The organism is Frateuria flava, assembly GCF_017837635.1.
Taxonomy (GTDB): domain Bacteria; phylum Pseudomonadota; class Gammaproteobacteria; order Xanthomonadales; family Rhodanobacteraceae; genus Frateuria_A; species Frateuria_A flava.
This window is the reverse complement of sequence record NZ_JAGJRS010000018.1, coordinates 1-55637: the sequence shown is the minus strand read 5'-3', so window position 1 is coordinate 55637 and position 55637 is coordinate 1. Positions and strand designations below refer to the sequence as shown.

At 68.9% G+C, this 55637-nt stretch carries 54 protein-coding genes and 1 pseudogene (1 of these 55 running past the window's edge); 23 read left to right on the top strand and 32 right to left on the bottom strand.

Annotated elements, in window-relative coordinates; genetic code table 11:
* The 3 genes from J7I44_RS09060 to J7I44_RS09050 all read right to left on the bottom strand — a co-directional run.
* A protein-coding gene (locus tag J7I44_RS09060; RefSeq protein WP_209619242.1) for a sensor histidine kinase crosses the window boundary here: on the bottom strand, nt 1–427 show its start. It extends 1043 nt beyond the left edge of the window; only the first 427 of its 1470 coding nucleotides appear in the window; the start codon lies at nt 425–427; the stop codon falls past the left edge of the window.
* Nucleotides 428–586: 159 nt separating this feature from the next.
* On the bottom strand, nt 587–1291 hold the full coding sequence (gene murU, locus J7I44_RS09055) for an N-acetylmuramate alpha-1-phosphate uridylyltransferase MurU (protein ID WP_209619240.1): 705 nt from the start codon (nt 1289–1291) through the stop codon (nt 587–589).
* A complete protein-coding gene (locus tag J7I44_RS09050) occupies nt 1288–2391 on the bottom strand; it encodes an aminoglycoside phosphotransferase family protein (RefSeq protein ID WP_209619239.1) in 1104 nt (367 codons plus the stop codon). Before J7I44_RS09050 ends, murU begins: the two co-directional genes overlap by 4 nt.
* Before the next feature lie 162 nt (nt 2392–2553).
* Here J7I44_RS09050 and J7I44_RS09045 point away from each other — a divergent pair, with 162 nt between their 5' ends.
* Nucleotides 2554–3831, top strand: a complete 1278-nt coding sequence (locus J7I44_RS09045; RefSeq protein WP_209619238.1) for a DUF763 domain-containing protein — start codon at nt 2554–2556, stop codon at nt 3829–3831.
* An 80-nt stretch (nt 3832–3911) separates the two neighbouring features.
* Here J7I44_RS09045 and J7I44_RS09040 read toward each other — a convergent pair whose 3' ends face one another.
* The 4 genes from J7I44_RS09040 to J7I44_RS09025 form a co-directional block, all read right to left on the bottom strand.
* Nucleotides 3912–4085 (bottom strand): hypothetical protein, encoded by a 174-nt coding sequence (locus J7I44_RS09040; protein ID WP_209619237.1) that lies wholly within the window; start codon nt 4083–4085, stop codon nt 3912–3914.
* A gap of 70 nt (nt 4086–4155) precedes the next feature.
* Nucleotides 4156–5262 carry a DUF1615 domain-containing protein gene (locus J7I44_RS09035; RefSeq protein ID WP_209619236.1) on the bottom strand — a complete coding sequence of 369 codons (1107 nt, stop codon included), beginning with the start codon at nt 5260–5262 and terminating at the stop codon, nt 4156–4158.
* A gap of 105 nt (nt 5263–5367) precedes the next feature.
* Nucleotides 5368–5685 (bottom strand): hypothetical protein, encoded by a 318-nt coding sequence (locus J7I44_RS09030; RefSeq protein ID WP_209619234.1) that lies wholly within the window; start codon nt 5683–5685, stop codon nt 5368–5370.
* A 76-nt stretch (nt 5686–5761) separates the two neighbouring features.
* Entirely contained in the window at nt 5762–5920 is a 159-nt protein-coding gene (locus J7I44_RS09025) for a hypothetical protein (protein ID WP_209619232.1), read from the bottom strand.
* 137 nt (nt 5921–6057) lie between these two features.
* Here J7I44_RS09025 and J7I44_RS09020 point away from each other — a divergent pair, with 137 nt between their 5' ends.
* Nucleotides 6058–7761, top strand: a complete 1704-nt coding sequence (locus J7I44_RS09020; RefSeq protein ID WP_209619230.1) for an AsmA family protein — start codon at nt 6058–6060, stop codon at nt 7759–7761.
* A gap of 2 nt (nt 7762–7763) precedes the next feature.
* Nucleotides 7764–9359 (top strand): GMC family oxidoreductase, encoded by a 1596-nt coding sequence (locus J7I44_RS09015; RefSeq protein ID WP_209619228.1) that lies wholly within the window; start codon nt 7764–7766, stop codon nt 9357–9359.
* 141 nt (nt 9360–9500) lie between these two features.
* On the opposite strand, the pseudogene J7I44_RS16825 reads toward J7I44_RS09015, so the two are convergent.
* Nucleotides 9501–10034: pseudogene (locus tag J7I44_RS16825) on the bottom strand (DUF4142 domain-containing protein).
* Nucleotides 10035–10186: 152 nt separating this feature from the next.
* Between J7I44_RS16825 and J7I44_RS09000 the strand changes: the two are divergent.
* The gene (locus tag J7I44_RS09000; RefSeq protein WP_209619218.1) at nt 10187–10636 is read left to right on the top strand and encodes a GNAT family N-acetyltransferase; all 450 of its coding nucleotides are present in this window, start codon (nt 10187–10189) and stop codon (nt 10634–10636) included.
* Between the two features lie 139 nt (nt 10637–10775).
* Nucleotides 10776–11363 carry a Maf family protein gene (locus J7I44_RS08995; protein ID WP_209619215.1) on the top strand — a complete coding sequence of 196 codons (588 nt, stop codon included), beginning with the start codon at nt 10776–10778 and terminating at the stop codon, nt 11361–11363.
* A 340-nt stretch (nt 11364–11703) separates the two neighbouring features.
* Here J7I44_RS08995 and J7I44_RS08990 read toward each other — a convergent pair whose 3' ends face one another.
* From J7I44_RS08990 to J7I44_RS08970, 5 genes are all read right to left on the bottom strand, one after another.
* A complete protein-coding gene (locus tag J7I44_RS08990; protein WP_209619210.1) occupies nt 11704–12276 on the bottom strand; it encodes a hypothetical protein in 573 nt (190 codons plus the stop codon).
* A gap of 19 nt (nt 12277–12295) precedes the next feature.
* Nucleotides 12296–13726 (bottom strand): phospholipase effector Tle1 domain-containing protein, encoded by a 1431-nt coding sequence (locus J7I44_RS08985; RefSeq protein ID WP_209619207.1) that lies wholly within the window; start codon nt 13724–13726, stop codon nt 12296–12298.
* 21 nt (nt 13727–13747) lie between these two features.
* Entirely contained in the window at nt 13748–14350 is a 603-nt protein-coding gene (locus tag J7I44_RS08980; protein ID WP_209619204.1) for a hypothetical protein, read from the bottom strand.
* A gap of 108 nt (nt 14351–14458) precedes the next feature.
* Complete coding sequence (locus tag J7I44_RS08975) at nt 14459–15256, bottom strand: CPBP family intramembrane glutamic endopeptidase (RefSeq protein WP_209619201.1); 798 nt, start codon at nt 15254–15256, stop codon at nt 14459–14461.
* Between the two features lie 88 nt (nt 15257–15344).
* Nucleotides 15345–15740, bottom strand: coding sequence for an MAPEG family protein (locus tag J7I44_RS08970; protein WP_209619198.1), 396 nt, complete (start codon nt 15738–15740; stop codon nt 15345–15347).
* A 112-nt stretch (nt 15741–15852) separates the two neighbouring features.
* On the opposite strand from J7I44_RS08970, the gene ypfJ reads away from it, so the two are divergent.
* Both ypfJ and J7I44_RS08960 read left to right on the top strand, forming a co-directional pair.
* Nucleotides 15853–16719, top strand: a complete 867-nt coding sequence (gene ypfJ / locus J7I44_RS08965) for a KPN_02809 family neutral zinc metallopeptidase (RefSeq protein ID WP_209619196.1) — start codon at nt 15853–15855, stop codon at nt 16717–16719.
* A gap of 270 nt (nt 16720–16989) precedes the next feature.
* Nucleotides 16990–17376: a YkgJ family cysteine cluster protein gene (locus tag J7I44_RS08960; protein ID WP_209619193.1), complete on the top strand. Its 387-nt coding sequence runs from the start codon at nt 16990–16992 to the stop codon at nt 17374–17376.
* 4 nt (nt 17377–17380) lie between these two features.
* On the opposite strand, the gene J7I44_RS08955 is transcribed toward J7I44_RS08960, so the two are convergent.
* From J7I44_RS08955 to J7I44_RS08945, 3 genes are all read right to left on the bottom strand, one after another.
* Nucleotides 17381–17815 carry a hypothetical protein gene (locus tag J7I44_RS08955; RefSeq protein ID WP_209619191.1) on the bottom strand — a complete coding sequence of 145 codons (435 nt, stop codon included), beginning with the start codon at nt 17813–17815 and terminating at the stop codon, nt 17381–17383.
* 72 nt (nt 17816–17887) lie between these two features.
* Nucleotides 17888–18670 carry a dioxygenase family protein gene (locus J7I44_RS08950; protein ID WP_209619188.1) on the bottom strand — a complete coding sequence of 261 codons (783 nt, stop codon included), beginning with the start codon at nt 18668–18670 and terminating at the stop codon, nt 17888–17890.
* Between the two features lie 167 nt (nt 18671–18837).
* Nucleotides 18838–20448 (bottom strand): sulfotransferase, encoded by a 1611-nt coding sequence (locus tag J7I44_RS08945; protein WP_209619186.1) that lies wholly within the window; start codon nt 20446–20448, stop codon nt 18838–18840.
* 129 nt (nt 20449–20577) lie between these two features.
* Here J7I44_RS08945 and cysD point away from each other — a divergent pair, with 129 nt between their 5' ends.
* Nucleotides 20578–21486 carry a sulfate adenylyltransferase subunit CysD gene (gene cysD, locus J7I44_RS08940; RefSeq protein WP_209619550.1) on the top strand — a complete coding sequence of 303 codons (909 nt, stop codon included), beginning with the start codon at nt 20578–20580 and terminating at the stop codon, nt 21484–21486.
* Between the two features lie 11 nt (nt 21487–21497).
* The gene (gene cysC / locus J7I44_RS08935; RefSeq protein ID WP_209619184.1) at nt 21498–23315 is read left to right on the top strand and encodes an adenylyl-sulfate kinase; all 1818 of its coding nucleotides are present in this window, start codon (nt 21498–21500) and stop codon (nt 23313–23315) included.
* An 81-nt stretch (nt 23316–23396) separates the two neighbouring features.
* Here the strand turns inward: cysC and J7I44_RS08930 are convergent, their stop codons facing one another.
* On the bottom strand, nt 23397–25232 hold the full coding sequence (locus tag J7I44_RS08930) for a DEAD/DEAH box helicase (RefSeq protein ID WP_209619182.1): 1836 nt from the start codon (nt 25230–25232) through the stop codon (nt 23397–23399).
* Between the two features lie 156 nt (nt 25233–25388).
* Here J7I44_RS08930 and fghA point away from each other — a divergent pair, with 156 nt between their 5' ends.
* Nucleotides 25389–26234, top strand: coding sequence for an S-formylglutathione hydrolase (gene fghA, locus J7I44_RS08925; RefSeq protein WP_342451887.1), 846 nt, complete (start codon nt 25389–25391; stop codon nt 26232–26234).
* 128 nt (nt 26235–26362) lie between these two features.
* On the opposite strand, the gene J7I44_RS08920 is transcribed toward fghA, so the two are convergent.
* The 3 genes from J7I44_RS08920 to J7I44_RS08910 form a co-directional block, all read right to left on the bottom strand.
* Nucleotides 26363–27676: a DEAD/DEAH box helicase gene (locus tag J7I44_RS08920; RefSeq protein ID WP_209619180.1), complete on the bottom strand. Its 1314-nt coding sequence runs from the start codon at nt 27674–27676 to the stop codon at nt 26363–26365.
* Between the two features lie 274 nt (nt 27677–27950).
* On the bottom strand, nt 27951–28595 hold the full coding sequence (locus J7I44_RS08915) for a class I SAM-dependent methyltransferase (protein WP_209619178.1): 645 nt from the start codon (nt 28593–28595) through the stop codon (nt 27951–27953).
* 230 nt (nt 28596–28825) lie between these two features.
* A complete protein-coding gene (locus J7I44_RS08910) occupies nt 28826–30373 on the bottom strand; it encodes a M4 family metallopeptidase (protein ID WP_245188069.1) in 1548 nt (515 codons plus the stop codon).
* A gap of 220 nt (nt 30374–30593) precedes the next feature.
* Between J7I44_RS08910 and J7I44_RS08905 the strand changes: the two genes are divergently transcribed.
* Entirely contained in the window at nt 30594–31823 is a 1230-nt protein-coding gene (locus J7I44_RS08905; protein ID WP_209619177.1) for an MFS transporter, read from the top strand.
* Between the two features lie 37 nt (nt 31824–31860).
* A complete protein-coding gene (locus J7I44_RS08900) occupies nt 31861–32346 on the top strand; it encodes an FKBP-type peptidyl-prolyl cis-trans isomerase (RefSeq protein ID WP_209619174.1) in 486 nt (161 codons plus the stop codon).
* A gap of 446 nt (nt 32347–32792) precedes the next feature.
* On the opposite strand, the gene J7I44_RS08895 is transcribed toward J7I44_RS08900, so the two are convergent.
* Together J7I44_RS08895 and J7I44_RS08890 are read right to left on the bottom strand one after the other, a co-directional pair.
* On the bottom strand, nt 32793–33344 hold the full coding sequence (locus J7I44_RS08895) for a C40 family peptidase (protein WP_209619171.1): 552 nt from the start codon (nt 33342–33344) through the stop codon (nt 32793–32795).
* Nucleotides 33345–33421: 77 nt separating this feature from the next.
* Nucleotides 33422–34861, bottom strand: a complete 1440-nt coding sequence (locus J7I44_RS08890) for a hypothetical protein (protein ID WP_209619168.1) — start codon at nt 34859–34861, stop codon at nt 33422–33424.
* A gap of 134 nt (nt 34862–34995) precedes the next feature.
* On the opposite strand from J7I44_RS08890, the gene gorA reads away from it, so the two are divergent.
* The 3 genes from gorA to J7I44_RS08875 all read left to right on the top strand — a co-directional run bounded on the left by gorA (nt 34996) and on the right by J7I44_RS08875 (nt 37532).
* Nucleotides 34996–36339, top strand: coding sequence for a glutathione-disulfide reductase (gorA, locus tag J7I44_RS08885; RefSeq protein WP_209619165.1), 1344 nt, complete (start codon nt 34996–34998; stop codon nt 36337–36339).
* Nucleotides 36340–36370: 31 nt separating this feature from the next.
* Entirely contained in the window at nt 36371–37147 is a 777-nt protein-coding gene (gene hutG, locus J7I44_RS08880; RefSeq protein ID WP_209619162.1) for an N-formylglutamate deformylase, read from the top strand.
* 187 nt (nt 37148–37334) lie between these two features.
* Complete coding sequence (locus tag J7I44_RS08875) at nt 37335–37532, top strand: hypothetical protein (protein ID WP_209619159.1); 198 nt, start codon at nt 37335–37337, stop codon at nt 37530–37532.
* A gap of 55 nt (nt 37533–37587) precedes the next feature.
* Here the strand turns inward: J7I44_RS08875 and J7I44_RS08870 are convergent, their stop codons facing one another.
* The 7 genes from J7I44_RS08870 to asnS form a co-directional block, all read right to left on the bottom strand.
* Nucleotides 37588–38013, bottom strand: coding sequence for a RidA family protein (locus J7I44_RS08870; protein WP_209619156.1), 426 nt, complete (start codon nt 38011–38013; stop codon nt 37588–37590).
* A complete protein-coding gene (gene can, locus J7I44_RS08865; RefSeq protein WP_245188068.1) occupies nt 38010–38678 on the bottom strand; it encodes a carbonate dehydratase in 669 nt (222 codons plus the stop codon). The genes J7I44_RS08870 and can overlap by 4 nt, the downstream gene beginning before the upstream one ends.
* 13 nt (nt 38679–38691) lie before the next feature.
* Nucleotides 38692–40158 (bottom strand): aldehyde dehydrogenase, encoded by a 1467-nt coding sequence (locus J7I44_RS08860; protein WP_245188067.1) that lies wholly within the window; start codon nt 40156–40158, stop codon nt 38692–38694.
* A 127-nt stretch (nt 40159–40285) separates the two neighbouring features.
* A complete protein-coding gene (locus J7I44_RS08855) occupies nt 40286–41074 on the bottom strand; it encodes an SDR family oxidoreductase (protein WP_209619152.1) in 789 nt (262 codons plus the stop codon).
* A gap of 49 nt (nt 41075–41123) precedes the next feature.
* Nucleotides 41124–41456 carry a hypothetical protein gene (locus J7I44_RS08850; protein WP_209619149.1) on the bottom strand — a complete coding sequence of 111 codons (333 nt, stop codon included), beginning with the start codon at nt 41454–41456 and terminating at the stop codon, nt 41124–41126.
* On the bottom strand, nt 41453–42244 hold the full coding sequence (locus J7I44_RS08845; RefSeq protein WP_209619146.1) for a MalM family protein: 792 nt from the start codon (nt 42242–42244) through the stop codon (nt 41453–41455). Before J7I44_RS08845 ends, J7I44_RS08850 begins: the two co-directional genes overlap by 4 nt.
* A 5-nt stretch (nt 42245–42249) precedes the next feature.
* Nucleotides 42250–43665 (bottom strand): asparagine--tRNA ligase, encoded by a 1416-nt coding sequence (asnS, locus tag J7I44_RS08840; protein ID WP_209619143.1) that lies wholly within the window; start codon nt 43663–43665, stop codon nt 42250–42252.
* Nucleotides 43666–43795: 130 nt separating this feature from the next.
* On the opposite strand from asnS, the gene J7I44_RS08835 reads away from it, so the two are divergent.
* The 4 genes from J7I44_RS08835 to rplI all read left to right on the top strand — a co-directional run bounded on the left by J7I44_RS08835 (nt 43796) and on the right by rplI (nt 45741).
* Nucleotides 43796–44122 carry a HesB/IscA family protein gene (locus tag J7I44_RS08835; RefSeq protein ID WP_209619140.1) on the top strand — a complete coding sequence of 109 codons (327 nt, stop codon included), beginning with the start codon at nt 43796–43798 and terminating at the stop codon, nt 44120–44122.
* Nucleotides 44123–44350: 228 nt separating this feature from the next.
* Entirely contained in the window at nt 44351–44785 is a 435-nt protein-coding gene (gene rpsF, locus J7I44_RS08830) for a 30S ribosomal protein S6 (protein WP_245188066.1), read from the top strand.
* Between the two features lie 17 nt (nt 44786–44802).
* Nucleotides 44803–45033: a 30S ribosomal protein S18 gene (gene rpsR, locus J7I44_RS08825; protein ID WP_209619137.1), complete on the top strand. Its 231-nt coding sequence runs from the start codon at nt 44803–44805 to the stop codon at nt 45031–45033.
* Between the two features lie 258 nt (nt 45034–45291).
* Nucleotides 45292–45741: a 50S ribosomal protein L9 gene (rplI, locus tag J7I44_RS08820; RefSeq protein ID WP_209619134.1), complete on the top strand. Its 450-nt coding sequence runs from the start codon at nt 45292–45294 to the stop codon at nt 45739–45741.
* Between the two features lie 338 nt (nt 45742–46079).
* On the opposite strand, the gene J7I44_RS08815 is transcribed toward rplI, so the two are convergent.
* Nucleotides 46080–46433 (bottom strand): hypothetical protein, encoded by a 354-nt coding sequence (locus J7I44_RS08815; RefSeq protein ID WP_209619132.1) that lies wholly within the window; start codon nt 46431–46433, stop codon nt 46080–46082.
* Between the two features lie 152 nt (nt 46434–46585).
* Between J7I44_RS08815 and J7I44_RS08810 the strand changes: the two genes are divergently transcribed.
* Nucleotides 46586–47281 carry a VIT1/CCC1 transporter family protein gene (locus J7I44_RS08810; protein WP_209619128.1) on the top strand — a complete coding sequence of 232 codons (696 nt, stop codon included), beginning with the start codon at nt 46586–46588 and terminating at the stop codon, nt 47279–47281.
* Nucleotides 47282–47363: 82 nt separating this feature from the next.
* Entirely contained in the window at nt 47364–48209 is an 846-nt protein-coding gene (locus J7I44_RS08805; RefSeq protein ID WP_209619125.1) for a DUF3014 domain-containing protein, read from the top strand.
* 21 nt (nt 48210–48230) lie between these two features.
* On the opposite strand, the gene J7I44_RS08800 is transcribed toward J7I44_RS08805, so the two are convergent.
* Entirely contained in the window at nt 48231–49130 is a 900-nt protein-coding gene (locus J7I44_RS08800) for an NAD(P)/FAD-dependent oxidoreductase (protein WP_209619122.1), read from the bottom strand.
* Between the two features lie 291 nt (nt 49131–49421).
* Between J7I44_RS08800 and J7I44_RS08795 the strand changes: the two genes are divergently transcribed.
* Nucleotides 49422–52061 (top strand): response regulator, encoded by a 2640-nt coding sequence (locus J7I44_RS08795; RefSeq protein WP_209619119.1) that lies wholly within the window; start codon nt 49422–49424, stop codon nt 52059–52061.
* A gap of 15 nt (nt 52062–52076) precedes the next feature.
* Here the strand turns inward: J7I44_RS08795 and J7I44_RS08790 are convergent, their stop codons facing one another.
* On the bottom strand, nt 52077–54107 hold the full coding sequence (locus J7I44_RS08790) for a tetratricopeptide repeat-containing diguanylate cyclase (protein ID WP_209619116.1): 2031 nt from the start codon (nt 54105–54107) through the stop codon (nt 52077–52079).
* 155 nt (nt 54108–54262) lie between these two features.
* Between J7I44_RS08790 and J7I44_RS08785 the strand changes: the two genes are divergently transcribed.
* On the top strand, nt 54263–55534 hold the full coding sequence (locus tag J7I44_RS08785; RefSeq protein WP_209619113.1) for a GGDEF domain-containing protein: 1272 nt from the start codon (nt 54263–54265) through the stop codon (nt 55532–55534).
* Nucleotides 55535–55637: the final 103 nt, after the last annotated feature.

Below are 55637 nucleotides of genomic sequence, written 5' to 3'. Positions count from 1 at the left end.
CGCGCGGGACGCCCTCGGCATCGCGCAGCGGGATGTAGTCGAGGTCGAGCCAGACGTCCTCGGCGTGGCCGTTGCGGAACAGCACGAGCCGCTGGTCCTTGTAGGACAGTGGCTTCCCGGCCAGCGTCACCTCCAGCACGTGCCGGTTGAAGTCGGCTACCTCCGGCCACGCTTCAAGCACGTTGGTGCCGAGCAGGTAGGGATCCCGTCCGCCAGCGAAGTCGGCGTACGCATCGTTGTAGATCAGCTGCGCATCCGGCCCCCACGCCATCACCATGGGCAGGTTCGACGAGAGCATCAGGTCGACCACCGTGCGCAGCGGCTGGGGCCAGCGTTCGAGCGGGCCCAGCGCGGTGGCGCCCCAGTCGTATTCGCGTACCCGTCGGGCCATTGGCGAATCAGGGCGCATGCGTTCGTTCTCTTCCATGGAAGTGGCGCGTTGCTTGAACTATAGAGTGGCCCCAATGCAGGCCGCGTCATCGCTGCGGCGGCCGGCCAGGCGTACGCCTGCCGGCAGTACGGGCGGCTGGCGGTTCACTGCCCGCGCCCCGGCGGTCTTGCCGTCGCACCGGGACCTGACTGCCTGCTAGCTGCGCAGGCGCCCGTCGAGTTCGGCAAGGCGCGCGGGCGTCCCGACGTCGGTCCAGGCGCCGCGGTGGTGCGTGCCATGCACCCGGCCGCCGGCCATCGCGCGGCGCAGCAGCGGCGCGAGCTTGAAGCGTGGCGGCGTGGCTTCCGCGCCGGGCGCCTCGCCGATCGCCTGACGCCAGTCCTGCAGCAGCGTCGGGCGGTAGACGCCGATGCCGCTGAAGGTCAGCCGGGTGTGTGCGTCGCCATGCAGGATCCCGTGCACGTCCAGGCCGAAGTCGCCGCCCGGGTGATGGGCCGGATTGTCGACCATCACCAGGTGCGCCAAACCCTGCGGCTCGACCGGCAGCGATACGTAGTCGACGTCACTGTGGATGTCGCCGTTGACCGCGATGAAGGGCGCCTCGCCCAGCAGCGACAGCGCGTTGAGCATGCCGCCGCCGGTTTCCAGCGGCGTCGGGCCTTCGTACGCATAGCGGATGCGCAGGCCCCAGCGGCTGCCGTCGCCGAGTGCCTCGGGGAACTGCTCGGCCAGATGCGAGGTATTGATCACCACGTAGTGCACGCCGGCGGCGGCGAGCTTCTCCAGATGCCAGGCGACCAGCGGCTTGCCGCCGGCTTCGAGCAGCGGCTTGGGCGTGTGGTCGGTGAGCGGGCGCATGCGCTCGCCCAGGCCCGCGGCGAAGATCAGCGCGTGCCTCATGCGGTGGCCGGCACGGTGATGTCGCGCACGCCCACGCAGCGCTCGACCAGCGCGGCCAGGTCGGTAAGCTCCGGATAGCGGCGCGCGACGCCGAGCACGTAGCCGAGTACGCGCGGCAGGTCGGCGAGGTAGCCGCGCTTGCCGTCGCGGTACCAGAGCCGGCAGAAGATCCCGAGAACCTTGATGTGGCGCTGCAGGCCGATCAGGTCGAACCAGCGCTGGAAGCGCGCCGGGTCGACCGACGCATCGAGCAGGCCCGCCTGCTGCGCGCGCTGGCGGTACTGTTCGACCCATTGCGTCACGCGCGCCTCGTCCCAGGCGATGTAGCAGTCGCGCAGCAGCGAGGCCAGGTCGTAGGCGAGCGGGCCGTGCAAGGCGCCCTGGAAGTCGATGATGCCGGGGCTCCACAGCATCGGCGGCTTGGCCGCATCCCGGCGCTCCGCGCGCGGGTCGGCTTCGAGGAAGGGCGTGAGGCAAACCTTCCCCAGCGGGCCTGCCGGTCGGTCGTCGGTCCGCATGAGGTTGCGGCTGTGGAAATCGCGATGCACGAACACGCGCGGCTGCTCGGCGGCGCTGTGCAGCAGCACGGTGAAGGCCTGCTCGATCACGTCCCACTCCTCGCACTCGGGCGTGTAGCCGAGGTGGCGCTGCAGGAACCACTCGGGCATCAGTTCGAGTTCGCGCTGCAGGAAGGCGTGGTTGTAGGGCGGCAGGTCCGAGCCGTCGACGTGCGTCTGGATGCGCAAGAGGGCATCCATGGCCTTGCCGTAGAGCGCATCGGCGGTGTGCTCGTCCAGGCCGGAGAGGTAGTCCTGCCGGCCCAGGTCCTCGATGAGCAGGAAGCCCTGGGCCGGGTCCTGCGCCAGCACGACCGGAGCGCGCAATCCGGCCTCGCGCAGGCGTGCCCCGATGGCGACCCACGGCGCGGGATCTTCCAGCGCGGGTGGGGAATCCATGACGATCCAGCCATCCTCCTGCAGCGGCCGCCAGTAGCTGCGGAAGCTGGCATCGGACGAGGCCGGCGCCAGGGTCAGCGTGTCGTCGTGCAGTGTGGCGCGGGCCCAGTCCAGGCGGGCGGCGGCGCGGTCGGAGGCGGTCATGGGCAGGTCGGTCGCGGGCATCGCGTCAGCTTAGCGAGCCGGCGCGCGCGCGGTCCATCGGTGGGTGCCGCGGCTGGCTGGCGCAGGTTCATCCGGTGAGACGGCGCTTTGCGATACTCGCCATCACCTCAGATGTTGTTCTTCCGCTGGAGCCCCGTTCGCATGACCCGACGATCCGGAAGCGCCGACCTGCCGCTGCATGGCGGGCGCGTGCCGCGCTGGCTGGCGGACCGGATGACCCGGCTCGGCGCACTGATGGCCGAGGCGATCGTGCGCGAATACGGCCGCGACGAGTTCCTGCGCCGCCTGGCGCATCCCTTCTGGTTCCAGTCCTTCGGCGCGGTGATGGGCATGGACTGGCATTCCTCGGGCATCACCACCAGCGTGATCGGCGCGCTCAAGCGCGGCCTGGCGCCGCTGTCGAACGAACTGGGCATCCATGTCTGCGGCGGGCGCGGCAAGCACTCGCGCGCCACGCCCGGCGAACTGGTGGCGATCGGCGAAAGGGTCGGCTTCGACGGCGCGGCGCTGGCGGGCGCGAGCCGGCTGGTGGCCAAGGTCGACAGCGCCGCGGTGCAGGACGGCTTCGATCTCTACCTGCACGGCTTCGTGGTGACCGACGACGGCCAGTGGGTGGTGGTGCAGCAGGGCATGAATGGCGAGCGCCGGCAGGCGCGGCGCTATCACTGGCTGTCGGAAAACCTGAAGAGCTTCGTCGACGATCCGCACGCCGCGGTCGATGGGCCGGGGCAGGGACGCATCGTCAACCTGGCCGACCATCGCGCGCAGGCCTCGCGGCTGGCGCAGCTGGAACTGCTCGGCACGCTCGGGCCCGATGGCGTGGCGCGGGAGTTCAGCCGGATCGAAGGCAGGGCGGCGCCCGAGCCGCCGGTCGACGCACCGCTGCAACTGGGCCTGTTGCCCCACCTGGTGATGCCTGACCACCACGACGTGCGCGGCAGCGACGTCGTCACGCGCCGCCTGCATGGCGCACTCGCCGCCGCCGCGGAAAACGGCCCGCGCGACTTCACCGGGCTGCTGCAGGTGCCGGGCGTGGGCGCACGCACGGTGCGCGCGCTGGCGATGGTCGCTGAAGTGGTGCATGGCACGCCGTGCCGCTTCAGCGACCCGGCGCGCTTCTCGCTGGCGCACGGCGGCAAGGACCGCCATCCGTTCCCCGTGCCCACGCGCGTCTACGACCACACCATCGGTGTGCTGAAGTCCGCGGTGGAGAACGCCAGGCTGGGCCGCGACGAACAACTTTCGGCGATCAAGCGGCTCGATGAGCAGGCACGCCGGCTGGAGCGGCACGCCCGGGGGCCCTCGGTGGAGCAGTACATCGCCGAGGAGCGGCTGCGCTCGCACGAGTACGGCGGGCGCAGCGTGTTCGGCTGGGAGCCGCCCGCCGCCGCGCCGGTCGGGCACAAGAAGGCCTCGTGACGCTGTCGGGTGGGGTTGAGGCCCACCGCTTTTCTGGTGAGCGCCCGGTGGGCTGAAGCCCACCCTACGGGGTCATCGGATCACTCACGGTGCTTCGGCGAATCGCTGTCGTGGTCGCGCTGAAGGCGATGGGTTTGCCGGTCCAGTTCGTTTTCCACCGCGTCGCCGCGCGCGTTTTTCGCCTGGCCGGTGTAATCGCGGTCCAGTGCGCGGCGTGCGTCGTTGTCCCGTGTCGCCTTCTTGTCGTCGGCCATCGTCGGTCTCCTGCGATTGCAGGAAACCGTTGTACCGCCTCGCGCGTCGGTCACCCGTGCAGGGGCTGACTCAACCTTGTGAGGCCCGCGCCAGGCAGCGCTGGTAGCGGCCGTCGACGCGTTTGGCAAACCACGCGGTAGTGAGCTTGCGCGTGATCTTGGGGCTCTCCAGCCGGATGCGCGGCAGCATCGCGCGCGGCAGTGGCTTGCGTGCGCTGGCATCGGCCAGTTCGAACACGCGGGTGTACAGGGCGGTGCGCACGAAGTCGGGGCTTTCGCCTTCGGCCAGCGCGTCGTGAATGTCGCCCGGCTCCAGGTCCAGCCGCGCGGCCAGCGTGCGCGCGGCCCGCTCGGTGGCGCCGATGCCGCCGTCGTACCGGATCAGGTCGCCGTCGAAATCGAGCGGGATGCCGGTGGCGACGCTCAGTGCGTTCTGGAATGCCGCATTGCGGCTGGCGTACCAGCCGGCGTTGTAGTCGGCGAACCGGTAGACCATCTGCGGATAATCGGCCGGGTAGGCGAGCAGGTGGGCGATGCCGAAATACAGGCCGCCGCGGCGGCTGAACACCTCGTGGCGGATGGTCCCGTCCACCGGGTACGGATAGGTGTGGTCGTCGGCGAAATCCTCGGCGAAGGCCACGCTCACCTGCATCGGGCCGCCGGTGTGCACCGGGTTGTCGACGCCCAGCAGGCGGCGGCCCAACGGCACCATGCCGATGAAGTCCTCGTACAGGCGGCTCAGTTCGCGCTCGGTGCGCACGGCGGCCAGGCGGTCGCCGTAGCTTTTGCCGTCGGGGGACTTGAGCGCCAGCGCGGCGCGAACCAGCAACTGCGGCACATGGTGGGCGGCGGCGCGGCGGTCGATTTCCTTGCGTGCGATGGCGCCCAGGCCAGGGACCACCGGTTCGGCGTGGTAATTCGATTCCTGCGCCGCGACGGCGAGGGTGGCGCAGAGGTTGCTGGCGGTCGGTTCGATGTCGAGCGCGGAGAAGGCCGCGTAGATGTCTGTCGCCCAGCCGGCGCGGTCGGCGGTGTCGCCGGGCAGCAGGCGCACGATCTGTGCGCGTACCTCGTCGGGGCGGCGCTGCGGCGCTTCCACACGCGGACGCGCGCAGCCGGCGATCAGGGCCAGCAGCGCAAGCAGGACGACGGCGCGGGCGGGCGTTCGGATACGCATCCGGCCTAGGGTGCCGTAGCGCTCGCCAATGGCGACTGAAGGCGGTCGCGGGGTGGGCTTCAGCCCGCCAGCGCTGGCCGCGGAGGGCGGAGGGCCGAAGCCCACCTACGACCGCCCGGCCTGGCGCCGACGCCGTTTCCAGCGCAGCCAGCGGCGCTCCAGCACGATCAGCGACCAGCGCGTGGGGCGGCGCAGGAACGGCAGGTCCTGCGCCAGCAGCAGCACGCCTAGCGGCAGCATCCACAACCCCAGCAGCGGCAGGAAACTGAAGAAACCGCCCACGATGAGAAGCACGCCCACCGGAATGCGCAGCCAGCGCGACGAGGGCGCGCGCAGCCAGCGCAGGGGCGAGGCGATCCAGCGCGGCAACCGCCGTTCGAAGCGATCGAGGTGACGGTTGAGACGGTCGATGTCCTTGATCACCCCGAACTCCGCTGGAGACTGCCCGTCATTCGACTACGCGCGGAAGGTAAAGGCCAGCACACGCGCGGCCGCCCGTTCAGCGACGGCCGCGCATGAGATGGATGAACCAGCCCATGCCGACGAGCCCGGCGGCCAGCCCGGCGCCCGCACCCCACAGCGCGCCCCGCGTGCCGCCCGCGGCGTAGCCGATGCCGAAGCCGAGCAGGAAGCACAGTGGAACCGGAAGGCAGCCCATGGAGTGAGGATGTGGGCGCGGCTTGGGCCGGGTTCAACCGCACGGCGGAAGTGGCCTGCATCACGCCGGCATCGGCGGATGGTGGGAGCGCGCGCGGGTTTGGTTAGTATCGGGGCACCTTGCTGGGGAGATGCGCCATGAAGCGGCTGATGGTCGGATTGATCGTCCTCGTGCTGGCCCTGGTCGTGCTGGCCGGTGCCGCGCTGCTGCTGGTGGATGCCAACCACTTCCGTCCGCAGATCCAGGCCTCGCTGGGCAAGGCGCTGGGTCGCGAGGTGAGCATCGGCACGTTGCACATGTCCGTGTGGACCGGTTCGCTGGAGGCGGACGAGATCCGCATTGGCGACGATCCCCGGTTTGGCAAGCAACCGTTCGTCAGCGCCCGCTCGCTGGATCTGGGCGTGGAGCTGTGGCCGTTGCTGGTCCACCGCCAGTTGCACATCACCTCGCTCACGCTCGACCAGCCGGTGGTGCGCCTGCTGCAGAACCGCAAGGGCGACTGGAATTTTGCTGGGCTCGGCGGTACGCCGGCGCCAGCGGAAAACGGCGCGGCCGGGGCGCCGGGCGGGCTCACCGTCGACCGGCTGCGCATCAACGACGGCCGCATCGAACTGACCCGCATGGCCGGCGACCGCAAGGTCTACGACCACGTGCAGCTGAGCGCCGACCACGTCGGCACGCAGGCGGCCTTTCCGTTCGAGCTCAAGGCCGACATCGCCGGCGGCGGCACGCTGGCGCTGGACGGCAGGCTCGGTCCCTGGCAGTCGGGCAACGCCGTGCTGACGCCGGTCGATGCGCACCTGGCGATGCACGACCTGGACCTGGTCGGCGCCGGGTTGATGGCACGCGACAGCGGCGTCGGCGGCGTGCTCGACCTGGACACGCAGATCGCCTCGGCCAAGGGCGTGCTGCGCTCGAAGGGCCGCATCGATGCGCGCAAGCTGCAACTGGTGGCCTCCGGGTCGCCCTCGCCGCAGCCGTTGCGTATCGACTACCAGGCGGACTACCGGCTGGATAACGGCACCGGGCGCATCGCCGACACGGTGCTGCATGCCGGCGCGGCGCAGTTGTCCATCGGGGGGAGCTTCGACAACCGGCCCGCGGTGATGCGCATGGATCTGAAGGTGAAGGGCGCGCGCCAGCCGATCGACGACCTGCAGCCGCTGCTGCCGGTGTTCGGCGTGATCCTGCCCAAGGATTCGCGGCTGGCCGGTGGCACCGCCAGCATGGATCTGACCGTGCGCGGGCCGCTCGATGCGCTGGTGATCCACGGGCCGGTCTCGCTCGACGGCACGCGGCTGGCCGGCTACAGCCTGGGCGACAAGCTCGGCGGCGCGCTGGCACTGGCCGGCATTAACGCGCCCAGGGACACCGTGATCCAGCATGCCGAGGCGATGCTGACCATCTCGCCCAAGGGCATCGATGCCAATCCGGCCAAGGCGCAGATCGCGCAGCTCGGCAGCTTCACGGGCAAGGGCCGCATGGCCGCCGACGGCGCGCTCGATTTCCGCATGCTGGTCAAACTTGACGAGGGCGTCACCGGCGCGGGCCAGGCCGGCCAGGGCCTTGCCGGCCTGCTGGGCGGATCGAAGGCTGGCGGCGCGCTCGGCGGCCTGATCAAGGGCATGAGCACCAACGGCGTGGGCGTGCGCGTCGGCGGCACCGCTAGCGCGCCCAGCTTCAAGCTCGACCCGAAGGCGGCGGTCGGCCTGCTCGAAGCGGGCACGCGCAGCGACAGCACCCAGCCGGCGTCGAAGCCACCAGCCGACAGCGGCAAGGACATGCTCAACAACCTGCTGCAGAACGCGCTCAAGCCCAAGCAGCCGACCTCGGGGCATTGAACGTGAGCGATGGAGCAGGCGCCGATTTCATCGTGGTCGGCGCCGGCCCGGCTGGCTGCGCAGTGGCCGCGCGGTTGGCCGACGCGCCGGGACGGCCGACCGTGTGCCTGGTCGAGACCGGGCCGTCCACGCCCTCGTGGCTCAGCCGCGTACCGATGGGCATCGCCGCGCTGGTGCCGTTCCGCAGCCGGCACAACTACGCCTACCAGACGGTGCCGCAGGTGCACCTGGGCGGACGCCGCGGCTACGTGCCGCGCGGGCGTGGCGTCGGCGGCAGCAGCCTGATCAACGCGATGATCTGCACCCGCGGCCAGCCGGAGGACTACGACGGATGGGCCACGCTCGGCTGCACCAGCTGGAGCTGGCGCGACGTGCTACCCGTGTTCCGTGGCATCGAGGACAACCAGCGCGGCGCCGATGACTGGCACGGCATCGGCGGGCCGCTGCCGGTCAGCGACCTGCGCTCGCCCAGCCCCATGAGCCGCGCGTTCGTGGAGGCAGCGGTGCAGTGCGGCTATCCGCGCAACGACGACTTCAACGGGCCGCGCCAGGAGGGCGTGGGCCTCTATCAGGTGTACCAGCGCGACGGGCGCCGGGTCGACGCGGGGCGCGCGTACCTGGGCGACGGCAAGGCGCGGCCGAACCTGCGCGTGCTGGCCGGGCGGCCGGTGCAGCGCATCCTGTTCGATGGCCATCGCGCGGGCGGCGTGCTGGTCGGCGGCCAGCGCATGCAGGCGCGGCGCGAGGTGGTCGTCTGTGCCGGCGCAATCGGCTCGCCGCAACTGCTGATGCTCTCCGGCATCGGCCCGGGCGCGCACCTGCGCGAGCTCGGCATCGGGGTGCTTCGTGACGCGCCGGACGTGGGCGAGAACCTGCAGGACCACATCGACTACACCGCCAACCTGCGGCTACGCGCCGAAGGCCTGTTCGGCATGAACCCGGCGACCCTTGCGCGCATGGCCGCCAGTGCCGGCGCCTATCGCCATCGCGGCGAGGGCATGCTGACCAGCAACGCGGCGGAGGCGGGCGGCTTCCTGCGCAGCCGCCCGGACGTCGGCCGGCCTGATCTCCAACTGCACTTCTGCATCGGCATGGTGGACGACCACAACCGCCGCATGCACCTGTCCACCGGCATGGCCTTGCACGTGTGCGTGTTGCGACCGGCCAGCCGCGGACGCGTGCGGCTGGCGCGTGCGGACGTTGGCAAGGCCCCGCTGATCGATCCGAACTTCCTGTCCGCGCCGGAAGACAGGGAGCTGCTGGTCGAGGGCGCACGCATCGTCCGGCGCATCCTTGCCGCGCCGGCACTCGCGGCCTACGGTGCGCGGCCGCTCTACGGCACCGGCAGCGAGGACGACGAGGGATTGCGCGCGCTGATCCGTGCGCACGCCGACACCATCTACCACCCGGTCGGCACCTGCCGCATGGGCGCCGACCCGCGCGCGGTGGTCGATCCGCAACTGCGCGTGCGCGGCGTGCAGGGCCTGCGCGTGGCCGACGCGTCCGTCATGCCCACGCTGATCAGCGGCAATACCGAGGCGCCGTCGGCGATGATCGGCGAGATGGCGGCGAAGTTCCTGCTGGCGGACAACGCCTGACGCGGGGCCGGGTGCATGGCCTGCAGGAGCGCCCTTGGGCGCGACCGGAAGACATGCGCGAGAAACAGCCCAAGCCGGTCGCGGCAACTCGGCGTTGCCGGGCCATCGGTCGTGCCCGAGGGCGCTCCTACAAGGTGCTCGTCATTTTGCGGTGATGGCACGCGCGCGCTGCAGGTGGTCGCGCAGCATCGGCAGGCCTTCCTCGGCGATCTGCCGTAGCTTCGGGTTGTGACCGTCGTTCGTGGCGCGCTCGTAGAGGGGAATGATCTTCTGGTGCTCCGCGACCATCATCCCGGCGAACGCCTGGTCCAGCGCCTCGCCCTTCAACTGCTGCAGGCGCAGCTTGTCCTAGGTCACGTCCTTCGCGGGCGTACCGTGGGCCTGGCCGTGCGCCTTCTTCGCCACCGAGAAATCGGTGAACTTGCGGTTCAGCGACTCGTGGTCGTCGATGATGTGGTTGGCCAGTTCGCGCACCTGCGCCGACGAGGAGCGGTCGCGCGCGACTTTCGCCAGTTCGATCTGCATCGAGTTGTCGGCCGTGGCCTTGGCCACGAAAGCCTGTTCCTGCTTGTCCAGTGTGGGCGTATCGGTGGCAAGCGCGGGCAGCACCAGCGCGGTCAAGGCGAGCGAGAGCAGGCCGCGGGCGAGGAAGGGCGGTAGGGAAGGCAGCTTCATGGGCGGGTCCGGCTTCAGGCGGGTATCCGACGCTAGCCAATCGGTCGGCAACGCCCGCTCTAGGGGCCGTGAATGCGTGGGTAACGGCAGCGTCTTGTGCCGCCGCGGCCAGGCCGATACGGTCGGGTCTTGCGCCTTCCCTTGGAGCTGCCATGTCCGTCCAGGTTCGTCAGGCCACCGTCCATGACCTCGACACGCTGGTGCCATTGTTCGACGGCTACCGGCAGTTCTACGCCCAGCGGTCCGATCCGGAAGGGACACGTGCATTCCTGCGGGCGCGTTTCGCGCACCACCAGTCGGTGATCCTGCTGGCCTTGGATGTCCGCGGTGTGGGGCTCGGTTTCACCCAGCTCTACCCGTTGTTCTCCTCGGTGCGGATGGCGCGCACCTATCTGCTCAACGACCTGTTCGTGTCGCCACTGGCGCGCCGCCAGGGCGTGGCGGCAGCGCTGCTGCGCGAAGCGGCGGCGCATGCGCGTGCCTTGGGTGCGGCGAGCCTGTCGTTGTCGACCGCGCTGGACAACGCACCGGCGCAGGCGCTGTACGAATCCCAGGGCTGGGAACGCGATCGCCAGTTCTGCGAATACACGCTCAGGCTTTGACCGCCAGCTCAGTGCACGGCACGGTCGGAGCCGGCAACACCCACCACACAAACGGGCGAGCCCATGGCACGGGCGAGGTTGCGGCCGCCAGGAACGCGGATGCGCTTATGCTGGTTCTTCTGCCCCGCACCCAAAAGCCATGCTCTATCTCGCTTCGCAATCCCCCCGCCGCCGCGAGCTGCTGCAGCAGCTCGGCATCGCCTACACGACACTGGACGTGGAGGTGGCCGAGGTACGCGCCCAGGGCGAGTCGCCGCAGGAGTACGTCAGCCGGGTCGCCCGGGACAAGGCGCAGGCCGGCTTCGCTCTGGTCGCCGATGCGGCGGATGTGCTGGTGATCGGCTCGGACACCGAGGTCGTGCTGGACGGTGAGGTGTTCGGCAAGCCGGCGGACGCGGGACAGGCGGGCGCCATGTTGCGGCGTCTGTCCGGTCGTGCCCATGCGGTGATCTCGGCGGTATGGGTCGTGGGGGCGCAGCAGCAGGGATGCGAGGTGTGCGTCTCCAACGTGCGCTTTGCCCGGCTGGACGCCGCCACCATCGACGCCTATGTCGCGACCGGCGAACCGTTCGGCAAGGCAGGCGGCTACGCGATCCAGGGGCGCGGTGCTGCGCTGGTGGAACACCTGGAGGGAAGCTACTCGGGAGTGATGGGGCTGCCGTTGTTCGAGACGGCGCGATTGCTGCGTGGCTTCGGCGTCCTGCCGGGGCGAGTCTGCCCGCAGTAGCTCAGCAGCACAGATCCAGCGTGTTCTACGCAGGGCGCTTTGGCTACCTTCGCTTCGAGGGTGGGCCGCCTGGCAAGCCTTGTGTGGCCGTGGCCGGGCGCACTGCGGGCGCCTTGGGGAGCCCTCCCCGCCCCGTCCCTCTCCCTTCTCCGGACGTTGTTGCCGCGAAAGCGGGGATTCCATCCCGCTTTAGCTGGTCGAAGCCAGGATGGATGGCCAGCATTCGCTGTGAAACGCGCCTCGCGCTTTCGCGCAAATGACGTCTGGTTGAGCCGGTCGATGCTCTCTCTTAGTTTGACGCTGGTCAGGCTCCCCGAGAGATGCACCTGCCAGGAGGCGTCTAGGGCTGGACGACGAGGTATTGGCCCTGGGTGCCGCTGCGTCGCGGGCGGGGGCCGATCCTGACGCATAGCGCCCGGCTGTCGGGGCAGCGCACCAGCGTACCCGAATGCACCGCCTGGAGGACATCGTCTCCCAGGGTGGCGGCGCGCAGGTTCCGCCACGCCATATAGCCACTGCCGCCTGCCGCCAGTACCGCTCCCACGAGCAACGCAAGCAGCCCCCGGCGAACCAGCGACTGCTGGGCCAGGGTGAGCAGCTTACGCTGTTCGGCCAGGGCATCGGCGGCCCACTTCGCCGCTTCCGCACTCTGGCGCAACTGTGCGTCCAGCGGGGTGAGTGCCTGGCGGGTGGCGCCTGCGATGCTGTCGCGGGCCTGCGTACCGAGGGTCTCCAGCATCCTGCGGGAAAAGTCGTCCCCGCCTTCGGCCCAGCGTTGCGCACTGCGATCGAGCGTCGTCGCGCTGGCGTCGATGCGCTGCAGCGCGCCACGGCTGCGCGTGTCGAGTTGTTCGGCGATCACCGCGAGCTTGACCAGCAGTTGCTTTACGTCGTCGATGTTGCTGCCATCCATGGCATTTCCTCCGGTTGAATCAGCGTTCCATGGCAGCCGCCGTCACCGGCTCCGCAGCCTGTCCTTGATAGCTGAGCGCAAGCTCCGGGAGCGGCACCGCCTGGCTGTATTGCTGGATCTCGCGCCACCAGGCGCTCCCCTGCGGCGATTGCAGGTAATCGCCGGCCACGGCGTCCATCGCACGATCATCCTGCCTGAGTGCGGCCTGGTAGAGGCGCTCGACCATGGCGTCGACCGGATCGGCGGTGGCAGCTTTGGCCGGCTCCTGCGCCGTCTCCGGGATGGCGCCAGGCACCGGGCTGATCGCGACCGAACGGAAGTTGAACCCGCGGCTGAGTACCTCATCGCGTGGCTCGGCATTGTAGGGATCGCCCGTGACGCGATAGCCGTGGTGGTGGTGTTTGGGAGCTTCCAGCGTGTGGTAGCCCTCCGGCTTGAGGCGGTCCACCTCGTTCCACGCCCGGAAGAGAGGATTGCCCTCGGTCGATCGGTGCACCACGTTGAGCCGGGAGTCGGTCGGCTCGGGCGACTTTGCGAGGAAAGGCCGGTCGCTCAGCGCGTTGAGGTAGTCGACCATCAGGTTACCGCTGCGGATGCTCAGCCCATCGAGCAGGTAGCCGCCTCCGACATCCGAGTGCGCACCCGGAACCAGCACACCGAGGAAGCGCCCGTCCGGCGTCAGGCCCGGATCGATGATGTGGTCTGACTTGAACAGCCCGCGATGCTCGTCCCTGGAGAATATCTGGACGCCCGAGATTACCGAGGGCGGCAACCGGCGGTCGTAATCGTTGACCGGCGCGCCCGTGCCGACCGGATCGAACAAGCCCACGACCTGCGCCACTTTGCCGGGCGGGACGAGCGGCGGCCTGGTGTACTCGACGTGCTTGATGTTGCCATGGGAGTCGCGGGTGTAAATGGCGCCTGCTGGGTTCTGGATGCCGCGTTCCTGCACGACTCGGGCAAAACTGGCGTCTTCTTCCCCGCCGCGGCTGAAACCAATGCCTACCACTCTGATTTGTGCCTCGGGGTCTTCACGCATCCAATCGCGGGCTTTCCTGATGAACATGTCGTACATCTTTTCGACGCGGACCTCGTGCGTGTAACCGATCGCGCCGTCGAGGAGCCGAACGAACCGATTCTCCTGAGTGCCGGGGCCGGGGAGATAGCCCTCTGCAATTCGCGCGTTGCCTTTGGCTGCGAGTTCTTCAACCTGTTCATCGATCTTCGCTACGTTGGTGGCGTGTAGGGGGTCGTTGTATTTATCGTTGCCAGTGCCGTCGAACGCCGCGAGGTAGAGGCGCTCGTGCGGATTGTCGGCGTGCATAAGAACCGGCGCCTTGAAGTTCGACAGTTCCGCACTGGCGTTTTGATACAGCTGCATGTCGCTTGAGCTGGCTGTATACGTGGAGACGCCGTCCTCCGGCAAATCGTTCATGCTTTTGTTGGCCATCCCTGGCTCCGGTTGCCGTTGTCAGTAGGTGCGTGTCCAAGCCAGGATCAAATCTTCCCGGGAATCGCTGTATTTATTTCCAGGAATTTGCTCTTTTTTCGTAGGGATGAAGGCCTTCGTGAATACGTTGATGGTGCGATCATTCACCTCGAGAAAAATGCTCGGATCCGTGGCAGGGCCCGGGCCAGGGAAGGCTCCTTCGCGGATTTCTTCGTTCGCGACGCTGTACCTGACCAGCTCGTCCTTGAAAATGGCGCCAATGTCCACGTCGGCTTCGTGGGGAACTCCGTCCATAGATTTCCACCGCACGTGAGCTGGACGCGGAAAATTCGGGATACCCCCGTACGATGCAAACCCCCACTTTTCGCGATAGTCCGCAGACGGCGGCGGTGGGCTGACCACATCACCCGAGCGAAGTCGGGTGAAGTTGTTGTCCGCGTAGATCACCTCGCAACCGATCGTGTTGTAGCAGTACGCGCGAAAATCGTGCCGCTTGAACTTCAGCGGGAAATGATTGGGCGCCACATGCTTGGTCGAGGTCTCGGATGGAAATGCCATGGCGGTCAGGCAACCTGTCAGTGCGAAAAGAAACAACGCGCAGGAGGCAAGGCGGGTGTGTCGCATGATCGGGCGTCCTGCTCGATGCGGAAGAGGGAGCCCGGAATCTAGGCCATGCCGCGGAGAGGTCGCAATGGACAATCCCCTACAACGCGGACAGGGGTCGCCGATGCATCAGTGCAGTCCCGAAGACGCCACGAACCAGGCGACGACCGCCAGCAGATTGTTCACACCATGGGCGACCACGGCAGGCCACAGCGAGCCGGAGCGCAGGCGCAGCCAGGCCAGCGCGGCGGCGAGCAACGCGAGATTGGGCACGGCGTACCAGAGGAATCCCAGGTCCGGCAGGTGCACGCAGGCGAACAGCAGCGAGCTGATGACGATCGCCCAGCCGGCGTGCATGCGCCGCAGCAGCGCCGAGAGCAGGGCGCCGCGGAAGAGCAGTTCCTCGACCAGCGGCCCCAGGCTGACGACCACCAGCGCCAGCGGCAGGCGCAGCGCCAGCGAGGCGGCGCCGCCGATCTGCTTGACGTCCTGGGTGACCTGGTGGCCGTGCGCCATCCAGCGGGTCAGCCAGCCACCGGCGATCGGCAGGGCCAGGCCAAGCAGCACGGCGGCGAGGTAGAACCACGGACGACCGGGGCGGGTCAGGCCCAGTCCGGGCGGCGCACCGTGCGACCAGGCCGCGGGCCACAGCCGGCGCACCAGCACGATGGTCACGCTGGCGGCCAGCAGCAGCGTCAGGATCACCATCAGCGCATTGGTGTCCGGCTGGGCCAGCACGGCCTTGATGCGGGCGGCCATGCCCGATGCCGGAGCGCCGGATACGCCCAGGGCGAAACCCAGACCGACACCGACCAAACCACTGGCGACGAACTGCAGCGCGAAGTAGACGACGATCATGCCGATCGCGCTGCCAAGGTGCGGCAGTCGCGCGTCGTGCAGCGAGGGATGGAGCGGGCGGGAGGGCATCGGCCGAGGACAACCTGCGAGGATAGGGAGGACGTGCGCGGCCCGATCGCCACGCGCGCCGCGTGGCCAAGGGCCCATTCCCGGGTCGTCAGCCAGCCAGCATCGCGCGACCCAGGCCGGTCAGGGCCATGAGCAAGGTGGCTGCCCAGGCGAGCATGCCGACCACGAAACCACCGCCGCGCCGGGCGGCCTCCTGCAGGTAGGCCAGTGCGTACCAGGTGCGCGCGGCCAGCCACACCAGACCGGCAACACCCGCCCAGAGCGCGAAGCCGTAGTGGGCCGCAAGCCACAGCGTGGGCAGGAACAGCAACGCCGCCTCGAGCGTATTCATCTGCACGCGGAAGGCTCGTTCGAACGCCGGATGACCGCTGGTTGCCGGTGCGTGGACCTGGTAACGGCCGCGTGCGCGGCCGACCGCGAAGGCGGTGCCGAACATCAGCAGGACGGCGAGCAGCGTGACCAGGGCGGGCAGGTGTTCTTTCATGAGAATAGGCAGTTGAACGGTGGCCTACTGTAGCGGCAACCTCGACGCAGGGGAGACGCGAAGCTGGTTAAGCTGCCCGGAGCGCGCTGGGCGCACGGCGAGGGCGGACGGCATGGACTGGCAGAAAGGCGAGCGCAGCCGCAACGTGGAAATCGACAGCGGCCGCGGGGGCGGCGGCGGGCTCGGCTTCGGTGGCGGCCGCGGCATGGGCATCGGCGGCCTGATCGTGCTGGCCATCCTGGGTTGGGTGTTCTTCAAGGATCCGACGGCCTTGCTCGACCAGGGCGGCCAGGCGGGGCCGACCTCGGCGCAGGTCGGCGAACCGGCCCAGGTCGACCCGCAGCAGCGCGACTTCGTCAGCGCAATCCTGGGTTCCACCGAGAAGACCTGGGGCGATATCTTCGCCGCCAACGGGCGCCAGTATGTCGACCCGACGCTCGACCTGTTCAGCGGCGGCGTGCGCACCGCCTGTGGCCTCGCCTCGACCGCCGTCGGGCCGTTCTACTGCCCCGGCGACCAGAAGGTGTATCTCGACCTGTCGTTCTTCCAGGAACTGCAGGACCGGTTTGGCGCGGCCGGCGACTTCGCCCGTGCGTACGTGATCGCGCACGAGGTGGGCCATCACGTGCAGAAGCTGCTGGGCGTGTTCGACCAGGTGCAGCAGGCGCGCGAACAGGGCGCGCCGATGGAGGGTGCCAACGGCCTCTCGGTGCGTCAGGAGCTGCAGGCCGACTGCTTTGCCGGGGTCTGGGCCAACCGCAGTGAACAGCGGTTGCATTGGCTGGAGGCAGGCGACGTGGAGGAGGCGTTGAATGCCGCCAGCAAGATCGGCGACGACACGTTGCAGCGAGAGACCCGAGGCACGGTGGTGCCCGACTCGTTCACCCATGGCACGTCGGCGCAGCGGGTGAAATGGTTCAAGACGGGGCTGCAAAGCGGGCAGGTGTCCAGCTGCAACACGTTCGCCGGCGACATCTGAGGACGACGGCAGTCCATCGGCCTTGCCCCTGCGCCGAGGGCCGGAGCGCTTTTCAGGCGGTCGGGATCCGCGCTCGCAGCGGACTCATGCCCGGTTGCCAGGAGAGTCGCGCAGGGATACGGGAGGGCGCCGGGCCGATAAAGGCCCAATCGAACCTAAACGGCTGCTGGCAAAGCGTTTTCAAGAGTGGATTTCCATCTTCCGCCGCACCCCCGCCACGCCCTAGAATCCGCGCGCTGCGCGCCAGGGGGTGCGCCTTGCGTCGGTCCCATGGCCCATCCCTGCCTGAGTTGCGGCGCCTGCTGCGCTTTTTTCCGCATCGCCTTCCACTGGTCCGAAACCGATCCCTTTCTGGGTGGCACGGTGCCGGCGGAGCTTACCGAAAGGCTCGACCCCCATCGTGTGGTGATGCGCGGCACGCAGGCCAGGCAGCCGCGCTGCGTGGCGTTGAAGGGAACCATCGGCGAGGCGGCTTATTGCGGCATCCACACGATCAAGCCTTCGGTCTGCCGCGAAGTGGAGCCGTCGTGGGAGTTCGGTCGCCATAGCCCGCAGTGCGACAAGGGACGCATCGCCTACGGCCTGCGGCCGCTCACGCCCGAAGACTGGCTCGATCCATCGGGCGACAGCGCGCCGCCGTTGCCGCAGAGCGCCTGAGGCTTCAGCGCGACGAGGCGATGAAGCTGTTCGGCGCGTAGAGGACCCAGTCTTCCTCGCGGCCGTCGAGCATCACGCGGGCGTGGAAGCCCACGCAGCTTTGATCCGGGCATGGGGTCTGGGGGGTGACGCCGTCCGGTGCCTGGGCCAGCAGGGCGTAGTCGTGGCTCGTGGTTATCTCGCGGCAGAACTCCGGCGGGCCGCCGACAATGCGGATCACCACAGGCTTGGCGTAGTAGCTTTTCTGCCCAAGGACCTGGTGCCTGAATTCCTCGAAGGTGCAGGCCCAGGTGCCGGACTTGAAGGTCACGCGGGTGGCACCCGCCGGTGGCGCCACGCGTGCCTCGTCGGCCAGTGCCGGCATGGTGGCATTGCCGCCGTAGCGCCAGAGCATGAAACCGCCGAACACGACCAACCCTACCAGCGTTCGCTTGAGCATCCGTTCCCCCGGCGCGGTTCTGCGACCGACGCGGAGCCTGTCATTTTCTACCGGGGCAATCAACCGGTAGGGTCAGCCGAAGCGATAGATATCCATCGCCAGAATGCCGTGGTCGATGCCGGCATCGATGCGTCTTGCGCGCGGGTCCGTGCCGGCCGCGCCCAGCGCGACGAACAGCGGCAGCAGGTGTTCGTCGGTCGGATGGGCGCGCTGGGCGAACGGCGCTTGGCGGCGGTAGTCGAGCAGGGCGTCGACATCGCCGGCGGCCAGGCGCTCTTCAACCCAGGTGATGAACGGGCGCACGTAGGGCGCCTCGCGCTCGGCACCGTAGCCCATGCGCAGGTCGCCCAGGTTGTGCGTGATGCTGCCCGAGCCGATCACCAGCACGCCTTCTCCACGCAACGACGCCAGCGCGCGGCCCACCGCGAGGTGGTGCGCCGGGTCGCGCTCCGGCTGGATCGAGATCGGCACGACCGGGATGTCGGCGTCCGGATAGAGCAGGCGCAGCGGCACCCAGGCGCCATGGTCCAGGCCGTGTTGCGGATCGAGGGTCGCATCCAGGCCCGCCTGGCCGAGCAGCCCCAGGACGCGCTCGGCCAGCGCCGGGGCACCTGGCGCGGGATAGCGGATTTGATAAAGCTCGGCCGGAAAACCGAAGAAGTCGTGCACGGTGTCCGGCTGCGCCGCCCCGCCCACCTGCGGCGCGGGACTCAGCCAGTGTGCGGTGGCCATCACGATGGCCTGCGGGCGCGGCAGGTCGGCGGCCAGTTCGGCCAGGCGCTCGCGGACGGAACCGGGCTGCAGCGCGGTCATCGGCGAGCCGTGGGAAGTGTAGAGGCTGGGCAGGGTGGTCATCTTGGGGCCTTCGCAGTCCACGCTTGGGTGGCGTACCTTCGATAGATCGGGGCGGAGACATGCTCTGCAAGCCCGCCGGCCCGGAGGCTGTTCCAGGGCCGGGGAAGCGTGGAATGGGGCGGCGTGCGGCCGCTGTTGCGGCCCGGAACGGTTTTGCCGCCCGGGCGCTATGACAACGGTCGGCCCAGACCCAGTCGCAGCGGGTCGAGCAGGCGGCCGTAGCGTCCCGCCCGCGCGGTGTCGCGGTTGAGCGGTTGGCGGACCTGCGCGGCGCTGGGTGTGCGGATCGCACGCCTGGCCTGGTGGAAATCCAGGCACGCCGCGTCGAAGGGCAGCCGGCAGAAGGCCAGCAGGGCGCGGATCTCGCCTTCCGGATCGGCCAGCAGCGCCTCGTAATGCTGGGTACGTATGCGTTCGGGTGCGGCAGCGCGCCAGGCGTCCAGCGCCGCTTCGTAGTCGCGTACGTAGGCGGCGATGTCGGTCAGCGTGCAGGCAAAGTGCGGCAACCGGTAGAACTGCTGCTTGAAGCACGACCAGCCGGCTTCCAGCGCATCGCGCCGCACGTCGACGACGCGCGCGCCCGGCAGCATCGCGCCCAGCACGCCGGCGTAGAGCCAGTTCTCCGGCAGCTTGTCCGTGAAGTGCGGGCGCTGGCGACGCCAGCGCGCGGTGCGCTCGAGGTAGCGCCGGCCCATGCGGTGCCAGTCCTGTGCGGTGGCGGTGGGCACCCAGCGCGGGAACGGCTGGCCACGACGTGTCGATTCCTCCACCAGCACGTCGCCCAGGTCCGGCAACTCGCTGGCGCCTTCCACCCGCGGATGCGCGGCCAGGATCTGCTCGAACAGCGTGGAACCGGAGCGGGGCAGGCCGACGATGAAGATCGCTTCTTCGCCCAGCGCGGGCTCGAGCGGTACGGGCAACCTGGCGCTGCTCTGGACGACCGACGCCACGAACGTGTGGAAGCCGCCGGCCTGCCAGGGAGCCAGCCGGCGCTGACGCGCGTTGGCCTCGCTGAGGGCGGCGAAAGCCTCGTCGTAGCGGCCCTGGTCCTCGCAGGCCTTGCCGAGCGCAAAACCCATCGCGATGCGGTCAGCCTCGGCCACGTCGGCGCGCCCGAGCATGCCGACGATCCGGCTCCTGTCCTCATCCGAAAGGGGCCGTGTCTTCATGTTGGCCAGGCCGCGCCAGGCATCTCCGCAGGCCGGATGCAGCGCAAGCGCCGCCCGGTAGCGCCGGTCGGCTTCGTCGAAACGGCCCAGATGCACCAGGGCGTCGCCAAGCAGTACATGGGCGGGAAGCAGGGTCGGTTGCAGTGCGCAGGCGCGTTCCAGTGCCTCCACCGCCGGCTCGGTATGGCCCAGCACCTGCAGGTTGCGTCCCAGGTTGAACCAGCCTATCGGATAGTCGGGTGCGCGCTCGCACGCCTGACGCCAATGGGTCAGCGCCGCCTCGGCATCCCCGTCCGCCTGTTCCGCGTTGGCCAGGTCGGTGAGCGCCAGGGGGTCTTCCGGCCACTGTCGCAAGGCCTCGCCGAGCACTTCGCGCGCAGCACCGTATTGCCGGGCGCGCGTATGCAGGATGCCGAGCAGGCGCAGGACCTCCGGGTGTTGCGGTGCGGCGGACAGCGCGGCAGCCAGCCTCTGTTGCGCAGGCGCCAGCGCGCCGTCGCGGATCGCCCGCGCCGCCGCCTCCAGCGACTGGCGCTCATCCAGTGACAGGCCGCCGACGCGCGAGGCCATGTCGGTGAAGTCCTCAGGGCAGGGCCAGGGTGCAGGCATCGGAACGTCTCGCGGGCGGAAAAGGGATGGTACGTCTTCCCGGCAGGGCTGGCGGCAAAGGCAGGTCACGCAGGCCGGGGCAAGTCTGCTAGCGTGTGCGCTTCGCCCCTGCGCGGGCAAGGAACACGCCTGTCCATGCAACGCCTGTCCCACCTGGATGATCTGGAAGCGGAAAGCATCCAGATCCTTCGTGAAGTGTTCGCCTGTTTCCGTCGTCCGGTGATGCTCTATTCCATCGGAAAAGACTCCACCGTACTGCTGCACCTGCTGCGCAAGGCCAGTCGGCCAGCGCCCCCGCCGATGCCGCTGCTGCACGTCGATACCACCTGGAAGTTCCGCGAGATGATCGCCTTCCGCGACCGCGTGGCCGCGCAGGGCGACGTGCGGATGCTGGTGCACATCAACCAGGACGGCGTGCGCCAGGGCATCTCGCCGCTGACCCATGGCGCGGCCGTGCACACCGACGTGATGAAGACCCAGGCGCTGCGGCAGGCGCTGGACCAGCACCAGTTCGATGCGGCGATCGGCGGCGCGCGGCGCGACGAGGAAAAGTCACGCGCGAAGGAGCGCATCTTCTCCTTTCGCAGCGCGCAGCACCGCTGGGATCCGAAGCAGCAGCGCCCCGAACTCTGGCACACCTGGAATACGCAGATCCGGCAGGGCGAAAGCGTACGCGTGTTCCCGCTGTCCAACTGGACCGAGCTGGATGTGTGGGAATACATCCGCCGCGAGAACATCGACGTGGTGCCGCTGTATTTCGCCAGGGAGCGCCCGGTGGTCGAGCGCGACGGCGCGCTGATCATGGTCGACGACGAGCGTTTCGTGCTGCGCGAAGGCGAGCACATCGAGCAGCGCCGCGTGCGCTTCCGCACGCTGGGCTGTTACCCGCTCACCGGTGCGATCGAATCGGACGCCGATTCGCTGGACGCGATCATCGAGGAAATGCGCGCTTCGCGCAGCTCCGAGCGCCAGGGGCGGATCATCGACCACGACGGCGCAAGCTCAATGGAGAAAAAGAAGCAGGAGGGCTATTTCTGATGGCCCCCGGCATGCTTCGCTTCATCACCTGCGGCAGCGTGGACGACGGCAAGAGCACGCTGCTGGGCCGCCTGCTCTACGACGCCGGCATGCTGGCCGACGACCAGCTCGATGCCCTGCGTCGCGACAGCGGCAAACGCGGCGGCGCAGCGCTGGATTTCGCGCTGGTCACCGACGGACTGGACGCCGAGCGCGAACAGGGCATCACCATCGACGTGGCCTGGCGCTACTTCCACACGGCGCGGCGCAACTTCGTCGTGGGCGACTGCCCCGGCCACGAGCAGTACACGCGCAACATGGCCACCGGCGCCTCGCAGGTGGATCTGGCGGTGGTGCTGGTCGACGCGCGCAAGGGGCTGTTGCCGCAGACGCGCCGGCACACCTACATCTGCGCCCTGCTGGGTATCCGACGCGTCATCCTGGCGGTGAACAAGATGGACCTGGTCGGCCTGGACGCGGACGTCTATGCGTCCATCGTCGAGCCCTACCATGCGCTGGCCGCGTCGATGGGCATCGCGTCGGTCAATGCGCTGCCGGTGGTGGCGCCGGACGGGGACAACGTGGGGCTGCGCTCGATGCGCATGCCCTGGTACCGGGGCCCCAGCCTGCTGGAACTGCTCGAAACGCTGGATGCCGAAGTGGCGCCGCCGGCCCGGTTCCGGTTGCCGGTGCAATGGGTCAACCGGCCTGACCAGCATTTCCGCGGTTATGCCGGCACGGTATGCGGCGGGCGGGTGGCGGTGGGCGACCCGGTGGTGGTGCAACCCAGTGGCCAGGTCGCGCGGGTCGAGCGCATCGCCGGGCCGTCGGAGGATCTTTCCGAGGCGAGCGCCGGACAGGCCGTCACGCTGTGCCTGGACCGCGAGCTCGACATCAGCCGCGGCGACGTAATCGCGACCGCATCGGATCCGGCGCCGGTCGCCGACCAGTTCGGTTGCCACCTGGTCTGGTTTGGCGATGCGCCGCTGCTGCCCAACCGCAGCTACCTGCTGCGGCTGGGCACCGCGGTGGTCAATGCGCGCGTGACGGCGATTAAGCACAAGATCGACGTCAACACACAGGCACCCCTGGCCGCGCGGCGGCTGGAGCTCAACGAGGTCGGCTACGGCAACATCGATCTCGATCGACCGGTCGCGTTCGAGCGCTACGCCGACAACCGCACGCTCGGCGGCTTCGTCCTGATCGACCGCCAGAGCAATGCCACGGTGGCCTGCGGCATGCTCGACTTCGCGCTGCAGCGGGCCTCCAACATCCATTGGCAGCACACCGACGTGGACAAGGCCACGCGTGCGCTGGCCAAGGGCCAGCAGCCGCTGTGCCTGTGGTTCACTGGCCTGTCCGGCGCGGGCAAGTCGACGATCGCCAACCTGGTCGAGCGCAAGCTGGCCGCGCAGGGCTTCCACACCTACCTGCTGGACGGCGACAACCTGCGCCACGGGCTCAACGTGGACCTGGGCTTCACGGCCGAGGCGCGTGTGGAGAACGTGCGCCGCGTGGCCGAGGTGGCGCACCTGATGGTCGACGCCGGGCTGGTGGTGCTGGTGTGCGTGATCTCGCCGTTCGCGAGCGAGCGCGAGTTCGCCCGAAAGCGACTGGGCGAAGGCGAGTTCGTCGAGGTGTTCGTCGATGCGCCGCTGGCCGATTGCGAACAGCGCGATCCAAAGGGACTCTACGCCAAGGCGCGCGCGGGGAAGATCAGCAACTTCACCGGCATCGACTCGCCCTACGAGCGGCCGGCCGCGCCGGAGCTGCACCTGCATGCTGCGGGACAGCGCGCCGAACAACTGGCCGAACAGGTGCTGGCCTACCTGCAGGAGCGCCTGGGCTGACCGCGTAGGGGCCCGCTTGCGAGCGATGCTGCTGTGCCGTTATCCGGCAAAGCATCGCCCGCAAGCGGGCCCCTGCGGGGATTACTTGCGGCGTGGCGGCTTGCCACCCTGGCGCGGCTTGAATCCACCGGGCCGCGGCCGGCGCGGTGGCGTGGCGCCGGTCGATTCTTCCGTGCCGTCCCACTCGCTGATGCGCAACTGCTGCTGGCTTACCCAGACCTTTTTGAGGTGGTCGAACACTTCCGTGGGCATACCTTCGGGCAGGTCGATCAGGCTGTAGTCGCCACGGATGCTGACGCGGCCGATGAACTGGCTTTCGAGCCCGGCTTCATTGGCGATCGCGCCGACGATGTTGCCGGGTTTGACGCCGTGCTCGTGGCCGACCTCGATGCGATAGGTCCGCTTGCCCGGCTCCGGCGCGTTGTGCGGGCGGGGCGGACGGGCGTCGAAGCTGCGCGGCTCGCGCGCTTCCCGCGGCTTGCGCTCGTGGCGTTCGGTGTCGCGTTCGCGCGGCGCGTGCTCGCGGCGTTCGTTGTCGCGCCGTTCGTATTCGCGCTTTGGCGGAGGCGTCAGCAGCAGCGGGCGGTCGCCCTGCGCGATGCGCGCCAGCGCGGCGGCGATCTCCAGTGCCGGTACGTTGTGTTCCTGCTCGTACTGCTCGATCAATTGCTGGAACTGGCCGAGGTCACCCTGCGCCATCGTGTCGGTGATGCGCTGCTTGAAGCGCGCGATGCGCACGTCGTTGACCGCCTCGACGGTGGGCAGCTTCATCTCCTCGATCGGCTGGCGCGTGGCCCGCTCGATCGCGCGCAGCATGCCCTTTTCACGCGGGGTGACGAACAGGATCGCCTCGCCGCTGCGTCCCGCGCGGCCGGTGCGGCCGATGCGGTGGACGTAGCTCTCGGTGTCGTAGGGGATGTCGTAGTTGAAGACGTGGCTGATGCGCTCGACGTCCAGGCCGCGCGCGGCGACGTCGGTGGCGACCAGGATGTCCAGCTTGCCGTCCTTGAGTTGCTGGATCACGCGCTCGCGCTGCGGCTGGGCGATGTCGCCGTTGATCGCCGCGGCGGCCAGGCCGCGCGCGGTGAGCTTTTCCGCCAGTTCCTCAGTCGCCTGCTTGGTGCGCGCGAAGATGATCATCGCGTCGAACGGCTCGGCTTCCAGGATGCGGGTCAGCGCATCGAGCTTGTGCATGCCGCTGACAAACCAGTAGCGCTGGCGGATGTTCGCCGCGGTGGTGGTCTTGGCCTTGATGGTGACCTCGACCGGGTCCTTCAGGTGCGCCTGCGCGATCTTGCGGATCGGCACCGGCATGGTGGCCGAGAACAGCGCGACCTGGCGGGTCGGCGGCGTGGCCTGCAGCACCTTCTCGACGTCGTCGATGAAGCCCATGCGCAGCATTTCGTCCGCCTCGTCCAGCACCAGGTACCTGAGGTCGGACAGGTCCAGCGTGCCCTTGTCCAGATGATCGATCACGCGGCCGGGCGTGCCGACCACGACATGCACGCCGCGGCGCAGCGCGTGCAACTGCGGTCCATAGCTCTGCCCACCGTAGATCGGCAGCACCTGGAAGCCGGGAATGTGCGCGGCGTAGCGCTGGAACGCCTCGGCCACCTGGATGGCCAATTCGCGCGTCGGCGCCAGCACCAGCGCCTGCGGCTTGCCGGGCTTCGCCTCGATGCGCGAGAGGATCGGCAAGGCGAACGCGGCGGTCTTGCCGGTGCCGGTCTGCGCCTGACCGAGCACGTCACGCCCTTCGAGCAGCGGCGGGATGGTGGCGGCCTGGATGGGGGAGGGCGACTCGTAGCCGACGTCGGCGAGCGCCTGCTGGATTTCGGGGCGCAACGCGAGCGCGGCAAAACCGGCCGGCGCCGGGTCGTGATCGGCCGGCGTGGGACCTGGAACGGGGGATGACATGGGAACCTCAGGATGTGGGCAGCGGCGAGCAAGGGCGGCGCCGCGCAGGCGCGGCATTCTAGCAGCCTCGCCGGTGTGGCGTCGGCGTGGAGTACACGTGGTGTCGGCGGGTCGTGGTTATGATCGGGCGCTTGTGTGGATGTGGAGCTCCGTGGCGTGACAACGATCGAAACGCTTTCCGAACAGCACTGCCACGGCGGAGTGCAAGGTTTTTACCGCCACGATTCGCGCGTGTGTGGCGGACCGATGCGGTTTGCGCTGTACCTGCCGCCGCAGTCGACGCGGCAGCCGTGCCCGGTGCTGTGGTTCCTCGCCGGGCTGACCTGCACCGAGGAGACCGCCACCATCAAGGCCGGTGCCCAGCGGCTGGCCGCAGCATTGGGACTGGCACTGGTGATGCCCGACACCAGCCCGCGCGACACAGGCTTGGACGGCGCCACCGGCGACTGGGAATTCGGCGAGGGCGCGGGGTTCTACCTGGACGCCACGCAAAAGCCATGGGCCGCGCGGTTCAACATGCGCAGCTACGTGGCCGAAGAGCTGCCTGCGTTGCTTTCCGGGAAGTTCCCGGTCGACATCACGCGCGCCGGCATTTGCGGTCACTCCATGGGTGGCCATGGCGCGCTTACCCTGGCGCTGGCCTATCCGCAGCGTTACCGCTCCGTATCCGCGTTTGCGCCCATCGTGGCGCCATCGCGCGTGCCCTGGGGACAGAAGGCGTTCTCCCGGTACCTTGGCGACGATGCGACAGCCTGGTCCGGCTACGACGCCTGCGCCCTGGTGCGACAGCAGACCTTTCCCGGCACGATCCTGATCGATCAGGGCGAGGCCGATCGGTTCCTGGCCGAGCAGTTGCGACCGGAGCTGTTCGAGCAGGCGTGCGCCGAGGCGGGCCAGCCGCTAGTACTGCGCCGGCATCCGGGCTACGACCACAGTTACTGGTTCATCAGCAGCTTCATCGACGACCACCTGCGGCATCACGCAAAGGCGCTGGGTCTGTAGCTTCCCGCAAGGGTCCCCCCATCCGCCTGTCGGCACCTTCCCCCGCGCGCGGGGGAAGGCTCGGCAGGTGGCGTCCGGCAAGTCGCTGGTGTGCCTTCCCAGCGAGCGATCGCGACCGGCGGGACCGGTCAGCCGCGCGTTTCGGGCCGCGTTGCATTGCCGCCGGAGCGGCGCGGGCGGCGATTGGCGCGCCCGGCGTTGGCCGGATTGCGATTCTGCGCATGGTTACCACCATGCCCGTTGCGCTGCGGACGCGGTTGGCGCTGGCCCTGCACCGGGCGCGGAGCGCCGGCATCCAGGCGCAGCGGCGTGGAGGGCTCGAAGCCGGGCACGTCAGTGATCGCGATCTCCTGCTTGAGCAGCTTGCGGATGTCGCGCAGCAGGCCCGATTCGTCGTGGCTGACCAGCGACACGGCCATGCCCTCGGCGCCGGCGCGGCCAGTGCGGCCGATGCGGTGCACGTAGTCCTCGGCGACCATCGGCAGGTCGTGGTTGATCACCATCGGCAACTGGTCGATGTCGATGCCGCGGGCGGCGATGTCGGTGGCAACCAGCACGGTAACGCGGCCGCTCTTGAAATCGCCCAGCGCGCGGGTGCGGGCGTTCTGGCTCTTGTTGCCGTGGATCGCCGCGGAGCGGACGCCCGAGGCCTCCAGGAATTTCACCAGCTTGTCCGCGCCGTGCTTGGTGCGGCTGAACACCAGGCTCTGGCGGCGGCTGTCCTGCGAGAGCACGTGCAGCAGCAGGTCGCGCTTGCGCGAGGCATCGACCGGGTGCACGTGGTGGGTGACCAGCGGCGCCACGGTGTTGGGCGGGGTCACCGACACTTCGCGCGGCGAGCGCATGAACTGCATCGCCAGTGCCTTGATCGGCTCGGCGAAGGTGGCCGAGAACAGCAGCGTCTGGCGCTGCTTCGGCAGCGCCTGGAGGATGCGCTTGATCGCGGGCAGGAAGCCCATGTCGAGCATGCGGTCGGCCTCGTCCAGCACCAGCACTTCGACGCCGGAGAGGTCGACGGAGCGCTGCTGCATGTGGTCTATCAGGCGGCCCGGCGTGGCGATCACCACGTCCACGCCACGGCGCAGCGCCTGCATCTGCGGGCCCATGCCGACACCGCCGAAGATGGTGGTGCTGGAGACGCGCAGGTGCTTGCCGTAGTCGCGCAGGTTGTCGTGCACCTGGGCAGCCAGTTCACGCGTGGGGGTCAGCACCAGCGCGCGCGGGCGGCGGGTCTGGGTGGCGCCGGCGGTAGACAGGTACTGCAACAGCGGCAGCGCGAACGCGGCGGTCTTGCCGGTGCCGGTCTGCGCGGCAGCCAGCAGGTCGTGGCCCTCGAGCACCAGCGGGATGGCACCGGCCTGGATCGGGGTGGGCTGCGTGTAGCCCTGGTCGGCAAGCGCGCGCAGCAACGCGGGCGCAAGGCCCAGCGATTCGAAAGACATGGAAAACACTCCTGTGCAACCCGGAGCGTTCTTTCAGAACCGCGTTGCGATATGGGGAAGGGGGCGGTTGGGAGCCGCAACGGCGAAAGGCCGTCCGTGAAGTATAGCGCAACCGGCGTCAGAGCGCCGGGTCTTGCGGCACTGCCGCTTTCGCGGCGGCATTCAGGGGAGCACGGCTTGTCGCAGTCCCTTGCAGGAGCGCACTGTGCGCGGCCCTGCGGCATGGCGGTCGCGCACAGGTGCGCTCGTGCAGACCGTCCTGGTGTGCCGGTCGCTACAGCGGCGGCCGCCGCGCCACGATCAGGTAGCTGTTGAACGGCGTGCGGCCCCACAACGGCGTGAGGGTGGTGACCAGGCCGGCGCGTTCGAGCGGTCCGGTCACTTCCTGCGCGGTCGGGTAATGGTCGGCCCCGACGCGCATCCAGCCGGTCGCGTGCAGGACATGCTCCTCGATCACTGTCGCGTGGAAGCGCCAGTGCTTCGCCCGCAGCACGTTGCGGATCATCAGCTGTGCCCCGGGGGCCACGTGGCCGGCCAGCTGGTCGAGCAGGGGCGCCTGGCGTGCGGCCGGCAGGTAATGCAGGACATCGAGCAGACAGACGTGCCCACGAAAGTCGGGCAGGTCGGCGACGTCCGCGCGGCGAAGGTCCAGCGCATCGCCGATCGCCGCCGCCGCGGCCCGGCCGGTGGCGATCTTGCGCTCGTCGTGATCGATGCCGACGTAGCCCTGCAGCACGCCGCAACCGTGCAGGTAGTGGCCGAGCAGACCGATGCCGCAACCGACGTCGAGCAACGGGAGCGCCGGGGCTTCCTGCAGAAGTCGCGCGACGGCGCCGTAGACGGGATCTCCGGCCAGTTTTCCACGTACGTACTGGCGCTGGTTGAAGCCGGTGAAACGGGCCGAGAGCGTGGCGCGCATCGATCGGTCGAGGTGGTACCGCGGGCGCACCGTCAAGGCTGGCGCTCCGGCGCGTGGCGAACCTCGTGTCGGGACGATCGTTGCATGGTCGTGCTCCGGGGGCGGGAGGCCAGTATAGGCAGGCTCCGTGGTGCCGGATGTGCAGGGGCGGCCGTTTGGCCGTAGGAGCCCTCCCGAAATGGACGAGCCCGGCGCGGGGCCGGGCTCGTCGTCGCGCCTTGCCGATGGCGTTACTGGCAGGTCACGCCCACCGCGTTGAATGCGGCCACCACGTCACTGCGCGAGTAGCCGTAGTCGTCCGCCGCATTCTCCACGCCGCAGGCGCCGGCGTTGAACGTGGACGTAGCCGTCCAGTACATCGCGTTGGCACGCTCGAACACCTCGAACGCCTTGCGCGTGTTCCAGGTCGAGGTCTTGGCCAGCGTGCAGAACGCCTTGTTGTAGACGCCGCTGGAGTAGTGAACGTCCAGACCGCTGTAGTACTGCGACGCATTGTCGATCGAGCCGCCGTCCTTGCTCGGCGTGCACATCCAGCGCAGCGCCGGATCGGTCTTGGTGATGTCGGCGCCGACCAGCCAGTCGTTGGCACCACGGTCGTAGTACTCGGCCGCTTCGCCGGCCATGTCCGAGAAGGCCTCGTTCATGCCGCCCGACTGGCCCGAGTACTGCAGGTTGGAGTGCTGCTCGGTGAAGCCGTGGCTGATCTCGTGGCTGGTCACGTCCAGCGCGGTGAGCGGGTAGAAGTAGCCCGCGCCGTCGCCGAAGTTCATCGACGAGCCGTTCCAGAACGCATTCTCGTAGTTGCGGCTGTAATGCACGTTCATCACCAGCTGCATGTTCAGCGGCGGCGCGCCGAACCAGGCGGTGTACATGTCGTGCACGACGGCGCCGAAGTGATGCGCGTCGTTGATCGGCGAATAGGCACCGTTGATGCCGTCACCGCTGCTGGTCGGACAGGTGAACGTCCACAACGTGGCGCGGTTGCGGCTCTGGTTCATGTCGTTGGTCTTCACGTTGGTGTTGACCATCGAACAGGTGCTGCCCGACTGGGTGACCGCGAGCGCCGGATAGTCGGTGCCGTAGAAATACTGGCCGGTCTTCTGGTTGCCACCGGGACCGTTGGCCGAGGCCGGCGTGCCGCTGCCGCCACCGCCGCCACCCGGCCGTTTGGTGGTCAGGCCTTCCCAGCTCTTGACCACCGCGCCAGTGTTGGCGTCGATGATCGCGGTGGGACGGGTCGGGCGGCCGTTGTGGTCGTCGAAGAACGAAGTCAGGTAGACCAGTCGTGCCTTCTTGCCCTCGGCATAGACGTACAGCTCGTGCTTGACGTTCTGCAGGCTGGCGTCGGAGACCGCGTTGGTACCGATGCCATACGGCAGGAAGCCGGCATGCTGGCGCAGCGCGGACAACGCCTGGGCGCCACTGAGGCGCGGCGTCACCGAAGCCAGGTCGAAGCCCAGGCCATTGGACAGATGGCCGTCGACGCTGCGCACGTTGCCGGCGCCATCGCGCTCGACCACGACGCTGCGGCCGTAGACCGGCACGCCGCGGAACATCTGGTGCTCACGGGTCTTGATGGTGCCGTGGGCGGTGCGCAACTGGAGGCCCGGGGCCAGCGAGGCCTGCGGGTCCATGCCCAGTTGCTGGCTCAGCGCGGTGGCGCTCAAGTGGCCCAGCGCGGGGGCGTGGATGTGGCTCGGCGTGGCGGCCTGGGCAGCGGCGGCCACGACCAGGCCAAGGGCGCCCAGCAGGGCGCCGGCAAGCGGTTTTTGCATCATGGGTGTTTCCCTCCCAAGGAAATGGATGGGCGGGCGGTAGCCTCCTGCCACGTCCCGCCGTCGCATCGGCACTCGCCGATCCTCCCCAGGGAGCGATGTGCCGGCAGGGCAACCTACGCCGGTCCGGGGAGCGTGTCATCGTGCCGCGCCGCATCCGGGCGACGGTCCTCACGGGACCGCGTGCTAGCCTGATGACCGGCCTGATGCTGGGAGCGTCCGGATGAGCGTCGTGTCCACGTTGCGTGAGCTGGACCATGACCAGCGCCATACGGTCCTGGCCAGCTTCCTGGGCTGGACGCTGGATGCCTTCGATTATTTCCTGCTGACCTTCGTCATCGTCGGCGTCGCCAACGAGTTCGGTGTCGACAAGGCCGACGTGACGCTGGCCTTGCTGCTCACGCTCGCCGCCAGGCCGTTCGGGGCACTGATCTTCGGACGACTGGCCGACCGCTACGGGCGGCGGCCGATCCTGATGCTGGACGTGGTGCTGTTCTCGGTATTCGAGCTGGCCACCGCGTTCTCCACGTCGCTGACCATGCTGCTGGTGCTGCGCTTCCTGTTCGGCATCGCCATGGGCGGCGAGTGGGGCATTGGCGCCTCGCTGGCGATGGAGGCGATTCCGCCGAAAGCGCGCGGGATCGTCTCGGGCCTGCTGCAGAGCGGCTATCCCTGCGGCTTCTTCCTCGGCGCGCTGGCCAACTGGCTGCTGATCGACCACATCGGGTGGCGCGGGTTGTTCGTGGTGGGTGCGGCACCGGCGCTGCTGGTGCTCTACATTCGCCGCAAGGTGCCCGAGTCGCCGGTGTGGCGCCAGCAGCGCCAGGCGCCGCGACGCGGCCTGCGCGAGGCGATGCGCGGGCATTGGAAGCTGGCGCTGTACCTGATGCTGCTGATGACCGCGTTCAACATGTTCAGCCACGGCTCGCAGGACCTCTACCACACGTTCGAGGAGGTCAACCTGCATCTGCCCACCGGCTCGACCGCCGCGTTCGTGCTGGTGGCGCTGTTGAACCTCGGTGCGCTGGTCGGCGGGCTGTTCTTCGGCGCGCTGTCGGAGCGGATCGGGCGGCGTCGCGCGATCGTCATCGCCGCGCTGCTCGCCATCCCGGTGATCCCGCTGTGGATGTATGGCGGCACGCTGGTGCTCTATGGCGTGGGCGCGTTCCTGATCCAGGTGATGGTGCAGGGTGCCTGGGGCGTGGTGCCCACGCACCTGAACGAACTGTCGCCCGGGCACGTGCGCGGCACGTTGCCGGGCTTCGCCTACCAGACCGGCAACCTGCTGGCGGCGGTCACGGCCACCGCGCAGGCGTGGATTGCCAAGGCGCACGGCGGCGATTACGCGTTCGCCATGTCGGTATGGATCGCCGTCGTGGCGCTGGTGCTGGCCCTGCTCGCCTGGCTGGGGCCCGAAGCGCGCGGGGTGGGCTTCGGCCACGCGCCGGACTGATAGAATCCCGGGCTTTGCACCCTCAACGAGACAGGCAATGAAGGCAGGCAAGGACAAGGTGATCGCGTTCCACTACACGCTCACGGTGGACGGCGACAAGGTGGAAAGTTCGCGCGACAACGGCGAGCCGTTGTGGATCCTGCTCGGCCACGGCCAGCTCATCCCCGGCCTGGAGAAGGCGCTCGAGGGCCACGAGGCGGGCGAGACGCTCGCGGTGGACGTCGCGCCGGCCGAGGGCTACGGCGAGCGCGAGGACGGCCGCATCCAGCGCGTGCCGAAGAAGTATTTCCAGCAGGCGAACAAGCTCAAGCCGGGCATGGCCACCGTGCTGGCGCTGAAGGAAGGCGGCCACCGCGCGGTGACCGTGCACAAGGTCGGCATGAGCACGATCGACGTGGATCTGAACCACCCGATGGCGGGCAAGAGCCTGCACTTCGACGTGGCGATCGAGGAAGTTCGCGACGCGACCGAGGACGAGGTCAAGCACGGCCACGCCCATCCGCCGGGGCAGGAGGCGCACTGAGCTGGCAAGAAAACGGCGCTGCGGCGCCGTTTTTTTTTGCCTTGTGAGGTCGTGGCAAGGCTTCCCCCATCCGCCTTCGGCACCTTCCCCCGCGAGCGGGGGAAGGCTCGGTAGTCGGCATCGCGCGAGCGGGCAGCCTGCGGGACGCCACTGAGGAAGAGGTCAAGCGCGGCCACGCCCCATCCGCCGGGGCAGGAGGCGCACTGAGCTGGCAAGAAAACGGCGCTGCGGCGCCGTTTTTTTTGCCTTGTGAGGTCGTGGCAAGGCTTCCCCCATCCGCCTCCGGCACCTTCCCCCGCGGGCGGGGGAAGGCTCGGTAGGTGCATCCGGCAGGTTGGTCGCCTATGGGGGAAGGCTGGGTGGACAGGAGCGTGCGGGTTGATCCTTCCTCCGCTTGCGGGGGAAGGTGCCCGTAGGGCGGATGGGGGAGGCCTTGCCTCAGCCGCTCAATCGAGCAACCGTTTCCCGAACGCGAAGTGGTCGCGCCAATACGGCCCGTCGATGTCGTCCAGCCGCACCGTGCCGCCGCTGTTGGGCGCGTGCACGAACCGCCCCTTGCCGACATACACGCCCACGTGGCTGATGTCGCCGCCGATGTCGAAGAACACGAGGTCGCCGCTGGCCAGTTCGGTCATGCGCCGGACCTTGCGCCCGTCCACTTCGGACATGGCGCGCGAGCTGTGCGGTAGCAGGATGTCCGCCGCCTGGCGATAGATGTAATCGACCAGTCCGCTGCAGTCGAAACCACCGTCGGGCGTATTGCCGCCCCAGTGGTAGGGCGTGCCGACCAGGGCGATGGCCCGGAACAGCACATCGTTGGCGGTGCCCGCACTGGCCGCCGAGGGCGCCTTCGCGGGCAGGTCGGCCAGGGACGAATGCGAGCCCCTGAAGGTCGGTTCGCGCCGATGCGGGCTGCCTGCGCAACCGGCCAGCAGCACCGTCCCCAGCAGAGCGACGCGCAGGCGTGTGGCGGCAGGAAGGCGTCCGGACGCAGTCATGGCAACCCTGGCAGTATTTTGACGAAGCTTAGCCAATCAATGGCTTGCGTCAAGTTCGTGAAACCCGGCTGGAGGTCTCACAGCGCCGCGTCAACCTGCAACGGACGCTCGGCCATCACCTCGCCAGCGGCATTCGTGCCGCGCAGGCGATAGCGTCCCGGCCGCAGCCAGAGCGTGTTGTCGCTGCCGTTCTCCAGGAACACGTAACGGTCGGCGGCCACGGCGTCGTCTGGCTCGTCGGCGTAGTGAGCCTCCACCAGGCAAGGGAAGACGTTGCCGCAAAGGCGAGAGCTGACCGGCACCGCCCGGCGCTCGCCATGCAGCGACAGCCAGTCCGGACGATGGCCGTCGGCGGCCGGGGGCAGGGCGATGGTGGCCTTGCCGTCGATCTTCAACGAAATGACGCGATCGCGCACGTAGGAACTGACCCGCTCGTTGGCCGGTGGCAGGATCACGTTCATGTCATAGGCCCGCGGACGCGCGCTCCACAGGCGGCCGTCCCCCACGTGACGCAACACGATCGCATGCTGTGGATGGAACGCCGCGACGAGCTGGTGGTAGGGCTCGCGCAGGGCGGTACGCGTGTCCAGGTGAGGTGTCAGCCCGCTCTGTGGCACGCCGCGCAGCGAATCGCCGGTGCGCACGGCGTTGTTGACCACCCGGTAGGCTTCCAGCTCGTTGAACGGTTCCTCCTCGCGCACTTCGGTCTGGTCGATGCTGAGCACCTCCAGTCCGCTCAACGCCTCCAGGCGCATGGCCATTGGCAGCACGTCGCCCAGCCGCCCCCTGGCCTTGTCGATGTGCGCGTAACCGGCGTGGACCAGCAATCTGGCCTTCGGATCGCCTGCCAGCACCTTCCGGTAGAGCGCTTGCGCCTGTTGCGTTTCGCGTTCCTGCCCGCCGGGCGTGGTCGACTCGTAGGGCACCAGTACGTAACCCAGGCGCAACGCCTCGCGCACGATCTCTCCGTACACCGGTTCGCGCATGTATTCGGTGCCGCTGCGGTCGGTCGGGTAGCCGCGCTGGCGCAGCGCGTCGCCATCCTCGACCAGCGCCTCGATCGCCAGGTGGGTGAAGCCCAACGCGCGCAGCCGCGGCAACAATGCGAGGGTCAGCAGCCGGGTATGGGCGTCGTGATGTGCTTCGTTGACCATCACCACGCGCCGATGCGCGGCCAGGTCGACGATGGTGTCCACCGCGTCGGCGGCCTGCCACTGGCCTGGCGCGGGCAGCACGGTATCCGCGGGCAGATGCGCCTTCAACGGGAAGTCGCGTACCGCTTCGCCGTAGAGACCCAGTTCGCCTTCGCTGAAGGCGAAATATTGCTGCGCCATCGCGCGGTTTGCCCCGTCCATCTGCGGAATCGCCTGCAGCAGATAGCCGTAGCGTCCCAGTTCGTTGCCTTCGCGCATGGCGGCCAGCAACTGTCGCGTGGAGATGCTGCCGGCGTGCGCCGGCATCGGCTGCATGGCGGCAATCCCTACGAGGGCGAGGATGGCGTGCAGGCGGAACGTCATGCGGCGGCTTCCCCTGGAATGGCTTGGGGCCAGACTAGATTTCACACGGCTCCCGGGCAAGGCCCATGCGCCGGCCTGCTCGTGTCCGTCACCTTGGGGCGGGCATGCTTCCGGACGCACACTGTGGAGGCTGCATGACACGCGACTTCGACCTGATCGTGCTGGGCGCCGGATCCGGCGGACTGACCGTGGCGCAGCGCGCCGCGCGTTACGGCGCCAGGGTGGCGCTGGTCGAGCCCGGACCGCCGGGCGGCACCTGTGCGAACCTGGGCTGCGTGCCGAAGAAGGCGCTGTGGTTCGCCGCGCAGTTGGCCCACGCGCAGGCGCTGGCTGTCGAGTACGGCTTCGACCTCACGCCCGGCCGGTTCGACTGGAACCATTTCCGCCTGCTGCGCGACCGCTACATCGAGGGCATCCGCGCACGCTACACCGAGCGATTGCGGGAAGCGGGCGTGACCTGGGTCGGCGCGGCGGGCCGCCTGCTGGCGCGCGACACGGTGCAGGCCGGCGGCACCCACTACCGCGCGCCGCAGATCGTCATCGCCACCGGCGCGCGGCCACGGCGGCTTCGGTTGCCGGGGTTCGAGCTGGGCATGGTGTCGGACGATGTCTTTTCCATGCGCGCGCTGCCGCGCTCGATCGGCATCGTCGGCGGCGGTTATGTCGCGACCGAATTTGCCTGCCTGCTGCGCGCGCTCGGTTGCGAGGTGGAGCTGCTGATCCGCAAGCAACTGCTCGATGGCTTCGATGCCGAACTGGTGCAGGCGCTGTCCGCGCAGATGCGCGCGCAGGGCATCCGCATCACGCCGCAGAGCAACGTCAGCGGCGCCCGCGGCGAAGCAGGCGCGTTGTTGCTGGACGATGTACGCGGCGCCGCGCACGGGCCGTACGAGGCGGTGTTGTGGGCGGTCGGTCGCGTGCCTAACAGCGACGCGCTCGGGCTGGAGGAGATCGGCGTGGCGCGTGACGGCAAGGGTTTCGTCCAGGTCGATGCGCACCAGAACACCACCGTCCCCGGGATCAGCGCCATCGGCGACGTCACCGATGGCCCCGCGCTCACGCCAGTGGCGGTCTCGGCCGGGTATGCGCTGGTCGAGCGGCTGTTCGGTGGCCAGCCGGAGGCGAGCTTCGACTACCAGGCCATTCCCACCGTGGTCTTCGCCGATCCGCCGCTGGGCAAGATCGGCCTCACCGAGGAGCAGGCGCGGGCGAGCTACGGCGACGCCGTGGCGGTCTACAGCAAGCGCTTCGTGCCGCTGCAGTTCGCGGTGGCGGAACGGCGCGAGCCAACCGTCATGAAGCTGGTCTGCACCGGCGACGACGAACGCGTGCTCGGCCTGCATGCGCTCGGGCCCGGCGTGGACGAGATGCTGCAGGGTTTCGCGGTGGCGATGCGGCGCGGGCTTACGCGGCGGGAGCTGCGCAGCGCGGTGGCGATCCATCCGACCTCGTCGGAAGAGCTGCTCCTGATGCACTGAGCCGGCGTGTCGCCGGCGCTACACTGGACCGATGGACATCTTCCGCCTGGATCAGGGCACCGCGCCCCTGCTGATCAGCCTGCCGCACGACGGCAGCCAGATTCCCGAGGACATCGCCGCACGCATGCATCCGGCGGCGCGGCGCTCGCCGGATACCGACTGGCACGTCACCCGCCTGTATGCGCCGCTGGCGCAGGCGATGGGCGCCAGCCTGCTGCGTCCGCTGGCCTCGCGCTACGTGGTGGACCTCAACCGCCCGGCCGACGGCCACGCGCTGTACCCGGGCCGGCGCGAGACCGGGCTGGTGTCCACCATCGGCTTCGATGGCGAGCCGCTGTACCGCGAAGGCGAGCCGGACGAGTCCGAAGTTCAACGGCGCGTGAACGATTACTGGCGTCCCTACCATGCCGCGCTCCAGCAGGAACTTGCGAGGTTGCGCCAGATGCATGGCCGCGTAGTGCTTTGGGAAGGGCATTCGATCCGCAGCCGCGTGCCGATGCTGTTCGAGGGGCGGCTGCCGGATCTGAACCTGGGCACCGCCGATGGCGCGAGCTGCTTGCCGTCGCTGCAGCAGCGGCTGGAGGAGGTATTGCGGGCACAGGACCGCTTCGATTTCGCGGTAAACGGCCGCTTCAAGGGCGGTTACATCACGCGGCAGTATGGACGTCCAAACGAAGGCGTCGACGCCGTGCAGCTGGAAATGACCCAGCACAATTACATGGATGAAGAGAGCTTCGCGTGGGACGAAGACAAGGCCGCGGTGCTGCGCGCCGCGATCGAGCGGCTGCTGCGCGCCTGCCTCGGCTGACGCAAGTTCCTTCGCGCGCAAGGCCGGCCGTCGCAAGTCAAGGGCCGGGCGCGATCGGCGTGCGTGTGGCCGCTTGCAGTGTTCAGTTGCCGTATCCAGCGCGCGCCGCATCGTGCCCTCGCCGCGCCGCCCGCGATGCCGGGTTCCGGCCGGGTCCGCGGCTCCTCAACAACGTTCCGAGGTTCTTATGCGTAAGCTCGTGATCGCTTCCCTGCTCGTGGCGGGCGTGGCCCTTTCCGGTGTTGTGCTGGCCCAGGACGCAGCTCCGAAGGCAGCGACCAAGACCGAGCAGGCGGCCGCGGCTCCGAAGAAGGCCACGACTCACCACCATCACGCCCACAAGGCGATGAAGAAGGCGGCGGAAAAGCCGGCCGCCGGCAAGTAATCCGGCCCGATGCCTTCAATGACCCCGCCGGCTTTGCCGGCGGGGTCTTTTTGTTTCAGCGGCCCGCGGGCAGCGCGGCGACGCACTTGAGTTCGATCGCGATCGGCGTCGGCAGGGCATCGATGCCCACGGTGGTACGGCAGGCGTCGACGCCGGCGAAATACTCGGCGTAGAGCGTGTTGTAGGCCGGGAAATCGCGTGCCATGTCGGTGAGGAAGACGGTCACGTCGACCAGGTCCTCCCAGCGCGCGCCGCTGGCTTCAAGCACGGCGCGCACGTTGGCGAACACCTGCCGGCACTGCGCCTCGATGTCATAGGCGGCGAGGCTGCCGTCGTGCTCGTGGACGTTGCCTGGCACGCGATTGGTGCCCGGCTCGCGCGGACCGACGCCGGAAAGGAACAGCAAGTTGCCAACCCGGCGCGCGTGCGGGTAGGCGCCGACCGGTGCCGGCGCGGCCTGTGTGCGGATGCCTTCGCTCACGACGGGGACTGCCAGCGCTCGGCCAGGCCGTCCAGCGCCTTGCGGTAGGCCCCGGCCATGCTTTCCCTATCGGTGACGATCAGCCCCAGGTCATGCATGTGGCCGTCGGTCAGGCCGTAGATCCAGGCATGCACGGTGAGCTTCTGGCCGCGCTCCCAGGCATCCTGCACGATGCTGGTGCCGCACACGTTGAGCGCCTGCTCGATGGCATTGAGTTCGCACAGGCGCTCGTGCCGCTCGGTGAAGGGCACCTGCGGCTGCAGCGAGGCTTCGTGCTTGAAGGCGACGTCCTTGACGTGGCGCAGCCAGTTGTCGATCAGGCCCAGCTTGTCCTTGCGCAGTACCGCGCCGACGCCGCCGCAGCCGTAGTGGCCGACCACCAGGATGTGTTCGACCTTGAGCACGTCGACCGCGAACTGGATGGTGCTCAGCGCATTGAGGTCGGTGTGCACCACCACGTTGGCCACGTTGCGGTGGACGAAGATCTCGCCCGGCGGCAGGTCGACGATTTGCGTGGCGGGCACGCGCGAATCCGAACAACCGATCCACAGGTACTTAGGCGCCTGCTGCTGCGAGAGCTGCTCGAAGAAGTGCGGGTCTGCGGCGGTGACGCTGGCGGCCCAGCGGCGGTTGTTGGCGAGCAGATCCTTCAGGGTATGCGGCATGGTTTTTCCCAGATCAATAGCGGATACAGATGTTTTTCGGCTCGGTGAAGAAGGCCAGCGCCTCGGTGCCGCCTTCGCGGCCCAGGCCCGACTGCTTCACCCCGCCGAACGGCGTGCGCAGGTCGCGCAGCAGCCAGCAGTTGGTCCAGACGATGCCGAAGTCGAGCGCGGCGGCGACGCGGTGGGCGCGGGAGAGGTCCTGCGTCCACACCGAGGCGGCCAGGCCATAGCGGCTGTCGTTGGCCCATGCGATCGCTTCGGCCTCGTCCTCGAACGGGATCAGGCTGACCACCGGTCCGAAGATCTCGGTCTGGTTGGTGGCGCTGGCATTGGGCAGCCCTTCGATCACGGTGGGTGCGACAAACCAGCCGTTGGCGCAGCGTCCGGACAGGTGCACCGCTTCGCCGCCGCATAGCACGGCGGCGCCCTCGGCACGGGCCTGGGCAATGCAGCCAATCACCTTGTCGAAGTGGGGTCCGGAGACGAGCGCGCCGAGATTCGTCGACGGTTCCTGCGGATCACCCACGACCAGTTGCCGCACGCGGTCGACATAGCGCTCGCGAAAGCGCTCGTAGATCGACCGCTGCACCAGCAGGCGCGAGCCGCACAGGCAGATCTCGCCCTGGTTGGCGAAGCCCGAGCGCACGATGGTGTCGAGGTTGGCGTCGGAGAGGTCCGCGTCGGCGAACACGATGGCCGGGTTCTTGCCGCCCATCTCCAGTGACACCTTCTTGAACCGCGGCGCCGCGGCGGCGGCGATCGACGCGCCGGTCGCGGTGCTGCCGGTGAACGAGATCGCCTTGACGTCGGGATGTTCGACCAGCGGCTGGCCCACGCTCGGACCGCGGCCCTGCACGATGTTGATCACGCCGGGCGGGAAGCCCGCCTCGATGCTGAGCTCGGCCAGCCGCGCCGCGGTGCAAGGCGTGACTTCCGAAGGCTTGGCCACGACCGCATTGCCAGCGGCGAGCGCCGGCGCGATCTTCCAGGTGAACAGGTACAGCGGCAGGTTCCACGGGCTGATGCAGCCGACCACGCCCAGCGGCTGGCGCAGGGTGTAGTTGACCGCGCCGGTGTCCGGCTGGCCCAGCACCATGGCGTGCGACTGGCTTTCCCAACCCTGCACCGCGGCGGCGAAGTAGCGCAGGTTGCTGACCGCGCGCGGGATGTCGAGGTGGCGCGCCAGCGCAAGCGGCTTGCCACTGTCGCGCGACTCGAGCGCGGCGAAGGCCTCAAGGTCACGTTCGATCAGCTCGGCCAGGCGGTTGAGCAGTCGTGCGCGCTGTTCGACCGGGGTGTGGGCCCAGGCTGGCGCGGCGCGGCGGGCGGCGGCGACCGCATCGGCCACGTCGTCTGCATCGGAATCCGGACAGGTTGCGAATACTTCGCCGGTGGCCGGTTCGTGGACGTCGAGCCAGCGGTCCGCACGGGGGGCCACCAGGCGGCCGTCGATCAGGTTGGCGAGGCGCAGGGTAGGCATCCGGACAAGCTTACGACCTGCCGGGCGGGAATGCACCGGACGGCGGCGTATGTCGCGCGCCGCCGGTATCACGCCCATCGCCCGCGAGCGGGCATCTGCAACGGGGTGTCCAGCGTTTGCGGGAGGCTCAGCTCAGCGCGCGGGTACGGCCGCCGTCGACGGCGATGCTCACGCCGTTGACGTAGGCGGCGGCAGGTGTGCAAAGGAAGGCGATCATGGCCGCGACCTCGGCTGGCTCACCGAAGCGCCGCGCGGGGATGGTGCTCATCAGGTCGCGTGCGATGTCGTTCTCGCTGCGGCCGCTGTTCCTCGCCTGCGTGCCAAGCAGGCTGTCCAAACGGCCGGTGCGGGTGTAGCCAGGCAGCACGTTGTTGACCGTGATGCCGTCGGCGGCCAGTTCGCCCGAAAGCGTCTTGGCCCACGCAGCCACCGCCGCGCGTACGGTATTGGACACGCCCAGGTTCGGGATCGGTTCCTTTACCGAGGTGGAAATCACATTGACGACGCGCCCATAGCCAGCCTCGCGCATGCCAGGGAGCAGGGCCTGCACCATCGCCTGGCCGGCGAGCAGGTGCTGGCGGAACGCCGCTTCGAAGGCGGCCGGGTCGGCAGTGTGCGCGGGGCCGCCGGGCGGGCCGCCGCTGTTGTTGACCAGAATGTGGACGGCGCCGGATGCGGCCACGTCGGTGACCACGCCCTGCAGGCGCGCGGTGTCGAGCATGTCGACCGCCTGCCAGCGGTGTTCCTGTTCGCGCGGGCGCGGCAACTGGCCTGCCAGTTCCTCCAACGGACCGGGCGAGCGCGAGAGCAGGGTGACGGTGGCGCCCAGTTCGGCCAGTTCGATGGCGGTGGCGCGGCCAATGCCCTGCGAAGCGCCGCAGACCAGTGCATGGCGGCCTGAAAGGTCCAGTTGCATCGAATGCCTCCGTGTTGGACGTAGCCCTGCTGGGGTTGCGGTGCTGCCTTCAGCGTGCTTTCCACTGCAGGAACATCGCGGCGAACCAGCAGCCCCAGGCCAGCCACGGCGACACCCGCCACAGGCCGAACCAGCGGGTGATCGCGTCGTCCCGCAGCAGTTCCGGCAGGCGCGGCTGCGAGGAGCGCAACACGTGCTGCATGCGCATCCAGGTGCGCACCGCGCTGGGTCGTCCCTGATCCGGCTCGGCGATGATCTTCCACTGCTGCGGGTGACGCTGGCGTAGCAGCTGCGCGATGCGGTACTGCGCCAGGTAATACAGCACGAAGCAGGCGATGCCGCCGGTCAGGAGCAGCAGGTAGAGCGCGACGAAGGAGTTCACGTGCCGCTCTTGCTCCAGTGCGTGGGCAGCGCGGTGCGCAGCGTGTTGAGCAGGCCCTTGCCTTCCGGCGCCTTGTCGCAGATGCCGTTTTCCACGGCCTTGGCGTAGCTCTCGTTCATCATGCCGATCCAGACCGCGCCGTCAGGCCCGTGCGGGATGCGGAAACTGCCATTGGAGGTCATCCGCACCGGCGCCTCGGCCGAGAACGTGGCCGGCGACTGCTCCCAGTAGGTGTCCCCGGCCTGCTGGTCGGCCGAGCTGTAAACCACCAGGTAGCGCGCCTTGTCGCTGGTCACCTTGAGCTGTCCGAAGGCGCCGGTAGTGGCGCTGCTCCAGCCCATGTACTCGCACAGCTGGATGTCTTGCGAGTCGATCGGCTGGAAGGCGGCATCGAGCAACACCGTGGTCGGCGCGAACAGGTAGCTCGAATGCAGCCAGCGGCCGTTCAATTCCGACTTCAACGCCACCCGGTAGGGCAGCTTGGCGTCGGCCGGCAGGCGGAAGGCGAGGAAGTAGCTGCGCACACCGTTCAGGCTGGCCACCATGCTGCCGGGACCCAGCTCGAACTTTTTCGGCCGCCACGGCAGCGGTGTCAGGTAGGAGAAATCCGCGAAGCTGCCGCAGCAGGGCGTGGCCTTCTGCAACTGGAGCTTGGCCTGCTCCAGCGCATTGCCGGTGTCGGTCGGCGGGCGCAGGTTCGGCGGCACCAGCACCTTGACGCTGTGGCATGCGCCAAGCAGCAGGGTGAGGGCGACCAGCAGGAATGTCAGCGGAAGGCGACGGAGCATGGCGGTCAGAAATCGGCGGATCCGGCGGCGCGCGGGTAGGGGATCGCGTCGCGGATGTTGGACAGCCCGCACACATAGCACAGCAGGCGCTCGAAGCCCAGCCCGAAGCCGGCGTGCGGGACGGTGCCGTAGCGGCGCAGGTCGCGGTACCAGCCGTAGGTGGTGAGGTCCAGGCCGAACTTGGTCATGCGGCGATCGAGGTAGTCCAGACGCTCCTCGCGCTGGCTGCCGCCGATGATCTCGCCGATGCCCGGCGCGAGCACGTCCATCGCAGCGACCGTCTTCTCATCGTCGTTCAGGCGCATGTAGAACGCCTTGATCGCCTCGGGGTAGTTCATCACCACCACCGGGCGGCCGACGTGCTTTTCGGCCAGGTAGCGCTCATGTTCGGTCTGCAGGTCGACGCCCCAGGCCACCGGGTACTCGAACTTCTGGCCCGAGTTCTTCAGGATCTCGATCGCGTCGGTGTAGTCGATGCGCTCGAACGGCTGGGCGATGAAGTTCTCCAGACGCGTGATGGCGTCCGGCGCGACGCGTTCGGCGAAGAACGCCATGTCGTCGGCGCGCTCGTCCAGCACCGCCTTGAAGATCGCCTTGAGGAAGCGCTCGGCGCAGTCGGCGTCGGCGGCGAGGTCGGCGAAGGCGATCTCCGGCTCGATCATCCAGAACTCGGCCAGGTGGCGCGGGGTGTTGGAATTCTCCGCACGGAAGGTCGGGCCGAAGGTGTAGACCTTGCTCATCGCCAGGCAGTAGGCCTCGACGTTGAGCTGGCCCGAGACGGTCAGGAACGCCTCGCGGCCGAAGAAATCCTTGCGGAAGTCGACCTTCCCCTCGGGCGTGCGCGGCAGGTTGGCCAGGTCCAGCGTGGACAGCCGGAACATGTCGCCGGCGCCCTCGGCGTCGGAGGTGGTGATGATCGGCGTGTTGATCCAGAAGAAGCCTTCGGCCGTCAGGTGGCGATGGATCGCCGTCATCATGGTGTGGCGCACGCGCGTGACCGCGCCAAACAGGTTGGTGCGCGGGCGCAGGTGGGCCACCTCGCGCAGGAACTCCATCGAGTGCTGCTTGGGCTGGATCGGGTAGGTCTCCGGGTCGTCCACCAGACCGGTCACTTCCACCTCGGTCGCCTGGATCTCGAACGCCTGGCCCTTGCCCTGCGAGGGCACCAGGGTGCCGGTGACGATCACGCCGGCGCCGGCGGTCAGGTGGCGGATCTCGCTCTCGTAGTTGGCGAGCGTGGCCGGCGCCACCGCCTGGATCGGATCGAAACAGGAGCCGTCGCTGACGTTGACGAAGGACAGGCCCGCCTTCGAATCGCGCCGCGTGCGCACCCAGCCGCGCACGGTCACGGTGCTGCCGGCCTCGATGGCGCCGGAAAGGGCCTGCTTGACGCTGGACAAGGTCGGGCTAACTACCGCCATGGGATTGAAACTCCTGCGCGCGCGCCGCATCTGGACGCTGTCGTGTTCGATTCGCCGCGCCGGAGCACGGCGCGTCGGGGCAAACCCGCATGATAATGTAGGCCCGCGGCCTTCTTCACCTTCAGGCGCCATGAGCATTTCGATCACTCCCCCCGCCCGCGAGCGCATCCGCCAGTTCCTCGCCCAGACGCCCGATGCGGTAGGCGTGCGCTTCGGCGTCAAGCGCACCGGCTGCTCGGGTTTCGCCTACGTGGTGGACCTGGCCGAGGACGCGCGCCCGGACGACCAGACGCTGGAAGTCGACGGCATCCGCCTGATTGTCGACGCCAGGAGCCTGCCCATGGTCGAGGGCACGGTGATCGATTTCCGCCGCCAGGGTCTCAATGCCGCGTTCGTGTTCCACAATCCCAACGCCACCGGCGAGTGCGGCTGCGGCGAGAGCTTCACCGTCGGCTGAACGCGTCCTGCCGAGGCAGCAGGCCGCTTGCGGGCGCTGCTCTTGCCCGTGCATCGCCCGCAAGCGGGCTCCTGCAGAAATCACGCGCGCTTTACGTGGCAATGCGCGGCGCGATACACTTCCGCTTCTGTCCGCGCCGCATCGGTGTGGGCAGGCACTTGCCTCACCGCATCCGGCGGGAGGCTGCGAGGTCCTTCGGGGCCGCATCCACAAGGAGCCAACACCACAATGACCATGCGTCATTACGAAATCGTGTTCCTGGTCCACCCTGACCAGAGCGAGCAGGTCCCGGCGATGATCGACCGCTACAAAGCGCTGATCGAGGCCGACGGCGGCAAGGTCCACCGTCTCGAGGACTGGGGTCGCCGCCAGCTGGCCTACCCGATCGAGAACCTGGCCAAGGCACACTACGTGATGTTCAACATCGAAGTGAGCCAGAACGCTCTGAACGAGCTGGAGTCCGGTTTCCGCTTCAACGATGCCGTGCTGCGCCACCTGGTGGTTCGCCGCGACGAAGCCGACACCGAGCCGTCCTTCATCCTGAAGTCCAAGGAAAAGGATGACGCCAAGTCCACGCGTCGTCGCGACGACGACAGCGACGGCGACGAGCGCCCGGCCCGCCGTGAGCGCGAAGAGCGCGACAACGATCGCGACAGCGACTGATCCAGGAGCACATAGCCATGTCCAAGTTCTTCCGCCGCCGCAAGTTCTGCCGCTTCACTGCCGAAGACGTGAAGGAGATCGACTACAAGGATCTCAACACGCTGCGCCAGTACGTCACCGAGAACGGCAAGATCGTCCCCAGCCGCATCACCGGCACCAAGGCGCGCTACCAGCGCCAGCTGGCCACCGCCATCAAGCGTGCGCGCTTCCTGGCGCTGCTGCCGTATACCGATAATCACGACGTCTGACGACGTCCGGGAATAGGGAATCGGGAATGGGCAATCGTCAGGAGCAGCGCGCTCCCCGACTTTTCCGTTCCCGATTGACCATTCCCTCGATGTTTGACGACATCCGGATAGGGAATCGGTAATCGCGGATAGGGAATCGTCCGGAGCAGCGCGCTCCTCGATTTTTCCATTCCCGATTGACCATTCCCCATTCCCTGCTCTTCGGACAACCGTCCACGGCTGCGCCGGCCTCCCCGGCGCTAACGAAAGGAAAGACCCATGGAACTGATTCTTCTCGAGAAAGTCCGCAACCTCGGCAACCTGGGCGACAAGGTCAAGGTCAAGCCGGGTTACGGCCGCAACTACCTGCTGCCGCAGGGCAAGGCCGTGCCGGTCACCGCCGCCAACCTCGAAGCCTTCGAGAAGCGCCGCGCCGAGTACGAAGCCAAGGCCAACAGCCTGCTGTCCGACGCCGAGTCGCGCAAGACCAAGCTGGAAGGCGCTGAGGTGACCATCGCCGCGCACGCCAGCCCCGAAGGCAAGCTGTACGGCTCGGTCGGCCCGCGCGAGATCGCCGATGCGCTGGAAGCGGCCGGCCACAAGGTCAGCAAGGGTGAAGTGATCCAGGGCGAAGGCCCGATCCGCAACACCGGCGAGTACGACGTGGTGATCAGCCTGCACGCCGATGTGCAGACGCAGGTCAAGGTGATCGTGGTCGGCGAGAAGTAAGCCGATCCATCATCGCGGTAGACGAACGGGCGCCCTCGGGCGCCCGTTTTCTTTTGCCTGCTTGCCGGAAATCCCTCCAGGGGGTTGATGGCGTCGAGTCCGGTCCGGGCGGGCAGGGGCCGAGGTCGCGGAAAGCCAACGCTGGAACGACCAACAAAGCCCCATGGGGGAAGCATTCCCGCGAGCCCCGGCCCTTCACCCCAACCCTCTCCCCGGAGGGGAGAGGGAGCCAGGTGCGCCGCTCGCGCAGACAGACCGGCAAGTCCTCTTGCCTCAGCTCCAATGCGCCCGCGGTGAAGCGGCGACAGCTCCTCTGGTGAGGCTTGGGGGCAGCCGCCTCAACGCCCCGCGTTCGGGGGTGAGATCACGTTGTAGGGCAGCGCGTCTGGTTCGATCGGCGCGCCGCCGACACCCAGCGGCCTTTCGCCCATGCCAGGCGCCCCCGCGGTGGCCGCGTCGCCCATGCGGTTGCCCTGCTCGGGCACGGCCATGCCGCTGCCCAGGCTCGGATCGGCCGCGTCGCCGGTGCTGGCGCCCTGGGCGGCATCGTTGACGGTGCCGGCCTGCACGCCACCGACGACGCCGGGGCCGGCGGCGTTGCCCGCGCCCATGCCGGTGCCGACGCCGCTGATGGCCGGATTGCTGGTGGTCTTGCCCGGCCCGGGGCCGGTCGGGGTGGTCGATCGGGACATGGCGGCTCCTCCTCGCAACGGGCTCATGCTGACGGCCGTGCGGTGACCGCCCCGTAAAGCCTGCCAGGCACACGCCAGCCCGGTATGCCTGGCTGCGGCCAGCAGTCGGGCTGCGACGGTATGCTCGCCCCATCCATAGCCGAGGAGCGCCCATGCGCCGTCACCACCACGAACGCCACCGGACCGGGCACATGGGCTGGCTGCGCGCCGCCGTGCTCGGCGCCAACGACGGGATCGTCTCCACCGCGAGCCTGCTGATGGGTGTCGCGGCCGCGCACGCGGACCGCCATGCCGTGCTTCTCGCCGGCATCGCTGCACTGGTTGCCGGCGCGATGTCGATGGCGGCGGGGGAGTACGTGTCGGTCCATTCGCAAGCCGACAGCGAGCAGGCCGAGCTCGCCCGCGAGCGCGAGGAGCTGGCCACCGACACCGATGCCGAACACCGCGAGCTGGCCAACATCTACGTCGGGCGTGGACTGGAGCCGGCACTGGCACGGCAGGTCGCCCAACAGCTGATGGCGCACGACGCGCTCGACGCCCACGCGCGCGACGAACTGGGCATCACCGAGGTGTTCCGGGCGCGACCGCTGCAGGCGGCGGCCGCCTCCGCGGCAAGCTTCGCGGTGGGCGCCGTGGTGCCGCTGCTGGTGGCGGCGATGGCGTCCGGAGCGATGCAGCTATGGCTGGTCTTCGCCGTCTCGCTCGCCTGCCTGGCGCTGCTCGGCGCACTCGCCGCGCGGATGGGCGGGGCCGCCGCTGGTGTCGGTGCGCTGCGCATCGCGTTCTGGGGCGCCCTGGCGATGGGGCTCACCACCGGCACGGGCATGCTGTTTGGCGCGGTTCCCTGAGTACGGCGCCGTCGCTTGGGTTGCACATCGCCGCCACGGGGGTTATGCAGGGGGCAGGCAATTCACACGGGCGGTAAGCGCATTGAAAAAGAAGCAGTCTTCCATCGGGCAGTGGCTGGTCTCGGGCGTGGTGGTGATCCTGGCCATCGCCGTGGGCGTGTTCATCTGGCGCAAGGCCACGCAGGCGGGCGGCGAGCCGACGCCGGTGCCGGCGTCGACGACAGCCGCCAGCGCCGGCACCGGGCCGGCAGCCGCTTCCACCGCGATCCAGCATCCCATCGCCCAGGCCACGCCGGCACTTGCCTCGACTGCGCCGCTGCCGGCGCTGGATGCCAGCGATACCGATGTCGCCAGCGCGCTGCTGGCGCTGGGCGGCAGCCCGCTGGACGGGCTGCTGCGGCGTGACCAGATCATCCGCCGCGTTGTCGCCACGGTGGACGCGCTGCCGCGCCAGAGCGTGGGCACCAACATCCTGCCGCTGAAGACGCCCCAGGGCGCGTTCGTGGTCGAGCAGGCCGATGGCGCCATCACCCTGAGCCCGCGCAATGCCGAGCGCTATGCGCCGTACATGCAGGTGCTCGAGGGCGTCGATCCCAAGGCGCTGGTGGCGTGGTACGTCGCGCACTACCCGCTGTTCCAGCAGGCTTATCGCGACCTTGGCTATCCGAAGGGCTACTTCAACGACCGCCTGGTGATCGCCATCGACGACATGCTGGCCGCGCCGGTGCCGGATGGGCCGGTGGCCCTGGTGCAGCCGAAGGTGTTCTATCGCTACGCGGATGCTGGCCTGGAGGCACGTTCGGCGGGGCAGAAGCTGCTGATGCGCCTGGGTGCAGACGACGAGGCCCAGGTCAAGGCAAAGCTGCGGCAGATCCGTGCCCTGCTTACTGGCGCCACGCTGCCGGCCGGGGCCGCTTCGGCGCGATGAAGCCCGCCCTGGGTCGAGCATCTAGCAATGATTGGGGGGCAGCCGCCGGTGCACGGCGGTCGCGGCGATCGCCGCATGGCCCACCGCAACGCTTATCTGGTTGAGCGCGCTGACCACGTCGCCGATGGCGTAGATTCCGGGGACGCTGGTCTGCAGGTGGTCGTCCACCACCAGCGCGCCTTCGTCGTCCATCCGCGCGCCCAGAGCCGCGGCGAGTCCCGACTGCGCATCGGCGCCCAGCACCGGATAGAGCGTCTCCAGACGCAGCCGCCGACCGTCGGCAAAGTGGGCCTGGCAGACACCGTCGACCAGCTCGAGCCGCCGCGGGGCGGGCCACAGCTGCACCCCGCCGTCGGTCGCGCGTCGCTGCAGGCCCTCGTCCAGCGCCGTGTCGTCGGTGGGCAGCACGCAGACGTGCCGGGAGAACGTGCGCAGGAACGCGGCATGCCCGACCGCCGAATCGGCCGGGCCGAGCACGCCGATCACGTCATCGCGCGCCTCGTAGGCGTCGCAGACCGCGCACAGGCGCACGGTGCCCGAGGCGATCGCGTCCTCCACGCCTTCGAGCGTGGGCAGGCGGTCGACCACCCCGGTGGCCAGCATCACCGTGCGCGCATGCCACCGGCGCTCGCCGTCGCTGGCGGTAAAGCCTTCGGCGTGGCGGTCCAGCTGGGTAATGCGGGTGCGCACGCCAGGCACGCCGTACGCCTGTGCCTGCAGCCGGAAACGCGCGAGCAACTCGTTGCCCGCCACGCCGAACGGAAAGCCCGGGCAGTTGTGGCTGGCCGGGATCCAGCGCGCGCGGCTGGCCCCCGCATCGGCCAGCAGGATGTGCCGGCGGAAGCGGGCCAGGTAGGTGGCCGCCGTGAGACCGGCGGGACCGGCCCCCACGATCAGGCAATCGAGTATTTCTTCGGGCATGTGGATGCGCCATGGGGCGACAGCCCGGGTGGCCGTCGCGTGAAGCCCGGGCGGCGCAGCGGACCCGACGAGACAGCACCCTCACGGCCCCTTGCCGGCCCGGCGACAAGGGCCGGTCGATAGTGTGAACGGCGTCACAGATGGCGACCCGCGACCGGCCGCCGGCCTGACGAGCGGAAGGCGCACGGTGCGGGACCGGCACGGATGGCCGCCACGCCTGAACCGGCCATCCCATCCAACCAGCATGTCGCGCAGGGAGGCTCGCGAGGAGTGCGCTTGCCAGGATCCTCCATGCCAGCGTCAGCAGGGGGCGGTTTCATCGCCGGCAGCGGCGAGATGGCGCAGCGCATCCGCGACTTCGACTGGGCCGACTCGCCGCTGGGACCGTACGATCGTTGGTCCGGCTCGCTGTGCACGCTCGTGTCCATGATGCTTGAGAGCGAATTGCCGATCGCGCTCGGTTGGGGGCCGGAGCTGACGTGCATCTACAACGATGCGTACCGGCCACTGCTGGGCAGCCGGCCGGAGGCGCTGGGACGGCCGTTCCGCGACGTCTGGCCGGAAGCGCCCGACATCACCGAACCGGTGATCCAGCGCGCGCTGGAGGGCACACCCAGCTGCTTTCGCGACGCGCGGTTCCTGATCGAACGCCAGACGTTCCGCGAGGTGGCGTACTACGACTACTGGATCGGACCGGTACGCGACGAAAACGGGCGGGTGGCGGGGCTGGTCAACGAAGCGATCCAGACCACCCAGCGTGTGCTCGCCGAGCGACGCCTTCGCTTCCGCACGCGGCTGGGCGACGCCCTGCGCGACCTGACCGACCCGCGCGACGTAATGGCCGTCGCCGCGCGCCGGCTGGGCTGGCACCTGCGTGCCGATCGCGTGGGGTACTGCGAAGTGGACGACACCGGCGAATACTTCACCGTCGAGCGCGACTGGCTGCGCGGCGACATGCCCAGCGCGGTGGGGCGGCACCGCCTGTCCGAGCTCGGTCCCCGGCTGATCGCCGAAGCGCTGACCGGCGTGGCCATCCGCGTGGACGATCCCTTCGATGATCCGCGGGTCGAACCGGAGGTGGCCAAGGCCCACCACGCGCTCGGCGGTCTGCGTGCCAGCCTGACCGTGCCGCTGGTCAAGGGCGGCCGGCTGGCGGCCTTTCTGTCGGTGCAGCAGCGCGAGCCGCGGCACTGGACCGACGAGGACGAAGCGGTCGTGCGCGAGGTGGCCGAGCGCACCTGGGCCAACGTCGAGCGCGCGCGCGCCGAAGCCGCGCTGCGCGCGACCAGCAACCGGCTCAAGCTGATCCTGGAAAGCACCACCGGCTACGGAATCCTGACGCTCGACCTGGAGGGGCGCATCACGCTGTGGAACTCCGGCGCGCAGCGCCTCCTGGGCTGGCGCGAAGACGAAGTACTGGGCCAGCGGGTGGACATCATCTTCACGCCCGAGGACCGCAACCAGGGTGTGCTGGAAGAGGAAATGCGATGCGCCGCCGAGACCGGGCGCGCCCAGTACGACCGGCAGCGCGTGCGCAAGGACGGTTCGCGCTTCTTTTCCAGCGGCCTGATGATGCCGCTGCGCAACGGCGGCGGCCGGCTGCTCGGCTACCTCAAAGTATTGCGCGATCGCACGCTCGAACATCACGCGCAGGAAGCGCTCGAACGCGGCGTCGCCGAGCGCACCACCGAGCTGGCCGCGACCAACCGTCAACTGCTGGCGCAAATCGAGGAGCGCGAGCGGGTGGAGGCCACGTTGCGCCAGATGCAGCGGCTCGAAGCCGTCGGCCAGCTCACCTCCGGCGTGGCGCACGATTTCAACAACCTGCTCACCGTGATCACCGGCAACATCAGCATGCTCGAGCGCGTGTGCGCGGAAAAGCTCGAGAGCGATCCGCGCATCCGCCAGCGCCTGACCTTCATGAAGGACGCCGCCTCGCGCGGCGCCAAACTGACCGCGCAACTGCTCGCCTTCTCGCGCCGCCAGCGGCTGGAAGCCAAGGCGGTGGACCTCAACGGCATCGTTGCCGGCATGCGCGATCTTCTGCAGAGTTCCATGGGCGGCTCGGTCCAGCTCACCATGAGGCTGCAGCCGGGTCTGTGGACCGCACTGGTCGATCCGACCCAGATCGAGCTGGTGATCCTCAACCTGGCGATCAATGCGCGCGATGCCTCACCCGTGGGCAGCGAGCTGATCGTGGAAACCGCGAATGTGGCATTGCGCGATCCGGCGTCCCGGCCGGAGGAACCCGCGCCCGGCGATTACGTGATGGTCGCGGTGACCGACCACGGCAGCGGCATGACGCCGGAGGTGCTCGCGCGCGCGTTCGAACCGTTCTTCACCACCAAGGAGGTGGGCAAGGGTTCCGGGCTCGGCCTGGCGCAGGTATATGGCTTCGCCAAGCAGTCCGGCGGCGGCGTGCGGATCGACACGCGGCCGCATGAAGGCACATCGGTCAAGGTGTACCTGCCGCGCGCGGCCGGCGCCACGGCGCACGCGGAAGAGGCGCCATCGACACCGGTACACCGGGCCGACGGCGTGGCACGGCATCGCATCCTGCTGGTCGATGACGATACCGACGTGCGCGAGGTCACCGCCGCGATTCTCGCCGAGCGCGGCTACGAGGTGATCGAGGCTGGCAGCGGCGGTTCGGCGCTGGACGTGCTCGACCGCGAGGGCGGCGAGATCGACCTGATGCTGATGGACTACGCGATGCCCGGCATGAACGGCTCGGAGGTGGCGCGCGAGGCACACGCCAAGCGGCCCTCGCTACCCATCCTGTTTCTCACCGGCTATGCCGACTTCGGTGCGTTCAAGGACATCGGAGACGAGCGCATCGTAAGCAAGCCATTCCGCGACGAAGACCTGCTGGCCAAGGTGCAGAACATGATCGGCGCGAACGGCCGGAACCGCCCGGTGCGCCGCGCATGAGCGATGCCTGGGACTTTAGGCCGACAGCGCCACGCGCGCCTCGCTCAAGGCGGCAAGCGTCCTGACGGGGCCGGGCACGACTTCCAGATCCACCTCGCCCGCAGCGCGCGCCTGCGCCAGGTCGCGGGACAGCCGCGCGGAGTCGGCGCCGGTCGATACGCGGGTCAGGCAGAAGGCCTGATTGCGGCCGCCCGCCTTGGCCTGGTACAGCGCCAGGTCCGCCAGCGCCAGCGCATCCTCCCACCCCTGGCCGGGCCGGGCCGGGAAATTCACCGCACCGATCGAGGCCGTCACCGGCACGCGCTGGTCGGCGAACTCCACCGGTGCGTCGCCGATCGCATGCAGTACGTGGCGCGCCAACGCGGGCAGGGCGCTGGCCGGTGTGTCGCGCAGGATCAGCACGAACTCCTCGCCGCCCCAGCGCACGATCGCATCGCCATGGCGCAGCAGGCCGCGCAGGCGCTGCGCGACGGCCACCAGCACGGCATCGCCAGCGGCGTGGCCCCAGCTGTCGTTGATGTGCTTGAAGAAATCCAGGTCCAGGATCAGCAAGCCGGTGCCGGCTCCCGGTTCCGGGTCGGTCGCGCGCCGGCGTGCCGGTTGCTGCAGGTGGTCGAGCAAGCCCTGCGCGTGGCGGCGGTTGAACGCGCCGGTGAGCGGATCGACCGAGGACTGCCGCGCCAGCCGCCGGTTGGCCTGCCGGGCGCGCCGGATCGAATGCATCAGCAGCACCGAGCCCAGCGCGAGCATGGCCGCTAGGGCGACCCAGAGCCGGTTGCGCCAGCTCTCGGCGGCCAGCTGGGCCTGCTTGAGCTGGTTCTGCGCCGACAATTGGGCGATCTGCTGGCTCTTGCGCTCGGCCGCGTACTTTTCCTGCAGGTCGAGCACCACTTTCTCACGCTGCTGGCGAGTGAGGTCGGCCTCCAGGGCGTCGGCCTTCTGCAGTTGCGCCAGCGCTTCGCGGTAGCGTCCAGCGCTTTCGAGCACCTTGACCAGTTCCTGCGTGATGCCGATGACGTAGGTGGTATTGCCGTGGCGTTCGGAGATGTCGATGGCCTGGTGCAACGTGGCCACGCTCGCGTCGAACCTGCCCTGTCGGCTGAGCGCGATGCCGATATTGGCCAACGGCGCGGCACGGTCGATCTCGCTGCCGGCATCGCGGGCCAGCGCATCGGCGCGGCGCGCATAGTCGAGCACGCGCTGATTCTGGCCGGACTGGCTGAGGTAGTAGTCGGAAAGGTTGTTGAGCGCCAGGATGCGGATGGCCATCTGAGCGGGATCGTGCTCGGAGAGGGCCAGCGCGCGTTCCAGTGCCACCCGCTGGTGCGGCCGGTCGTCCAGCAGCGAATAGGCGTGACCCAGGTCCAGCGCAATGGTGCCCATGATGGCGTGGTAGTTCACGGCATTGGCGCGGCCATAGGCCTCCTCCCCGACCTCGACGGCACGGCGCGGGTCGCCCATGTCGGCGTTCAGAGGGGTCATGGCGGCGAGTTGGCGGATCTGCTCGGCTTCATCATGACGCTCGGCGGCCAGGTCGTAGGCCTTCAGGCGCGTTTCGATGGCCAGGTTGAAGCGTCCGTCCACGCCTGCATTCCAGGCTTGGGCGGACAACAGCGCCGCTGGCGCGCTGGGGTCGCCATCCAGTTGTGGCAGCAGAGCGGCGGCCTGGTCGAGGTAGACCCGCCCCGCGGCGGGCGTGGAGGCCCGTACAGTGAGGTTGGCTTTGGCCAGCAGCAGGTCGAAGCGGCAGCGCATGCAGGCCTCATGGGTCGCCATGGCTTCGAGCGCCTTCATGCTCGCTTCCAGGGAGGCGGCCCCACCACCTGCCATGGCCAGGTCAAGCAAGGCGCTGTGGTAGCGCCAGCGTTGCTCCAGCGGCGCGTCCGCCCCTGGCACGTCATCTGCCTTGCCCAGACGCTCGATGGCCGCCGCCGCCGAGCGGTACCCGTGCAGGCGCTGGTCGCGCAGCACGTCGTCCACGCGCTCACCGGCGATGGCTAGGGCCGGCAGCAACAGGAACAACCCGGACAGGAAAAAGGCTTTCATGCTTCCTTATCGGCCGGGCGGGACAGACACTTGAGGTCGCGCGCACCTGCAGTTGCGCCCTTGGCCGGCCCGATTCAAGCTTGCGCGCGCATGGCCGATAAGCGATCTGGATTTTTTTGGCTGATCGCGCCGGTCGACGGTGCGGAGACACGCGCTTGAACCTGTCCGTCGTTCCCGATTTCCTTGCCATCGGCGGCCTGGTGCTGGTGTTCGCCGCGTTGCTCAGGAAAACCGGCCAGACCCGCCCGCGTTACTGGCTGGTCGGGTGGGCGATGATCCTGGTGCACATCGTGGCGCAGTTCGTCGAGCGCAACCTCGCGGCCGGCCCGGCAGCCGACGCCGCGCTGGCCGTATCGCTGTCGATGCTGCTGCTGACCAGCGTGGCCTTCATCTGGGCCGGCTCCGATGCGCGCCTGGCCTGGTGGCGGGATCTGGCCATCACGCTGGCGGCGGCGGTTCCCGACGTGGCGTTCTTCGTGCTGGCGGCCTACGGCGCCGACGCACGCCTGGCGTATCTGCTGTGCACCGCGCTGGGGATGGCCTCGACCGCCTGGGTGTTCCGCCGCGACCGGCGCAAGCCGTCCTGGTGCGTGCCGATCGTGGTCGGGATCTATGCGGTGCAGGCCACGTTCGCCTGGCAGGGCGCGATCGACCAGGCGCTCAACTGGATGCTGTTCTGGCACTACCTGGCGGTGGCGTTCTGCTTCTACCGCGGTGCGGCGCGCCCGTCGGTGGGCGTGGCCTTCACCACGCTGAGCTTCGTCGCGTGGGCGGCGGTGTTCCCCGTGGCGTCGGCGCTCGAGCCGTGGCTGGCCGGCTGGGGTATCCAGGACGAGGCGTGGAACCTGCCCAAGTTCCTGGTCGCCACCGGCATGATCTTCACCTTGCTGGAGGAACAGATCGGCCACGCCGAACATGCCTCCCAGCACGATGCGCTGACTGGCCTGCCGAACCGGCGCGTGTTCGCCAATCGGCTGGCACAGGCGCTCAGGCGTGCGCGCGAAAGCGGCGGGCGCATGGCGATGCTGGTCATCGACCTCAACGACTTCAAGCGCATCAACGACACGCTGGGCCACGCGGCCGGCGACGCCTTGCTGCACTTCGTGGCGCAACGGCTCCAGCAGGGCATCCGCGCGGGCGACACGCTGGCGCGGCTGGGCGGGGACGAGTTTGCCGCGATCCTGCCCGAGGTGGCCGACCGGGCCGGCGCGCTGGCACGTGCCGAGCGGCTGGCGCGCGCGTTCGACGCCAGTACGGAGTTCCAGGGCCTGCAGCTGTCCATCGGCGCCAGCATCGGCCTGGCGCTGTACCCGGACGATGGCCAGGACGAGACGCGCCTGTATGCCGCCGCCGATCGCGCCATGTACGCCAGCAAAGTGGCCGAACGCACGCCACCGCAAAGCGATGCCGATCCGGAGCCGGCGTAGGAGCCGCGAGGCCGACGCCTCCCGCAGCCGGCTAGTTGTGATCTCTCAGTAGGTTGTTCACCCGGGGCGATCCCGGGATTCTGGAGGTGCGACCCACCCAGCC

Coding starts and splice junctions, on each gene's coding strand:
- murU (WP_209619240.1), bottom strand. CDS start 1,291: ATGAGGCACGCGCTGATCTTCGCCGCGGGCCTGGGCGAGCGCATGCGC.
- J7I44_RS09050 (WP_209619239.1), bottom strand. CDS start 2,391: ATGACCGCCTCCGACCGCGCCGCCGCCCGCCTGGACTGGGCCCGCGCC.
- J7I44_RS09045 (WP_209619238.1), top strand. CDS start 2,554: ATGACCCGACGATCCGGAAGCGCCGACCTGCCGCTGCATGGCGGGCGC.
- J7I44_RS09040 (WP_209619237.1), bottom strand. CDS start 4,085: ATGGCCGACGACAAGAAGGCGACACGGGACAACGACGCACGCCGCGCA.
- J7I44_RS09035 (WP_209619236.1), bottom strand. CDS start 5,262: ATGCGTATCCGAACGCCCGCCCGCGCCGTCGTCCTGCTTGCGCTGCTG.
- J7I44_RS09025 (WP_209619232.1), bottom strand. CDS start 5,920: ATGGGCTGCCTTCCGGTTCCACTGTGCTTCCTGCTCGGCTTCGGCATC.
- J7I44_RS09020 (WP_209619230.1), top strand. CDS start 6,058: ATGAAGCGGCTGATGGTCGGATTGATCGTCCTCGTGCTGGCCCTGGTC.
- J7I44_RS09000 (WP_209619218.1), top strand. CDS start 10,187: ATGTCCGTCCAGGTTCGTCAGGCCACCGTCCATGACCTCGACACGCTG.
- J7I44_RS08995 (WP_209619215.1), top strand. CDS start 10,776: ATGCTCTATCTCGCTTCGCAATCCCCCCGCCGCCGCGAGCTGCTGCAG.
- J7I44_RS08990 (WP_209619210.1), bottom strand. CDS start 12,276: ATGGATGGCAGCAACATCGACGACGTAAAGCAACTGCTGGTCAAGCTC.
- J7I44_RS08985 (WP_209619207.1), bottom strand. CDS start 13,726: ATGGCCAACAAAAGCATGAACGATTTGCCGGAGGACGGCGTCTCCACG.
- J7I44_RS08980 (WP_209619204.1), bottom strand. CDS start 14,350: ATGCGACACACCCGCCTTGCCTCCTGCGCGTTGTTTCTTTTCGCACTG.
- J7I44_RS08975 (WP_209619201.1), bottom strand. CDS start 15,256: ATGCCCTCCCGCCCGCTCCATCCCTCGCTGCACGACGCGCGACTGCCG.
- J7I44_RS08970 (WP_209619198.1), bottom strand. CDS start 15,740: ATGAAAGAACACCTGCCCGCCCTGGTCACGCTGCTCGCCGTCCTGCTG.
- ypfJ (WP_209619196.1), top strand. CDS start 15,853: ATGGACTGGCAGAAAGGCGAGCGCAGCCGCAACGTGGAAATCGACAGC.
- J7I44_RS08960 (WP_209619193.1), top strand. CDS start 16,990: ATGGCCCATCCCTGCCTGAGTTGCGGCGCCTGCTGCGCTTTTTTCCGC.
- J7I44_RS08955 (WP_209619191.1), bottom strand. CDS start 17,815: ATGCTCAAGCGAACGCTGGTAGGGTTGGTCGTGTTCGGCGGTTTCATG.
- J7I44_RS08950 (WP_209619188.1), bottom strand. CDS start 18,670: ATGACCACCCTGCCCAGCCTCTACACTTCCCACGGCTCGCCGATGACC.
- J7I44_RS08945 (WP_209619186.1), bottom strand. CDS start 20,448: ATGCCTGCACCCTGGCCCTGCCCTGAGGACTTCACCGACATGGCCTCG.
- cysC (WP_209619184.1), top strand. CDS start 21,498: ATGCTTCGCTTCATCACCTGCGGCAGCGTGGACGACGGCAAGAGCACG.
- J7I44_RS08930 (WP_209619182.1), bottom strand. CDS start 25,232: ATGTCATCCCCCGTTCCAGGTCCCACGCCGGCCGATCACGACCCGGCG.
- J7I44_RS08920 (WP_209619180.1), bottom strand. CDS start 27,676: ATGTCTTTCGAATCGCTGGGCCTTGCGCCCGCGTTGCTGCGCGCGCTT.
- J7I44_RS08915 (WP_209619178.1), bottom strand. CDS start 28,595: ATGCGCGCCACGCTCTCGGCCCGTTTCACCGGCTTCAACCAGCGCCAG.
- J7I44_RS08910 (WP_245188069.1), bottom strand. CDS start 30,373: ATGATGCAAAAACCGCTTGCCGGCGCCCTGCTGGGCGCCCTTGGCCTG.
- J7I44_RS08905 (WP_209619177.1), top strand. CDS start 30,594: ATGAGCGTCGTGTCCACGTTGCGTGAGCTGGACCATGACCAGCGCCAT.
- J7I44_RS08900 (WP_209619174.1), top strand. CDS start 31,861: ATGAAGGCAGGCAAGGACAAGGTGATCGCGTTCCACTACACGCTCACG.
- J7I44_RS08895 (WP_209619171.1), bottom strand. CDS start 33,344: ATGACTGCGTCCGGACGCCTTCCTGCCGCCACACGCCTGCGCGTCGCT.
- J7I44_RS08890 (WP_209619168.1), bottom strand. CDS start 34,861: ATGACGTTCCGCCTGCACGCCATCCTCGCCCTCGTAGGGATTGCCGCC.
- gorA (WP_209619165.1), top strand. CDS start 34,996: ATGACACGCGACTTCGACCTGATCGTGCTGGGCGCCGGATCCGGCGGA.
- hutG (WP_209619162.1), top strand. CDS start 36,371: ATGGACATCTTCCGCCTGGATCAGGGCACCGCGCCCCTGCTGATCAGC.
- J7I44_RS08875 (WP_209619159.1), top strand. CDS start 37,335: ATGCGTAAGCTCGTGATCGCTTCCCTGCTCGTGGCGGGCGTGGCCCTT.
- can (WP_245188068.1), bottom strand. CDS start 38,678: ATGCCGCATACCCTGAAGGATCTGCTCGCCAACAACCGCCGCTGGGCC.
- J7I44_RS08860 (WP_245188067.1), bottom strand. CDS start 40,158: ATGCCTACCCTGCGCCTCGCCAACCTGATCGACGGCCGCCTGGTGGCC.
- J7I44_RS08855 (WP_209619152.1), bottom strand. CDS start 41,074: ATGCAACTGGACCTTTCAGGCCGCCATGCACTGGTCTGCGGCGCTTCG.
- J7I44_RS08845 (WP_209619146.1), bottom strand. CDS start 42,244: ATGCTCCGTCGCCTTCCGCTGACATTCCTGCTGGTCGCCCTCACCCTG.
- asnS (WP_209619143.1), bottom strand. CDS start 43,665: ATGGCGGTAGTTAGCCCGACCTTGTCCAGCGTCAAGCAGGCCCTTTCC.
- J7I44_RS08835 (WP_209619140.1), top strand. CDS start 43,796: ATGAGCATTTCGATCACTCCCCCCGCCCGCGAGCGCATCCGCCAGTTC.
- rpsF (WP_245188066.1), top strand. CDS start 44,351: ATGACCATGCGTCATTACGAAATCGTGTTCCTGGTCCACCCTGACCAG.
- rpsR (WP_209619137.1), top strand. CDS start 44,803: ATGTCCAAGTTCTTCCGCCGCCGCAAGTTCTGCCGCTTCACTGCCGAA.
- rplI (WP_209619134.1), top strand. CDS start 45,292: ATGGAACTGATTCTTCTCGAGAAAGTCCGCAACCTCGGCAACCTGGGC.
- J7I44_RS08815 (WP_209619132.1), bottom strand. CDS start 46,433: ATGTCCCGATCGACCACCCCGACCGGCCCCGGGCCGGGCAAGACCACC.
- J7I44_RS08810 (WP_209619128.1), top strand. CDS start 46,586: ATGCGCCGTCACCACCACGAACGCCACCGGACCGGGCACATGGGCTGG.
- J7I44_RS08800 (WP_209619122.1), bottom strand. CDS start 49,130: ATGCCCGAAGAAATACTCGATTGCCTGATCGTGGGGGCCGGTCCCGCC.
- J7I44_RS08795 (WP_209619119.1), top strand. CDS start 49,422: ATGCCAGCGTCAGCAGGGGGCGGTTTCATCGCCGGCAGCGGCGAGATG.
- J7I44_RS08790 (WP_209619116.1), bottom strand. CDS start 54,107: ATGAAAGCCTTTTTCCTGTCCGGGTTGTTCCTGTTGCTGCCGGCCCTA.